Source organism: Pseudomonas sp. Marseille-Q1929 (assembly GCF_017316265.1).
In the GTDB taxonomy this organism is placed as follows: domain Bacteria; phylum Pseudomonadota; class Gammaproteobacteria; order Pseudomonadales; family Pseudomonadaceae; genus Aquipseudomonas.
Genome location: NZ_JAFLWU010000003.1, coordinates 1 through 57,671, shown reverse-complemented (window position 1 = coordinate 57,671; position 57,671 = coordinate 1). Strand labels below are relative to the sequence as shown.

52 protein-coding genes and 1 tRNA gene (1 of these 53 running past the window's edge) are annotated in these 57,671 nt (G+C 57.1%); 14 read left to right on the top strand and 39 right to left on the bottom strand.

Features of this window, described 5'->3' with window-relative positions; all coding sequences use genetic code 11:
• The 4 genes from ptsP to treP form a co-directional block, all read right to left on the bottom strand.
• On the bottom strand, nucleotides 1-2,360 hold the 5' portion of the coding sequence (gene ptsP / locus J1G37_RS06215; RefSeq protein ID WP_207040561.1) for a phosphoenolpyruvate--protein phosphotransferase. Its footprint begins 157 nt before the window's first position; the window shows 2,360 of its 2,517 coding nt (coding positions 1-2,360); its start codon is at nucleotides 2,358-2,360; its stop codon lies off the left edge, out of view.
• Nucleotides 2,361-2,544: 184 nt separating this feature from the next.
• On the bottom strand, nucleotides 2,545-3,765 hold the full coding sequence (locus J1G37_RS06210; protein WP_207040560.1) for a carbohydrate porin: 1,221 nt from the start codon (nucleotides 3,763-3,765) through the stop codon (nucleotides 2,545-2,547).
• Nucleotides 3,766-3,834: 69 nt separating this feature from the next.
• The gene (treC, locus tag J1G37_RS06205) at nucleotides 3,835-5,481 is read right to left on the bottom strand and encodes an alpha,alpha-phosphotrehalase (RefSeq protein WP_207040559.1); all 1,647 of its coding nucleotides are present in this window, start codon (nucleotides 5,479-5,481) and stop codon (nucleotides 3,835-3,837) included.
• 117 nt (nucleotides 5,482-5,598) lie between these two features.
• The gene (gene treP, locus J1G37_RS06200) at nucleotides 5,599-7,041 is read right to left on the bottom strand and encodes a PTS system trehalose-specific EIIBC component (RefSeq protein ID WP_207040558.1); all 1,443 of its coding nucleotides are present in this window, start codon (nucleotides 7,039-7,041) and stop codon (nucleotides 5,599-5,601) included.
• A 216-nt stretch (nucleotides 7,042-7,257) separates the two neighbouring features.
• Between treP and treR the strand changes: the two genes are divergently transcribed.
• The 4 genes from treR (at nucleotide 7,258) to J1G37_RS06180 (ending at nucleotide 12,098) form a co-directional block, all read left to right on the top strand.
• A complete protein-coding gene (gene treR, locus J1G37_RS06195) occupies nucleotides 7,258-7,962 on the top strand; it encodes a trehalose operon repressor (RefSeq protein ID WP_017736802.1) in 705 nt (234 codons plus the stop codon).
• Nucleotides 7,963-8,051: 89 nt separating this feature from the next.
• Nucleotides 8,052-8,552: a sigma-70 family RNA polymerase sigma factor gene (locus tag J1G37_RS06190; RefSeq protein ID WP_207040557.1), complete on the top strand. Its 501-nt coding sequence runs from the start codon at nucleotides 8,052-8,054 to the stop codon at nucleotides 8,550-8,552.
• Nucleotides 8,552-9,493: a FecR domain-containing protein gene (locus J1G37_RS06185; RefSeq protein ID WP_207040556.1), complete on the top strand. Its 942-nt coding sequence runs from the start codon at nucleotides 8,552-8,554 to the stop codon at nucleotides 9,491-9,493. Before J1G37_RS06190 ends, J1G37_RS06185 begins: the two co-directional genes overlap by 1 nt.
• 115 nt (nucleotides 9,494-9,608) lie before the next feature.
• Entirely contained in the window at nucleotides 9,609-12,098 is a 2,490-nt protein-coding gene (locus J1G37_RS06180) for a TonB-dependent receptor (protein WP_207040555.1), read from the top strand.
• A gap of 101 nt (nucleotides 12,099-12,199) precedes the next feature.
• On the opposite strand, the gene guaA is transcribed toward J1G37_RS06180, so the two are convergent.
• The 4 genes from guaA to J1G37_RS06160 form a co-directional block, all read right to left on the bottom strand.
• Nucleotides 12,200-13,777, bottom strand: coding sequence for a glutamine-hydrolyzing GMP synthase (gene guaA, locus J1G37_RS06175; protein WP_124525050.1), 1,578 nt, complete (start codon nucleotides 13,775-13,777; stop codon nucleotides 12,200-12,202).
• 80 nt (nucleotides 13,778-13,857) lie between these two features.
• Nucleotides 13,858-15,327: an IMP dehydrogenase gene (gene guaB, locus J1G37_RS06170; RefSeq protein ID WP_017478674.1), complete on the bottom strand. Its 1,470-nt coding sequence runs from the start codon at nucleotides 15,325-15,327 to the stop codon at nucleotides 13,858-13,860.
• Nucleotides 15,328-15,431: 104 nt separating this feature from the next.
• Nucleotides 15,432-15,980, bottom strand: a complete 549-nt coding sequence (locus J1G37_RS06165; protein ID WP_207040554.1) for a sugar ABC transporter ATPase — start codon at nucleotides 15,978-15,980, stop codon at nucleotides 15,432-15,434.
• A 143-nt stretch (nucleotides 15,981-16,123) separates the two neighbouring features.
• Nucleotides 16,124-16,891: a sulfite exporter TauE/SafE family protein gene (locus J1G37_RS06160; protein ID WP_207040553.1), complete on the bottom strand. Its 768-nt coding sequence runs from the start codon at nucleotides 16,889-16,891 to the stop codon at nucleotides 16,124-16,126.
• Nucleotides 16,892-16,990: 99 nt separating this feature from the next.
• On the opposite strand from J1G37_RS06160, the gene J1G37_RS06155 reads away from it, so the two are divergent.
• The 4 genes from J1G37_RS06155 (at nucleotide 16,991) to leuA (ending at nucleotide 22,098) form a co-directional block, all read left to right on the top strand.
• Nucleotides 16,991-17,881, top strand: coding sequence for a LysR substrate-binding domain-containing protein (locus J1G37_RS06155; RefSeq protein ID WP_207040552.1), 891 nt, complete (start codon nucleotides 16,991-16,993; stop codon nucleotides 17,879-17,881).
• 10 nt (nucleotides 17,882-17,891) lie between these two features.
• On the top strand, nucleotides 17,892-19,271 hold the full coding sequence (xseA, locus tag J1G37_RS06150) for an exodeoxyribonuclease VII large subunit (protein WP_207040551.1): 1,380 nt from the start codon (nucleotides 17,892-17,894) through the stop codon (nucleotides 19,269-19,271).
• 3 nt (nucleotides 19,272-19,274) lie between these two features.
• Nucleotides 19,275-20,096: a M23 family metallopeptidase gene (locus J1G37_RS06145; RefSeq protein WP_207040550.1), complete on the top strand. Its 822-nt coding sequence runs from the start codon at nucleotides 19,275-19,277 to the stop codon at nucleotides 20,094-20,096.
• A gap of 322 nt (nucleotides 20,097-20,418) precedes the next feature.
• A complete protein-coding gene (gene leuA, locus J1G37_RS06140) occupies nucleotides 20,419-22,098 on the top strand; it encodes a 2-isopropylmalate synthase (RefSeq protein ID WP_207040549.1) in 1,680 nt (559 codons plus the stop codon).
• A gap of 150 nt (nucleotides 22,099-22,248) precedes the next feature.
• On the opposite strand, the gene J1G37_RS06135 is transcribed toward leuA, so the two are convergent.
• From J1G37_RS06135 to trmJ, 21 genes are all read right to left on the bottom strand, one after another.
• Entirely contained in the window at nucleotides 22,249-23,040 is a 792-nt protein-coding gene (locus tag J1G37_RS06135) for an amidohydrolase (RefSeq protein WP_207040548.1), read from the bottom strand.
• On the bottom strand, nucleotides 23,028-24,176 hold the full coding sequence (locus J1G37_RS06130) for a pyridoxal phosphate-dependent aminotransferase (protein WP_207040547.1): 1,149 nt from the start codon (nucleotides 24,174-24,176) through the stop codon (nucleotides 23,028-23,030). The genes J1G37_RS06135 and J1G37_RS06130 overlap by 13 nt, the downstream gene beginning before the upstream one ends.
• Nucleotides 24,177-24,297: 121 nt before the next feature.
• Nucleotides 24,298-25,767 (bottom strand): ribosome biogenesis GTPase Der, encoded by a 1,470-nt coding sequence (gene der, locus J1G37_RS06125; protein WP_124525057.1) that lies wholly within the window; start codon nucleotides 25,765-25,767, stop codon nucleotides 24,298-24,300.
• A gap of 134 nt (nucleotides 25,768-25,901) precedes the next feature.
• Complete coding sequence (bamB, locus tag J1G37_RS06120; RefSeq protein ID WP_017736815.1) at nucleotides 25,902-27,053, bottom strand: outer membrane protein assembly factor BamB; 1,152 nt, start codon at nucleotides 27,051-27,053, stop codon at nucleotides 25,902-25,904.
• A complete protein-coding gene (locus J1G37_RS06115; RefSeq protein WP_207040546.1) occupies nucleotides 27,046-27,687 on the bottom strand; it encodes a tetratricopeptide repeat protein in 642 nt (213 codons plus the stop codon). The genes bamB and J1G37_RS06115 overlap by 8 nt, the downstream gene beginning before the upstream one ends.
• Nucleotides 27,688-27,728: 41 nt before the next feature.
• On the bottom strand, nucleotides 27,729-29,018 hold the full coding sequence (gene hisS, locus J1G37_RS06110; protein WP_017736817.1) for a histidine--tRNA ligase: 1,290 nt from the start codon (nucleotides 29,016-29,018) through the stop codon (nucleotides 27,729-27,731).
• A 23-nt stretch (nucleotides 29,019-29,041) separates the two neighbouring features.
• Nucleotides 29,042-30,151, bottom strand: coding sequence for a flavodoxin-dependent (E)-4-hydroxy-3-methylbut-2-enyl-diphosphate synthase (gene ispG / locus J1G37_RS06105; RefSeq protein WP_017736818.1), 1,110 nt, complete (start codon nucleotides 30,149-30,151; stop codon nucleotides 29,042-29,044).
• Nucleotides 30,152-30,153: 2 nt separating this feature from the next.
• Nucleotides 30,154-31,152, bottom strand: a complete 999-nt coding sequence (locus J1G37_RS06100) for a RodZ family helix-turn-helix domain-containing protein (RefSeq protein WP_207040545.1) — start codon at nucleotides 31,150-31,152, stop codon at nucleotides 30,154-30,156.
• Complete coding sequence (gene pilW, locus J1G37_RS06095; protein ID WP_207040544.1) at nucleotides 31,152-31,910, bottom strand: type IV pilus biogenesis/stability protein PilW; 759 nt, start codon at nucleotides 31,908-31,910, stop codon at nucleotides 31,152-31,154. Before pilW ends, J1G37_RS06100 begins: the two co-directional genes overlap by 1 nt.
• A 12-nt stretch (nucleotides 31,911-31,922) precedes the next feature.
• Nucleotides 31,923-33,071, bottom strand: coding sequence for a 23S rRNA (adenine(2503)-C(2))-methyltransferase RlmN (gene rlmN, locus J1G37_RS06090; RefSeq protein WP_017736821.1), 1,149 nt, complete (start codon nucleotides 33,069-33,071; stop codon nucleotides 31,923-31,925).
• A 29-nt stretch (nucleotides 33,072-33,100) separates the two neighbouring features.
• Nucleotides 33,101-33,526 (bottom strand): nucleoside-diphosphate kinase, encoded by a 426-nt coding sequence (gene ndk / locus J1G37_RS06085; protein ID WP_003175956.1) that lies wholly within the window; start codon nucleotides 33,524-33,526, stop codon nucleotides 33,101-33,103.
• 88 nt (nucleotides 33,527-33,614) lie between these two features.
• Nucleotides 33,615-33,815 (bottom strand): Fe-S cluster assembly protein IscX, encoded by a 201-nt coding sequence (iscX, locus tag J1G37_RS06080; protein ID WP_207040543.1) that lies wholly within the window; start codon nucleotides 33,813-33,815, stop codon nucleotides 33,615-33,617.
• Between the two features lie 14 nt (nucleotides 33,816-33,829).
• Nucleotides 33,830-34,171: an ISC system 2Fe-2S type ferredoxin gene (fdx, locus tag J1G37_RS06075; RefSeq protein WP_017736823.1), complete on the bottom strand. Its 342-nt coding sequence runs from the start codon at nucleotides 34,169-34,171 to the stop codon at nucleotides 33,830-33,832.
• 3 nt (nucleotides 34,172-34,174) lie between these two features.
• On the bottom strand, nucleotides 34,175-36,037 hold the full coding sequence (hscA, locus tag J1G37_RS06070) for a Fe-S protein assembly chaperone HscA (protein WP_207040542.1): 1,863 nt from the start codon (nucleotides 36,035-36,037) through the stop codon (nucleotides 34,175-34,177).
• Between the two features lie 53 nt (nucleotides 36,038-36,090).
• Nucleotides 36,091-36,612 carry a co-chaperone HscB gene (gene hscB / locus J1G37_RS06065; protein ID WP_038848811.1) on the bottom strand — a complete coding sequence of 174 codons (522 nt, stop codon included), beginning with the start codon at nucleotides 36,610-36,612 and terminating at the stop codon, nucleotides 36,091-36,093.
• A gap of 8 nt (nucleotides 36,613-36,620) precedes the next feature.
• Nucleotides 36,621-36,944 (bottom strand): iron-sulfur cluster assembly protein IscA, encoded by a 324-nt coding sequence (iscA, locus tag J1G37_RS06060; RefSeq protein WP_003175963.1) that lies wholly within the window; start codon nucleotides 36,942-36,944, stop codon nucleotides 36,621-36,623.
• A 28-nt stretch (nucleotides 36,945-36,972) separates the two neighbouring features.
• On the bottom strand, nucleotides 36,973-37,359 hold the full coding sequence (iscU, locus tag J1G37_RS06055; protein ID WP_010565229.1) for a Fe-S cluster assembly scaffold IscU: 387 nt from the start codon (nucleotides 37,357-37,359) through the stop codon (nucleotides 36,973-36,975).
• Between the two features lie 99 nt (nucleotides 37,360-37,458).
• Nucleotides 37,459-38,673 (bottom strand): IscS subfamily cysteine desulfurase, encoded by a 1,215-nt coding sequence (locus J1G37_RS06050; RefSeq protein ID WP_017736827.1) that lies wholly within the window; start codon nucleotides 38,671-38,673, stop codon nucleotides 37,459-37,461.
• 50 nt (nucleotides 38,674-38,723) lie between these two features.
• Entirely contained in the window at nucleotides 38,724-39,215 is a 492-nt protein-coding gene (gene iscR / locus J1G37_RS06045) for a Fe-S cluster assembly transcriptional regulator IscR (RefSeq protein ID WP_003194020.1), read from the bottom strand.
• Between the two features lie 299 nt (nucleotides 39,216-39,514).
• Nucleotides 39,515-40,297 carry a serine O-acetyltransferase gene (gene cysE / locus J1G37_RS06040; protein ID WP_207040541.1) on the bottom strand — a complete coding sequence of 261 codons (783 nt, stop codon included), beginning with the start codon at nucleotides 40,295-40,297 and terminating at the stop codon, nucleotides 39,515-39,517.
• 2 nt (nucleotides 40,298-40,299) lie between these two features.
• Nucleotides 40,300-41,070: a tRNA (cytosine(32)/uridine(32)-2'-O)-methyltransferase TrmJ gene (gene trmJ, locus J1G37_RS06035; protein ID WP_026136796.1), complete on the bottom strand. Its 771-nt coding sequence runs from the start codon at nucleotides 41,068-41,070 to the stop codon at nucleotides 40,300-40,302.
• 145 nt (nucleotides 41,071-41,215) lie between these two features.
• Here trmJ and suhB point away from each other — a divergent pair, with 145 nt between their 5' ends.
• A complete protein-coding gene (suhB, locus tag J1G37_RS06030; protein WP_003175971.1) occupies nucleotides 41,216-42,031 on the top strand; it encodes an inositol-phosphate phosphatase in 816 nt (271 codons plus the stop codon).
• A gap of 186 nt (nucleotides 42,032-42,217) precedes the next feature.
• Here suhB and J1G37_RS06025 read toward each other — a convergent pair whose 3' ends face one another.
• From J1G37_RS06025 to queA, 6 genes are all read right to left on the bottom strand, one after another.
• On the bottom strand, nucleotides 42,218-42,760 hold the full coding sequence (locus tag J1G37_RS06025) for a glycine zipper 2TM domain-containing protein (protein WP_017736830.1): 543 nt from the start codon (nucleotides 42,758-42,760) through the stop codon (nucleotides 42,218-42,220).
• Between the two features lie 123 nt (nucleotides 42,761-42,883).
• Nucleotides 42,884-43,798: a protein translocase subunit SecF gene (gene secF / locus J1G37_RS06020; protein ID WP_120449815.1), complete on the bottom strand. Its 915-nt coding sequence runs from the start codon at nucleotides 43,796-43,798 to the stop codon at nucleotides 42,884-42,886.
• A gap of 9 nt (nucleotides 43,799-43,807) precedes the next feature.
• Nucleotides 43,808-45,676, bottom strand: a complete 1,869-nt coding sequence (gene secD, locus J1G37_RS06015; RefSeq protein WP_207040540.1) for a protein translocase subunit SecD — start codon at nucleotides 45,674-45,676, stop codon at nucleotides 43,808-43,810.
• Nucleotides 45,677-45,738: 62 nt separating this feature from the next.
• Nucleotides 45,739-46,077, bottom strand: a complete 339-nt coding sequence (gene yajC / locus J1G37_RS06010) for a preprotein translocase subunit YajC (RefSeq protein WP_003175975.1) — start codon at nucleotides 46,075-46,077, stop codon at nucleotides 45,739-45,741.
• Between the two features lie 43 nt (nucleotides 46,078-46,120).
• On the bottom strand, nucleotides 46,121-47,236 hold the full coding sequence (gene tgt, locus J1G37_RS06005) for a tRNA guanosine(34) transglycosylase Tgt (protein WP_162303237.1): 1,116 nt from the start codon (nucleotides 47,234-47,236) through the stop codon (nucleotides 46,121-46,123).
• Nucleotides 47,237-47,241: 5 nt separating this feature from the next.
• Nucleotides 47,242-48,291: a tRNA preQ1(34) S-adenosylmethionine ribosyltransferase-isomerase QueA gene (queA, locus tag J1G37_RS06000; RefSeq protein ID WP_207040539.1), complete on the bottom strand. Its 1,050-nt coding sequence runs from the start codon at nucleotides 48,289-48,291 to the stop codon at nucleotides 47,242-47,244.
• 108 nt (nucleotides 48,292-48,399) lie between these two features.
• On the opposite strand from queA, the gene J1G37_RS05995 reads away from it, so the two are divergent.
• The 3 genes from J1G37_RS05995 (at nucleotide 48,400) to J1G37_RS05985 (ending at nucleotide 49,558) form a co-directional block, all read left to right on the top strand.
• Nucleotides 48,400-48,484 (top strand) — tRNA-Leu (locus J1G37_RS05995).
• A gap of 301 nt (nucleotides 48,485-48,785) precedes the next feature.
• Nucleotides 48,786-49,094, top strand: a complete 309-nt coding sequence (locus tag J1G37_RS05990) for a hypothetical protein (RefSeq protein WP_130207432.1) — start codon at nucleotides 48,786-48,788, stop codon at nucleotides 49,092-49,094.
• A 14-nt stretch (nucleotides 49,095-49,108) separates the two neighbouring features.
• Complete coding sequence (locus tag J1G37_RS05985) at nucleotides 49,109-49,558, top strand: surface-adhesin E family protein (protein ID WP_130207430.1); 450 nt, start codon at nucleotides 49,109-49,111, stop codon at nucleotides 49,556-49,558.
• A 67-nt stretch (nucleotides 49,559-49,625) separates the two neighbouring features.
• On the opposite strand, the gene J1G37_RS05980 is transcribed toward J1G37_RS05985, so the two are convergent.
• Nucleotides 49,626-50,126: a hypothetical protein gene (locus J1G37_RS05980; RefSeq protein ID WP_207040538.1), complete on the bottom strand. Its 501-nt coding sequence runs from the start codon at nucleotides 50,124-50,126 to the stop codon at nucleotides 49,626-49,628.
• Nucleotides 50,127-50,911: 785 nt separating this feature from the next.
• Here J1G37_RS05980 and J1G37_RS05975 point away from each other — a divergent pair.
• Entirely contained in the window at nucleotides 50,912-52,495 is a 1,584-nt protein-coding gene (locus tag J1G37_RS05975) for a replication endonuclease (protein WP_207040537.1), read from the top strand.
• Between the two features lie 401 nt (nucleotides 52,496-52,896).
• Nucleotides 52,897-53,121 carry a hypothetical protein gene (locus J1G37_RS05970; protein ID WP_143129380.1) on the top strand — a complete coding sequence of 75 codons (225 nt, stop codon included), beginning with the start codon at nucleotides 52,897-52,899 and terminating at the stop codon, nucleotides 53,119-53,121.
• Between the two features lie 15 nt (nucleotides 53,122-53,136).
• On the opposite strand, the gene J1G37_RS05965 is transcribed toward J1G37_RS05970, so the two are convergent.
• The 3 genes from J1G37_RS05965 to J1G37_RS05955 form a co-directional block, all read right to left on the bottom strand.
• Complete coding sequence (locus J1G37_RS05965) at nucleotides 53,137-55,026, bottom strand: relaxase/mobilization nuclease domain-containing protein (RefSeq protein ID WP_207040536.1); 1,890 nt, start codon at nucleotides 55,024-55,026, stop codon at nucleotides 53,137-53,139.
• 83 nt (nucleotides 55,027-55,109) lie between these two features.
• Nucleotides 55,110-55,484 carry a plasmid mobilization relaxosome protein MobC gene (gene mobC, locus J1G37_RS05960; RefSeq protein ID WP_207040535.1) on the bottom strand — a complete coding sequence of 125 codons (375 nt, stop codon included), beginning with the start codon at nucleotides 55,482-55,484 and terminating at the stop codon, nucleotides 55,110-55,112.
• 289 nt (nucleotides 55,485-55,773) lie between these two features.
• Nucleotides 55,774-57,093 carry a tyrosine-type recombinase/integrase gene (locus tag J1G37_RS05955; RefSeq protein ID WP_169907662.1) on the bottom strand — a complete coding sequence of 440 codons (1,320 nt, stop codon included), beginning with the start codon at nucleotides 57,091-57,093 and terminating at the stop codon, nucleotides 55,774-55,776.
• Nucleotides 57,094-57,671 lie beyond the last annotated feature (578 nt).

Here is a 57,671-nt window from a genome sequence, read left to right as displayed (position 1 = left end):
ATCAACGGCACGCTGACCGACAACTCATCCACCCCCAGCCCGAGCAACACCGGCACCGCCAGCGCTTCGGAGGCCAACGCGCCACACACACCGACCCACTTGCCATGGGCATGGGCGGCCTTGACCGTGGTGGCGATCAGGCGCAGCACCGCCGGGTGAAAGCTGTCGGCCTGGCTGGCCAGGCGCGGGTGGTCGCGGTCCATCGCCAAGGTGTATTGGGTCAGGTCATTGGTGCCGATGGAGAAAAAATCCACATGGGGCGCGAACACATCCGCCATCAGGGCGGCGGATGGGACTTCGATCATGATGCCCAGCTTGGGCAGCTCGGTGAGCCCCAGCGCCAGCGCTTCCTCTTGCAGAATTTGCCGCGCCTGATGCAGCTCCGACAGCAGGCTGACCATCGGCAACATGATGTGCAGGCGCGCAAAACCCGAGCTGGCGAGGATCGCGCGAAATTGTTCGCGCAACAGTTGCGGGCGCTCCAGGCACAGGCGAATGCCGCGCAGGCCAAGGAAGGGGTTGGTCTCGGCGTCCATCGGCACATAGGCCAGCGGCTTGTCGCCGCCCACGTCCAGGGTACGCACCACCAGATTGCGCTCGCTGCCCAGGGCACGGGCGATATCGGTGTAGGTCGCCGCTTGTTCTTCGGGGCTTGGCGCGCGGTTGCGGTCCAGGTAGAGGAATTCAGAGCGCAACAGACCGACGCCCTCGCCGCCCAACGTCAACGACTGCTCGACTTCTTGCAGCGAGGCGACGTTGGCGCTGACGTCGACATGATGACCATCGCGGGTCGTCGCCGGCAAAGCAGCCTGCGCCACCTCGCGCTGACGTCGCAGGATTTGCTGTTGACGCGCTGTTTCCAGCTTTTCGATTTCTGCCAGGTCCGGGTCCAGGTGCAGCTCACCTTTGTCGGCATCCAGCAGCACTTGCTTACCGTTGGCCAGCGCCAGCACCTGCACCGGCACACCGCAAATCGCCGGCAAACCCAGGGCACGAGCGAGGATCGCGACATGGCTGGTAGCACCGCCACCGACGGTGACAAACCCCAACACCTTGCGCGTATCTAGGCTGGCAGTTTGTGAGGGTGTGAGTTGATCAGCGATCAGGATCGCACGCTCCGGCAAATCCCAGGCGCTGTCCTGAATGCCGAGGATCAGTTTGAGCACACGCTGGCCAACATCGGCCAAGTCCGCCGCACGTTCGGCAATCAGCGCATTGCCCAGGCCCTGGAACAGTTTGACGGTGGCCAGCGTGGCGCTGTTCCAGGCAAAGGCGGCGCTCTTGCCTTGCGCCAGCAGGTCGTGGGCGTGTTCGAGTAAGGTCGGATCTTCGAGCAACTCTTGATGAGCGCGGAAAATCTGCGCCTGGGCGCTGCCGCTGGCCTTGTCTTGCAAGGCTTGCAGCGCTTCGCTTGCCGCTAGCAGGCCGCGCTGCAAAGCGCCACGCTCAGCCGCTTCACCGCTGCCCGGTTCCGTGATGTTCAGCACGGGTTCGGTCACTTGCACCACTTGGCCAAATGCCGAGCCCGGCGATGCGCACACGCCGCGCAGCAATGTCGCCGACGCCAGCGGCACGATCACTTCAGCCGGTGCCGCGACCGTCTCGCCGCAACCGTCAGCCAACAACGCCACCAAGGCCTTGATCGCAGCGTCGGCATCCGCCCCCGCCGCGCTCACTTGCAGCGTGTCGCCGTGCACGGTTTGCAGCGCCATGATCGCCACCAGCGACTTGGCGTTGGCGCTCTGGGTTTGCTTGTGCAGGTAGATGCTCGCGTTGAAGCCTTTCGCCGCCTGGGCCAACACCGCCGCCGGGCGCGCGTGCAGGCCGTTGGCGTTGGGCAGCGTCAGGGGCTTGGAGAACAGCGCATCGCCCTCCTCCTCGTCCACTGCGTCAACCGGCGCGCCTGGGGATAACTGCATCAATGGCTGGCCCACCTCGACCAGACCGTTCGCCAGCAAGGTAAACGGCTCGCCGCTGACCACCAGCATCAGGGTCAGCAAACTGCGGGCATGCAGCGCCACGTAGTCGGCATCGAATTCGATCAGCGCTTGCCCGGCCTCCACCTGCTGGCCTTCCTGCACCAAGCGGGTGAAGCCTTTGCCTGCGAGGTTCACGGTGTCCAGGCCGATGTGCAGGAGCACCTGCACGCCGTGGTCGTTGGTGATGCTGACGGCATGCCCACTGTCCTGGATATTGCTGATCACCCCGGCCAGCGGCGCGCAGAGGGTCTGCGAAGTCGGGTCGATGCACAGGCCGTCGCCGATCAGGCGGCTGGAGAATACCGGGTCGGGCACCGAGTCTAGCGCCAGCAGTACACCGGATAACGGTGCCAGCAGTTCCAGGGGGTTGGATGGGGTCATGACTTCACCTGTTGTTGTGTTCTGTAAAAATCATAGGGTGGAAACATATTTCAGATTCAGCGAGGGCCCCTGTGGGAGCTGGCTTGCCTGCGATGGCGGTACATCTGATAGAGCATCTGCAACTGACACACCGCCATCGCGGGCAAGCCCGCTCCCACATAAAGCTCATCCACTTGAGTCCGCGTTACTTCCACCAGTATTCGACTTGCACACCAAAGTTCGACCCATGCCGCGCCGTACCGTACGAACCCGTGTCGGACAACGCCGACCCCGCCGCCAGCTCATTCGCCGCACGCTTGGCCGCTTCGTTCCAGGTTGCATAGGTGTAGTACAAACGCACTTCCGGGCGTGCCCAGAAATCCGGGCCTTTGGGCGACCAGGTCGGGGCAAAGGTAAATTTGCTCAGCTTGCGCGTACCGCCAGTGGCATCGACCTGGTCATGGCCCAGCTCGGTCACCAGCTTGAACTGCTCGCTGATGGCATACGCCGGGCGCACGCCGACCGACATCCAGGTCTGGTCCTGGCTGCCGGGGCGAATATCCTTCTGGTACACCGCCTCGATCTGCCCGCCAAAACGCGGGGTCACCTGCCAGTCGAAAAACTCCACGGCGCGATAACTTTTGCTGCTCTTGTCCAGGAAGGTATCGCCGGTATAACCGAGCCCGGTGCCGGGGCCTTCGCCGTACTGCAAGGCGAACTTGTTCTTGCCGCCGAGGAAGGGTTTTTGCACGTGCTGTGCGGTGATCGCCCAACCGCTGTTGGTGTCGCGCCCGCCGGCTTTTTCGATGTAGCTCAAGCCCAGTTCCAGCTCGCCGCCGGGGTTGGTCTTGAAGCCGGCGACGTTGAAGTCGTGACGGGTGGCGTATTCCTTCTGGTACAGGTTGTCCTTGCGCGAGATCGCGTAGCTGTACTTGAGGTCGCCGATAAGCACGTCTTCGATACCGCCGCCCGTGGCGCTCTGGTTCCAGTAGTAGAAGTCGGAGATATGGATGTCGTTACGTTTGTAGTAACGGCGCCCGGCCCAGATCGAGCCGCCGTTGAGGCTGGGCAGGTTGGACCACTGCGCGTACATCTGCGGCATGCGCGCCGAGCCGTTGTTCTCGCCCTGGAATTTGAGCTCGCGGTCGTACTTGTTGTACAGCGACGCCATCGCATCGACGCTGAGCACCGAGCCGTCGTCGAGGGTCAGCAGGTCCTGGCGCAGTTCCAGCTCGGCGTATTGCTCACATTCGTTGCCCAGGCGATATTTGGACTGCGCCCCCGGCAACTGGAAACATTGCTGCGGGCCACTGCCCGTTGACGTCCCCGCGCCGCTGCGCAAGTAACCGGCAAATTCCAGGGCCTGAGCGCCAAAGGGCAGGCTCAGACAGGATGCAACGAGGCCCAGCTTTATAGTTGTTTTCATGAAGCACTCCGATATTTTTATTATGGTTTTTGCAGCGCCCCGTGCTCCCACACGGGGGTACAACGGGTCTCAATCCTTGAGGTGCAGCACAAACGATTCGTACGGGCGCAACACCACCGTCGCGGTTCGCTGCGGGCAGTCGGGGTAGTTGCTGATCAACAGGCGTTGCTCGGTTGCCGCGTTGATCACGTCAGCAGGCAGTTGGATTTCGCACGGCGTGCCGTAGAAGTTGTTCAGCACCAACAGGCGCTCGCCGTGACCTTCGCGCAGGTAGGCCCAGACCTGGAGATGGTCTTGCAGGAGCTGGCGATAAACACCCTGCTGGATCAGCGGTTCATGGCGACGCAACGCGATGAGTGCGCGGTAGTGATGCAGCACTGAATCCGGGTCATCCAACTGGCTTTCGACGTTGATCTGCGCCGCGTTCGCCGGGATACCAATCCACGGCTCGCCGCTGCTGAAACCCGCATTGGCCCCGGCATTCCACTGCATCGGCGTACGCCCGTTATCCCGCGACTTCTGCATGATTGCGGCCATGCTCGACGCTTCGGACTCACCGGCATCGCGCTTGAGGCGGAAGATATTCAGGGTCTCCACATCGCGGTACTGCTCGATGCGGTCGAAGCCCGGGTTGGTCATGCCCAACTCTTCGCCCTGGTACACATAAGGCGTGCCCTGGAGGAAGTGCAGCGCGGTGGCGAGCATCTTGGCCGAGACCACGCGATGCTCACCGTCGTCGCCAAAGCGCGAGACCACGCGCGGCTGGTCGTGGTTGCACCAGAACAACGCGTTCCAGCCGCCGCCGGCCTGCATGCCCAGTTGCCAGTCGGAAAAGATCTGCTTGAGCTGGAGGAAATCGAAGTCGGCTTTCACCCACTTTTGCAGGTTCGGGTAATCGACTTTCAGGTGATGAAAGTTGAAGGTCATCGACAATTCTTTCGACGCTGGATTCGAATAGCGAATGCAGTGCTCCAGGCTGGTAGACGACATCTCGCCGACGTTGATCAGGTCGTGGCCTTCGAAGACTTCGCGGTGCATTTCCTGCAAGTATTCATGCACGTTGGGGCCGTCGGTGTAGAAGCGCCGGCCGTCAGTGTTGTCTTCGGGGAAATCGGCGGGCTTGGAGATCAGGTTGATCACGTCCAGGCGGAAACCGCCGACGCCCTTGTCACGCCAGAAGCGCATCAGCTTGAACACTTCGGCGCGCACCTTGGGGTTGTCCCAATTGAGGTCGGCCTGGGTGTGGTCGAAAAGGTGCAGGAAATACTGGCCGGTTTGTGCCTCGTACTCCCAGGCCGAGCCGCCGAACTTGGATTCCCAGTTGTTCGGCTGGTCGCGCCAGATGTAGAAATCGCGGTACGGGTTGTCGAGGCTGCTGCGCGCCTGCTGGAACCATTCGTGTTCGATGGAGGTGTGGTTGACCACGATGTCGAGCATCAGCTTGATACCGCGTTTGGCGGCTTCGCTGATCAACCGGTCGCAGTCGGCCATGGTGCCGTAGCTGGGGTCGATGGCGTAGTAGTCGCTGATGTCGTAGCCGTTGTCGCGCTGTGGCGAGCGCAGGAACGGGGTGATCCACAGGCAATCCACGCCCAGCCACTTCAGATAATCGAGTTTGTCCACGATGCCCAGCAAGTCACCGGTGGCGTTACCCGCGTGGCTGTGGAAGCTTTTGGGGTAGATCTGGTAGATCACCGAGTGTTGCCAGTTTTGCATGGGGATTCCTTCAGTAGAGTTTTGTGCTGGCCTTGAGGGCCTCTTCGCGAGCAAGCCCGCTCCCACATTTGAAATGCATTCCCATGTGGGAGCGGGCTTGCTCGCGAAGGCGATAGATCAGGCGACGCGATAACCCGGCCGAACAATCTTCATGCTCAACCCACAGGTCAAAACAAACGGCACCACGATCGCAACCGCCATCCCGATCACAAAGCTTGGGATGTACTGCGGAATGATCGAGATAAACCCAGGCAAGCCACCGACCCCGATGGCCGACGCCTGCACCTTGTTCAGCGACAGGAAAATACTGCCCAGCGCCGAACCCAGCAGCGCGGCGTAGAACGGAAACTTGAAGCGCAGGTTCACGCCGAACATCGCCGGCTCAGTGATGCCGAAATACGCGGAAATCGCCGAGGTGGACGCCATGCTTTTGTCCCGCGCGTTGCGGGTCATGTAGAACACCCCGAGTGCGGCGCTGCCCTGGGCCAGGTTGGACATGACGATCATCGGCCAGATAAAGGTGCCGCCTTGGGTGGAGATGAGTTGCAGGTCCACCGCGAGGAACATGTGGTGCATGCCGGTGATCACCAGCGGCGCGTACAACAGGCCGAAAATCGCCCCGCCAACCATTGGCGCCAGGTCGAACAAGGTGACCACGCCTTCGGTGATCAGGATGCCGAGGTGACGGGTCACCGGGCCGATGATCGCCAGCGCCAGCACACCCGTGACCACGATGGTGGTGATGGGCACGACCAGCAACTGGATCGCATTGGGCACTCGCGCCCGCAGCCATTTCTCGATGACGCTCATCACATAGGCGGCCATCAGGATCGGCAGGATCTGCCCCTGGTAGCCGACTTTTTCGATCTTGAACCAGCCGAAGATATCGAAGTACGGCAGGCTTTGGCCGTCGAGGCCGGCGACGGCCTTACCGTAGTTCCAGGCATTGAGCAGGTCCGGGTGCACCAGCATCAGGCCGAGCACGATGCCGAGGATTTCACTGCCGCCAAACCGCTTGGCCGCCGACCAGCCCACCAGCGCCGGCAGGAACACAAACGAGGTATTGGCCATCAGGTTGATCAGGCTCCACAGGCCGTCCAGGTTCGGGTACGCCTCCAGCAGCGTCTTGCCCTCGATGAACATGCCCTTGGCGCCCATCAGGTTGTTCACGCCCATCAACAGGCCGGCGATGATCAGCGCGGGCAGGATCGGCATGAACACATCGGAAAATACCCGCACCAGGCGCTGCATGGCGTTGGTCTTGTCGGCGCCCTTCTTCTTCACATCGGCGATGGTGGCGGCGGCAAGACCGGTCTGTTCGCGCAGGGCGGCGTAGACCTTTTCCACTTCACCGGGGCCGATGACCACCTGGAACAGGCCGCCGGTAAAGAACGAGCCCTTGACCAGATCGACCTGGTTCAGCGCGCTGCTGTTGACCAGGCTCGGGTCCTTGAGCGCCAGACGCAGGCGCGTCACGCAGTGGGCGGCTTGCTCAAGGTTGTCGCTGCCCCCGAGGTGTTCGAGGATCTCGCGGGCAATATTCGAATAGTCGTGGCTCATGCTTGGTTTCCACTTTGATTTTTTTATTTGGGGGCAGTCATTGGCAGCACGCCGAGGGCAAAAGTACTCGTCTGTACGAGTTAAAGCAACAACTCGTACAGACGAGTTTGAAAAAGTTTATTCCGCGCAGGACCTGGCTGACTGTAGGTCGAATGGACAAACCCCACCCATGCCACTAAGGTTCCTGCCTGAACGCAAAGGCACAGAGCCATCCCCATGAGCAAATACAACCAGATCTACACGGATCTGCTTGCCAGCATCACCACTGAACGCCTGCAACGCGGCACGCGCCTTCCCTCCGAAACCGAACTGATGCACAGCTACCAGGCCAGCCGTGGCACCGTGCGCCGGGCCATCGAGCAATTGCAGGAGCGTGGGTTCGCGCAAAAGATCCACGGCAAGGGCACCTTCGTGTTGTCGCCCAACCCCATCGAGTTCCAACTGGGCGGCATCGTCAGCTTCTACGAAACCCACGCCGACCTGGGCGATGACGTACGCACCGAAGTGGTTGAATTTACCCAGTTCCCCCTGGAAGGCTCACTGCAGCAACATATCGAAGCCGAACCGGGCACCCTGATTACCCGTATCAAGCGGGTGCGGCGCATTGGCGGAAAACGGGTGATCCTCGACATCAACCACTTCGTCGCCGAGCTGATTCCGGGGCTGGACCGCGAGATTGCCGAGCAGTCGATCTACGCGTTTATCGAACAGACCCTGCAACTGCAAATTGCCTACGCCCAACGCACCATCGAAGCCCTGCCCCGCAGCAAGGACGACCAGGCGCACCTCGACCTCGAAGGGCAAAGCCATGTGATCGTGGTGAGTAACCAGACGTTTTTGCAGGATGGCCGGCAGTTTGAATACACCGAGTCGCGGCATACGTTGGATAAGTTTTACTTTTCGGATATTGCGCGGCGCTGACGGCGTTCCTTCGGGAATGATCTTGCGCAAATCCATCGCGGGCCAGACAATGCGATTCATTATCAATTGAACCGTTGGTTTTGCCGCTCATGCCCGCTCCCGATTCTTGCGCCCTGCACGTGCTGTACAGCGAACACAATGGCTGGCTGAAAAGCTGGTTGCGCGCCCGCATGGGTAACGCCAGCGATGCGGCGGACCTGGCCCAGGATACTTTCGTACGCCTGCTGACCTCCCGCGATGTCGAACAGATCCGCGAGCCGCGCACCTACCTGAGCGCCATTGCCCGCGCATTGATGATCGACAAGTTCCGCCGCCGCGCCCTTGAGCAAGCGTACCTCGAAGCCCTGGCCCTGCGCCCGGAACCGCTGGATGTCTCCCCCGAAACACGCCTGCTGATCCTGGAAACCCTGGTGGCGATCGACAGCATGCTCGACGGCCTCGGCGAGCGCACGCGGCAGATCTTCCTTGCCGTGCAGTTGGAAGGTTTGAGCTATGTGGCCACCGGCGAACGCCTCGGCGTCTCGGTGACCACCGTCAAGAAACACGTGATCCGTGCCATGACCCACTGCCTGCTGCTGACGGAAGACTGATGGCCGTGCCCCTGGACCTGCCCACCCTCGAAGCTGCCGCCACTTGGTATGTGCGCCTCAACAGCACGTCGCCGAACGAGGCCGACCACCAGGCATGGCGTCAGTGGCTGGCGGCCAACCCGCAGCACGCACGGGCCTGGGCCCGCGTGGAAAAATTGCAAAGCCAATGGGCCAGGCTGCCAGCAGATGTTTCCCTATCGACCCTGGCCGGGGTCAAGGCGCGCCGCCGCGCAGTGCTCAAGACCCTTGGCCTGTTGCTGGCAGTGAGCGGCAGTGGCTGGCTGGCCGCCGGGCACCTGCCGTACCCGGCGATGCTGGCCGATCAACGCACCGCCACCGGCCAGCGTCGCCACTTGCGCCTGGACGACGGCAGCCAGTTGGACCTCAATACCGACAGCGCCATCGACATTGCCTTCAACGCCGAACTGCGCCTGATCCGCCTGCATCGCGGCGAGATCCTCGTGGAGACCGCCCGCGACAGCCGCCCGTTTATCGTCGAGGCGCCGCAAGGCAGCGTGCGCGCGCTGGGCACTCGCTTTATCGTGCGCTGCGGGCCGACCGTCACCGAGGTGTGCGTGCTGGACAAAGCCGTAGAGCTGCGCCCGTTGAACCATCCGTCACGCGTGCTGCACCTGGATGCTGGCCAGCAGGCCCATTTCGACCGCGACCAGACCAGTGCCGTAACCCCCGCCCCGGCGGGAGCCGGCGCCTGGAGCCAAGGCATGCTGACGGTGATCGACTGGCGCCTGGCGGACTTTATCGCCGAGCTCAGCCGCTATCGCCCGGGCGTGCTGCGCTGCGCACCAGCGATTGCCAACCTGCGCCTGAGTGGCGCGTTCCGCATCGATGACACCGATACCATCCTGGAAAACCTCAGCCAGTCGCTGCCGGTGAGCGTGCGTTTCGTCACGCGTTATTGGGCCAGCGTCGAAGCCGCCTGAAGTTTTCTGCGAATAATTCCCATCAAGGGTTGCCGATTCCAATTTTCGTTCGGCCATGTACAGGAAAGCAGCAATCACGACTGCTCCCCTGCCCTGCCAACGGAAGGAAACCTGTATGTCACGATTCACCCTCAACGCCGCCCGGCCGCTCGCCCACGCCGTTCACCTGGCGGTGGCGCTCGGTGTCTTTTCGGCCTTGAGCCTGGCACCGACCCACGCACTGGCGCAAAACCAGAGCCATGCCTACCAGATCAATGCGGGGTCGCTCGGCGCAGCCCTGAGCCTGTTTGCCACGGCGGCGAATGTCACATTGTCGTTCAGTGTCGAGCAGACCCAAGGCATGACCACGCCAGGGTTGACCGGCACTTACAGCATCGACGAAGGCCTGGCGCGCCTGCTCGCCGGCAGTGGCCTGCAAGCGCAGCGCCAGGCCAATGGCGCGTATGTACTGGTACCAGCCGCCAAGGGTGACGCGCTGCAACTGGGCGCCACCACCATCTCCGGCCTGGGCTTGGGGGCGATCAGCGAGAACAGCGGTTCCTACACCACCGGGTCCACCAGCACGGCGACCAAACTGAACCTGAGCCTGAAAGAAACACCGCAGTCGGTCAGCGTCATGACCCGCCAACGGATCGACGACCAGAACCTGAACAGCATCGGCTCGGTGCTGGAACAAACCCCGGGGATCAACGTACAAAGCCCCGGCAGCGACCGGCTGTATGTGTTCTCCCGTGGCCTGGCCATCGACAACTACCAATACGACGGCATGCCCACCACCTCATTTGCGTTCAGCCAGGCGTTGCCGCAAGCGCTGTCGGATATGGCGATCTACGACCACGTCGAAGTGCTGCGCGGCGCTTCCGGCTTGCTGTCGGGCACGGGCGATCCTTCCGGCACAGTCAACATGGTCCGCAAGAAACCCACCGCGATCTTCCAGGGTTATGTCAGTGCCGGCCTGGGGTCGTGGGATCAATACCGCAGTGAAGTCGACGTCTCCGGCCCATTGACGCCGACCGGCAACTTACGCGGACGAGCGGTGGCAGCCTATTCCCAAGGCAACAGCTTTACCGACCACCTGCAGACGGAAAAAACCATCGTCTACGGCGTGTTGGAAGCAGACTTGAGCGACAACACGCTGCTGACGGTCGGTGCCGAATACCTCAACAACGACCCGCGTGGTTTCTCCACCACCGGGCTGCCACTGCTGGACAACAAGGGCAATCGCCTGAACACCTCACGCAGCGACAACCCAGCCAGCCGCGACAGCACCAACCGCCAGGAATCGGTGAATGCCTTCGCCTCGATCGAGCACAAACTCGATCACGACTGGAGCTTGAAGATCTCCGCCAACTCCATGTACGGCACCCGGGACTACGACTCGATCACCGTCGGCACCACCACCGGATTCGTCAACGCCCAAACCGGCAACGGCCTGAGCTACACCGCGACCAAGGGCGACAACACGCAAAAACAACAGGGCCTCGACGTGATGCTCTCCGGTCCCTACCAACTGCTGGGCCGGGAACATGAGCTGGTAATGGGTTTCAACTACCAGAGCTACGAAAACCGCCGCAACGGCTACGGCAACCTGATGGCCGACGGCAGCAACAACAACGGCGTCAGCGGCAAGCCGGTGAACATCTACAGCTGGAACAACTACGCACCCAACGCGACCTATAACTTCAACCGCGAAGACGATGACATCGACCAATGGCAAAACGGCGCCTACCTGGCGACGCGCTTGAAGCCGGTCGACGACCTCTCGGTAATCCTCGGCGCCCGCGTCAGCAACTACCGCTATGACGCGCTGTTTCACTATCACGTCGCCAGCCTGCAGCCATACAACACCGACGACACCGTACGCATCAACGGCAAAGTCACACCCTATGCCGGCGTGGTGTATGACCTGACGCCCAACCACTCGGTCTACGCCAGCTACACCAGCATCTTCAAGCCACAGGCGTACCGCAACACCAGCGGCCATTTGCTGGACCCGCGTGAAGGCGACAACTACGAGATCGGCCTGAAGAGTGATTACTACAACGGCCGCCTGAACACCGCCATCGCGTTGTTCGAAGTTGACCTGGAGAACGACGCCATCGCCGATGGCACAGTGGCCGGCAACGACCTCGTCACCGCCTATGCGGCGAAAAAGACCAAGACCCGCGGCATCGACATGGAAGTCAGCGGCGAACTGCTGCCGGACTGGAACCTCAACGCCAGCTACAGCCACAGCGTGGTCAAGGACGCCGATAACGAGCGCGTCAAAACCATCATCCCGGCCGACATGATGAAGGTCTGGACCACCTACCGCCTGCCCGGCGAACTGGACCGCCTGACCGTTGGTGGCGGCGTGAACTGGCAAAGCGGCATCCACATGACGGTAAGCAATTGGCAACTGCCGGCCTCGACCAAGGTCAAGCAAGGCGACTACGCCACCGTAAACCTGATGGCCCGCTATCAACTGACGCCGCAGTGGTCGGCCACCGGCACGCTGAACAACCTGTTTGACAAGAAGTACATCAGCTCGCTGGACGAGAACTTTCGCAGTGGCTCGTATGGGGCGCCGCGTAACTTTATGTTGACGACTAAGTACGCGTTCTGAGGCAGCCCTGAACCGCTGCCTTCGAGGACAAACTCAAGAAAAACAAAACCCCGGCACCAGGCCGGGGTGTTGTCATTCAGCATTCACCTGCTAGTGCAGGATCATTCCCACTCAATCGTCGCCGGCGGCTTGCTCGACACGTCATAAGTAACGCGCGAAATGCCTTCGATCTCATTGATGATACGGCCGCTGACAGTCTCCAGCAGTTCGTACGGCAGGTGCGCCCAACGAGCAGTCATGAAGTCGATGGTTTCTACGGCACGCAGGGCCACGACCCATGCGTAACGACGGCCATCGCCTACAACGCCTACAGACTTGACTGGCTGGAACACCACGAAAGCCTGGCTGACCTTGTGGTACCAGTCGGCCTTGCGCAGTTCTTCGATGAAGATGTGGTCGGCGCGACGCAGCAGGTCGGCGTATTCCTTCTTCACTTCACCCAGGATACGCACGCCCAGGCCCGGGCCCGGGAATGGATGGCGGTAGACCATGTCGTACGGCAGGCCCAGTTCCAGGCCCAGACGGCGGACTTCGTCCTTGAACAGTTCGCGCAGCGGTTCTACCAGCTTAAGGTTCATTTCCTCAGGCAGGCCACCCACGTTGTGGTGGGACTTGATCACGTGGGCCTTGCCGCTCTTGGCGCCAGCCGACTCGATCACGTCAGGGTAGATGGTGCCCTGGGCGAGGTACTTGATGTTGTCCAGGTTGTTGGACTGGGCATCGAATACGTCGATGAAGGTGCGACCGATGATCTTGCGCTTCTTCTCTGGGTCGGACTCGCCGGCCAGGTTGTTCAAGAACTGATCTTCAGCGTTGGCGCGGATCACCTTGACGCCCATGTTCTCGGCGAACATGGCCATCACTTGCTCACCTTCGTGCAGGCGCAGCAGGCCGTTGTCGACAAAGACGCAGGTCAGCTGGTCGCCGATGGCTTTGTGCAGCAGGGCAGCCACTACCGAGGAGTCAACGCCGCCGGACAGGCCCAGCAGTACGTTGTCGGTGCCGACCTGGGCGCGAACCTGGGCGATGGCGTCTTCAGCGATTTTCGACGGGGTCCACAGGGCTTCACACTCGCAGATGTCGAGGATGAAACGCGACAGGATGCGGCCGCCTTGCTTGGTGTGGGTCACTTCCGGGTGGAACTGCACGCCGTAGTAGCGACGCTCGTCGCTGAACATGCCGGCGATCGGGCAGCTCGGGGTGCTGGCCAGGATGTGGAAGTCTTCCGGCATCTTGGTGACCTTGTCACCGTGGCTCATCCACACGTCGAGGCCGAACAGGCCGTCGGCGTCAACGTGGTCTTCGATGCCGTCCAGCAGGCGGCTCTTGCCGACCACGTCGACACGGGCATAACCGAATTCACGCAGCTCGGAACCTTCAACCTTGCCGCCCAGTTGCTCGGCCATGGTCTGCATGCCGTAGCAGATACCGAAGACGGGCACGCCCAGGTCGAATACGGCTTGCGGGCAACGCGGGCTGTTGGCTTCGTGCACGGACTCGGGGCCACCGGCGAGGATGACGCCTTTGGGTGCGAATTCGCGGATCGCTTCGTCGTCCATGTCGAACGGATGCAGTTCGCAGTACACGCCGATTTCACGCACGCGGCGGGCGATCAGCTGGGTGTACTGGGAACCGAAGTCGAGGATCAGGATGCGGTGGGCGTGAATGTCGAGGGCCATGAAGTCAGTCTCGTCTAATGAATCAGAAACAACTCGGGGCTGAAGAACAGCCCCGGTTACTTAACATTTTGCTGGAAGCATCAACCTACGCGGTAGTTTGGCGCTTCCTTGGTGATCTGCACGTCGTGGACATGGGATTCAGCCATGCCGGCGCCGGTGATCCGCACGAACTCAGGCTTGGTGCGCATTTCTTCGATGTCGGCGCTGCCGGTGTAACCCATCGAGGAACGCAGGCCGCCCATCAGTTGGTGGATGATCGCGCTCAGGGTGCCTTTGTAAGGAACACGGCCTTCGATGCCTTCCGGGACGAGTTTCTCGGCGCCTGCCGAGGAGTCCTGGAAGTAACGGTCGGAAGAGCCTTGCGCCTGGGACATGGCGCCCAGCGAACCCATGCCACGGTAAGCCTTGTACGAACGGCCCTGGAACAGTTCGATCTCGCCTGGCGCTTCTTCAGTACCGGCGAACATCGAGCCCATCATCACGCAGGAAGCACCGGCAACGATGGCCTTGGACAGGTCACCGGAGAAACGGATGCCGCCGTCGGCGATCAACGGTACGCCGGTGCCTTCAAGGGCAGCAGCCACGTTGGCGATGGCGCTGATTTGCGGCACGCCCACACCGGCAACGATACGGGTGGTGCAGATCGAGCCAGGGCCGATACCGACCTTGACCGCATCCGCGCCCGCTTCGGCCAGGGCCTTGGCGGCAGCGCCGGTGGCAATGTTGCCGCCGATCACTTGCACTTCAGGGAAGTTCTGCTTGACCCAACGCACGCGGTCGATCACGCCTTTGGAGTGACCGTGGGCAGTGTCGACCACCACCACGTCAACGCCAGCAGCGACCAGCGCGGCAACGCGGTCGCCGGTGTCTTTACCGGTGCCGACCGCAGCGCCAACGCGCAGACGACCTTGGTCATCCTTGCTGGCCAGTGGGTAAGCCTTGGCTTTTTCGATGTCGTTGACGGTCATCATGCCCTTGAGGGCGAATTTGTCGTCGACGATCAGCACGCGCTCGATGCGGTGCTTGTGCAGCAGTTCGCGCACATCGTTCTTGTCGGCGCCTTCCTTGACAGTGACCAGACGCTCTTTGGGCGTCATCACTTCACGGACGGTGACTTCAAGACGGTTTTCGAAACGCACGTCACGGGAAGTGACGATGCCGACCAGGTCGCCATCATGCAGCACCGGAACACCGGAGATGTTGTGCAGGCGGGTCAGGTCGAACAGGTCACGCACGGTGGCGTCGGCTTCGATAGTGATGGGGTCTTTGACCACACCGGCTTCGTAACGCTTGACCTTGCGCACTTCGGCAGCTTGCTGCTCGATGGTCATGTTCTTGTGGATGATGCCAATGCCGCCTTCCTGAGCCATGGCGATTGCCAAACGGGCTTCAGTGACGGTGTCCATGGCAGCGGAAACCAGAGGAATATTCAGCTCGATGCCACGGGTTAGGCGGGTCTTGAGACTGACTTCGTTAGGAAGCACCTCGGAATAACCGGGCACTAGGAGAATGTCGTCGAATGTCAGAGCTTCTTGGCTGATACGCAGCATCGCGGGGGCTCCCGAGCGGGAAAATGGAAGCGCGCCATTATATACATGCACCCTGCCGGGCTCAATGTAAAACTCTGACAAACTTGGTAATACTGATAGATGGATTAGAGTTCGACTTTGACCCAACTCATCTTCTGGTCCAGCCAATCGGCAAATTCGTCGATAAAGCTCTGCTTGAACCCCGCCTCCGCCCAGTTGTTGAAGATGAAGCCCAGGTTGGAAAAGCCGCATTCCTGCAGGAACAGGAAACCGTTGATGTCATCTTCATGCCCACACAGCGGGCAGGTGAAGTTGTCGGTGTGGCCGGGCATCCAGTCTTCCAGGCTTTCGAACAGCGCCTCGCCGACTTCCTTGCGGCATTCCGGGCAGCCGGCTTCTTCAAGGAAGCCCTTGGCCGGCGTGTAGATGCAGCGTTTGTAGATGATCTCCAGGCCGTTGATCGGCTCGTTGAACGGCAGCGCCTGCGGGTGCAGCACCACGGCGCGGGCGCCGTCGGCCAGGGCGTAGCCCATGCGGTTGCCGGTGCGCCCGCACGTGGTGAGTTCTTCCTTGATGATGTTCTTGCGCACCAACCAACGCACGATCGCCCGCGCGCGGGGTTCGTGGACGGGCAAGGTGGAGATTTTCGGGACAAGGATGCTTTGGGAATTCATGGGAGTCCTGCGGTGTGGCCACTGGCGCCATCGCGGGCAAGCCCGCTCCCACATTTGAAGGTATTCACAATTCAAAGTGTGGGAGCGGGCTTGCCCGCGATGAGGCCCTGAAGGCTGGCAGCTTAATCCCTGAAGAAATCAGGTCAAGCGCTCAAGTACCGCCCAATCAATGCAATACCGCTGGCAAGCACCAGCCAAGTCACCAATCGCACAAAGGCTTCGCGGGACATGCGCATCGTCAATCTGCGCCCAAACCACAACCCCAACCCCATCGCCGGCAACAGGCACAGCGCCAACAGCAACAACGGCAAATCCGCATACACCCCGGCAATCAGGAACAGGCTCAGGCGCACCACCGTGCTGCAACTGATCAACGCACTTTGGGTGGCGCGCGCCGCGTCCTTGGGCAAACGGCTGTTCAGGTAGATCGCATATAAAAAGCCACCACTGCCAAACAGCGCACCAAATAACCCGCCCACGGTGCCCATGGGAATCGACCAACCCGCCGCCAGCTGCGTCGGCCGCGCCTTTACCGCCAGGCTGTAGAGCGCATAGGCACTGATAAACAGCCCCATCAACAGCAGCAACACATCCGAATGCAGATTGAGCAAAAACACCACGCCAAGGGTGCACCCGATGGCCATGCACGGCAGCAGCCTCAGCAGCTCGGGCTTGTTCACGTCGCGCCGCGATTGCAGCAGGTTGCCAAAGGCCGCGACAAAATCCAGCAGCACCAACAGCGGGATGATCTTCGACAACGGCATAAACAGAATCAGGATCGGCCCCGCCACCAGCGCCGTGCCAAAACCGGCGATGCCAAACACGATGTAGGCCACCACCACGCCCACGGCAATCACCAGCCAATCCACACCACCAAACGACCACTGGTTCAACAACTCAACCGCGCCCATGGGTTATTCCTTGAAAGAGATGACCTTCACTTTAGCCATCGGCGAGGGTTGCGACTAATATCTTCAAAGCCATCCACCTATCTCGAAAAGGCATGACGCGTGATCTCCACCCGCCAACTGCGCTACTTCGTCGAAATCGCCGACAGTGGCAGCTTCAGCGCCGCCGCCGAGCGTTTGTTTGTCGCCCAATCGGCGCTGAGCCGGCAAATAAAGGAACTGGAAACCCAACTGCAAACCCCGCTATTCGAACGCACTGCGCGCCAGCCCCGGCTGACGGCGGCGGGCGAAGCGTTCTACCCGCGGGCGCGCGCCCTGCTGAGCGAGCTGCTCAAGGCCAGTGAGATGACGACTCAGATTGGCAACGGCCAACTCGGCACACTGCGCTTGAGCCATTCGAGCACCGTGCCGATGAGCGGCGCGTTGCTGCAAGGGATCAGCGCCTGGCTGGAACGCTGCCCTGGCGTGTCGATGGACATCGTCAAACTGTCCTCGGAAGCGCAACTCGAGGAAATCGCCGACGGCCACCTGGACGTAGGATTGTTACGCCTGCCGGTGCTGCGCCAGCGTGAAGGCGTGCGTGTGATGCCTTTATATAGCGAGCAAGTGTTGCTGGCCGTGCCGCCGAGCCATGCGCTGGCGCGTAGCGACATGCCGGTGGAGTTGGCGCAGCTCAGGGACGAAGCGTTTATCTCGATCCCCCACCCTCAGCGCGGCGGCTTGAGCTATCTGTCAGCCGAACTGTGCATGCGTGCGGGATTTTTCCCCAAAGCCGCACGGGTGATGTCGCGCAAGACCACCCAGTTGCAGCTGATCCAGGCCGGCTTCGGTATTGCCTTGTTACCAAAATCCATGCAGGACATCGCTCCCGCCAGCGTGCGTTTTTTGCCGCTGGCCGACCCGGACTGCCTGAGCACCGTGGCCCTGGCCTGCGCGCAAGCGCCCAGCGCACTGGTGGAGCAATTCTGCCAAACCCTGCACGAATGCCTATAAACTGCCGCCCATGATTAAAGATCCCTTTGCCCGCCTGGGCCTCGACCGCGAAGTCCTCACTGTCAGCCAGCTCAACGGCCGCGCGCGGGTGTTGCTGGAAGACGTGTTCACCAATATCTGGGTCGAAGGCGAGATCTCCAACCTCGCCCGCCCGGCCTCCGGCCATGTGTATTTCACCCTCAAGGACAGCGGCGCCCAGGTGCGTTGCGCGTTGTTTCGCAATAACGCCGCGCGGGTACGCCAAGCCTTGAAAGACGGCCTGGCGGTGAAGGTGCGCGGCAAGGTCTCGCTGTTCGAGGGCCGTGGCGACTACCAGTTGATCCTCGACACGGTGGAGCCGGCCGGTGATGGCGCGCTGCGCCTGGCCTTCGATGCGCTGAAGGAAAAGCTCAGCGCCGAAGGCCTGTTCAGCGCCGAGCGCAAGGTGCCGCTGCCGGCCCATCCGCGGCGCATCGGCATTATCAGTTCGCCAACTGGCGCGGTGATCCGCGACATCATCAGTGTGTTCCGCCGCCGGGCGCCGAACGTTGAACTGACGCTGATCCCGACGGCCGTGCAAGGCCGCGAGGCGATCCCGCAGATCGTGCGGGCGCTGAAACTGGCCGACGCGCGGGGCTTCGACGCCTTGATCCTGGCCCGTGGCGGCGGTTCGCTGGAAGACCTCTGGTGCTTCAACGAAGAGGCCGTGGCCCGTGCCGTCGATGCGTGCGTGACGCCCATCGTCAGCGCCATCGGCCATGAAACCGATGTATCCATCAGTGACTTCGTCGCCGACGTCCGCGCCCCTACCCCATCTGCCGCCGCTGAATTGCTCGCGCCAGACGCCAGCCATCTGGTGCGCCAGGTTGAAAACCTGCACCGTCGCCTGGTGATGCTGATGCGCAACCGCCTGAGCCACGACCGCCTGCGCCTGGAAGGCACGGCCCGGCGCCTGCGCCATCCCGGCGAACGTCTGCGCCAGCAAGCCCAGCGCCTGGATGACCTGGACATGCGCCTGCGACGCGCCTTCGAGCGCAGCCTCAATACCCGTCGCGAGCGCCTGATCCGCCTGGAAACCCGCCTCGCCGGCCAACACCCCGGCCGCCAACTGGCCCTGCTGCGCCAGCGCCTCGACAGCCTCGCCGAACGCCTGCCCCGCGCCATGCGCGAAGGCCTCAAGGCGCGTCGCCTGCAACTGCAAAGCCAGGTGCAGACGCTGCACGTGGTCAGCCCGTTGGCGACCCTTGGCCGTGGCTACAGCATCCTGCTGGACGAACGCGGCCAGGCGATTCGCAACGCCGCGCAAACCCACACCGGCCAGCGCCTGACCGCGCGCCTCGGTGAAGGCCAGCTGCAAGTGCGGGTGGAAGACAACCACCTCACCCCCGTCACCCTTTCGTTATTGGATTGATTGATGCCACGTTTATTCAGCCTGTTGATGTTGTTGTGCCTTGCCGTTAACGCCCACGCCGACAGCTACATCACCCGCACCTTGAACAAGCCGGTACCCGGTGGCGTGGCCGTCGTCGATCTGGGCCCGGCGGCAGCCGCGCCGAAAGCCAGCTACCAAGGCAAACCAGTATTGGTGGTAAAGGAGCAGGACAACTGGCTGGCGATTGTCGGCATCCCCTTGACGGTCAAGCCGGGCAACGAGCGCATCAGCAGTGGCGGGCGCAACCTGCCGTTTATCGTCGGCTACAAGAAGTACCCGGAACAGCGCATCACCTTGAAAAACAAAAGCCAGGTAAACCCCGAGCCGGCGCAGCTCAAGCGCATCGAGGCGGAGCTAGCGGTGCAGATCAAGGCTTACCGCAGTTTCAGCCCGAACCTGCCCAGCAACCTGGTGCTGGATAAACCGGTGAACGGGCCGCTATCGAGCAAGTTCGGCGTGCGCCGTTTCTTCAACGGTGAAGAGCGCAACCCCCACTCCGGCCTGGACTTCGCGGTGCCGGCCGGCACGCCGATCAAAACCCCGGCGAATGGCAAGGTGATCCTGGTGGGCAACTACTTCTTCAACGGCAACACCGTGTTCGTCGATCACGGCCAGGGCTTTATCAGCATGTTCTGTCATATGTCGAAGATCGATGTGAAAGTCGGTGATCAGCTGACCCGTGGCGCCGTGGTCGGCAAAGTCGGCGCGACCGGCCGTGCGACGGGGCCGCATATGCACTGGAACGTCAGCCTCAACGATGCACGGGTCGACCCGGCGATCTTTATCGGCGCCTTCCAGCCCTGATTGATTCAATTGCGCGCCAGCCAAATGGCGCGCAATTAAAAATAGACTCGCGACAATTCTCAACCATAAAATCTTGTTTTCTGCGCCAAGAGCAGAACTTATCTCAATTTTCCCCGACTGCTTGCCATCTTTCACCCCGGCGGTTAGGGTTGAGCTTATGAAAACCTCTCACACCCTCATTCAGCTCCGCCAGCACCGCAGCCTGTGCCTTGTCAGCGCACGACTGCCAGGCTGAATCGATCTGCCTCGTCCTACGCTTTATCCCCAATAACAGTTCCACGGCAGGCCGCCTCTTTTCGGCCCCTAAACAAAGGATTTCCCGATGAGCATGCTCAAAGACCCGTCTTCGAAGTACCGCGCGTTCCCGACCATCGACATCCCGGATCGTACCTGGCCTTCGAAAACCATCACCACCGCGCCGATCTGGTGCAGCTCCGACCTGCGTGATGGCAACCAGTCGCTGATCGAGCCGATGGACGCCGCGAAGAAACTGCGTTTCTGGAAGACCCTGGTGTCGGTAGGCGTGAAGGAAATCGAAGCGTCGTTCCCGGCTGCTTCGCAAACCGACTTTGACTTCGTGCGCACCCTGATCGAAGACAACCACATCCCCGCGGACACCACCATCCAGGTGCTGACCCAGGGCCGTGAAGACTTGATCGCGCGCACCTTTGAATCCCTGCGCGGTGCCAAAAAGGCCATCGTGCATTTGTACAACGCCACTTCGCCGTCCTTCCGCCGTATCGTGTTCAACCAGGACAAGGACGGCATCAAGGCCATCGCGGTCAACGCGGCCAAGCTGTTCGTCAAATATGCCGCCCAGCAGCCAGAGACCCAGTGGACCTTCGAATACTCCCCTGAGACCTTCAGCGCCACTGAGCTGGAGTTTGCCAAGGAAGTCTGTGACGCCGTGATCGAGGTGTGGAACCCGACGCCTACCCACAAGATGATCCTCAACCTGCCGGCCACGGTTGAATGCGCCACACCGAACATCTATGCCGACCAGATCGAGTGGTTCGGCCGCCATATCAACCGTCGTGACAGCGTGATCATCAGCCTGCACACCCACAACGACCGTGGTACAGGCGTAGCCGCTACCGAGCTGGGCCTGATGGCCGGCGCCGACCGTGTCGAAGGTTGCCTGTTCGGCAACGGCGAGCGTACCGGTAACGTCGATCTGGTCACCGTGGCACTGAACATGTACACCCAGGGCCTCGACCCGCAGCTGGACTTCTCCGACATCGACGGCGTGCGCAAAGTCGTCGAAGAGTGCAACCAGATCCAGGTACACCCACGTCACCCATACGTTGGCGACCTGGTGCACACCGCCTTCTCCGGCTCCCACCAGGACGCGATCCGCAAGGGCTTCGCCCAGCAGAAAGACGACGCCCTGTGGGAAGTGCCGTACTTGCCGATCGACCCGGCCGACATCGGTCGCAGCTACGAAGCCGTTATCCGCGTGAACAGCCAGTCGGGCAAAGGCGGCATCGCCTACCTGCTGGAGCAGGAATACGACATCAGCTTGCCACGCCGCATGCAGATCGAGTTCAGCCAGGTGGTACAGGCCGAAACCGACCGCGTGGGCCTGGAGATGACCGCACCTCAGATCTACGCCTTGCTGCAGCGTGAATACCTGCAAGCCAACACCCCGTACGCGTTGGTCAGCCATCGCCTGCAGGAAGAAAACGGCAACAGCAGCGTGGAAGTGGAAGTCTCGGGCAAGGGCCAGGGCGAAACCAACCTGCGCTGGCAGGGCAAGGGCTACGGCACCCTGGAAGCCTTGGTCGCCGCTCTGCCGATCAAGGTAGAGATCATGGACTACAACGAACACGCAATCGGCGCCGGCACCAATGCCAAGGCTGCGGCCTACATTGAACTGCGTGTGAACGGTGAGCGTCCGGTGCATGGCGTGGGTATTGATGAAAACATCACCACGGCGAGCTTCAAGGCGGTGTTCAGTGCGCTGAACCGCTCGTTGAGCCAGTTGGAAGCGAAAGCGGCGTAAGCGGCTGCTGAAATGCGAAAGGCCCCTGGGTGTGAATCCAGGGGCCTTTTTGTTGGCAGTGAGGGCCTCATCGCGGGCAAGCCCGCTCCCACAGTTGAATGTGTTCACAAATCAAAATGTGGGAGCGGGCTTGCCCGCGATTGCGGTGTGTCAGACAAACTGAAAAGTATCGGCATCCAGGTTCGCCGGGAATCTTGTGCGATACGCCGCCAACTCCGCCGCCTCCAGGCACACCTGGAACACCCCATCCGCCTCCCCTGCACTGAGCAGGGCCTCACCCTGGAAATCCAGCACCTGGCTGTCCCCAGTGTAGGCAAAACCCTTGCCGTCCGTGCCCACCCGATTCACCGCCGCCACGTAGCACAGGTTCTCGATGGCCCGCGCCGGCAGCAGACGGTTCCAATGTAAACGCCGCGCGCCGGGCCAGTTGGCGGTGTACAGCAGCAGGTCCGTATCCTGGGCATCGCGACTCCACACCGGGAAGCGCAGGTCGTAGCAAATCAGCGGGCGAATGCGCCAGCCCTTCAACTCGAACTGCACCTGGCGCTCGCCGGGGGTGTAGTGATTGTGCTCGCCGGCCATGCGGAACAGGTGGCGCTTGTCGTAGTGCCACACTTCGCCGTCCGGACGCGCCCACAGCAAGCGGTTACGGTGGCTGCCATCGGCGGCCTCGATAATCACACTGCCGGTGATCACGGCGCCGTGCTTTTTCGCCTGGGCCTGGAGCCAGTGATGGGTCGGACCGTTTTCCGGTTCAGCCAGGGTGGCCGACTCCATGGAGAAGCCGGTGGTGAACATCTCCGGCAACACGATCAGGTCGGCGCCCTTGGCCTGCTCCAGCAACAGCTCGAAGTGTTCGAGGTTGGCCTGGCGGTCATGCCAGGCCAAGGTAGTCTGGATCAGGGCGATGTTCAGGTCCGGCAATGCACTTAGATCACGCATAGTTTTTCAGCTGCTTGGCGCAGCGTCTCCTCGCGTTTGGCAAAGCACAGGCGCACCAGGCGCTGGCCTTGCGGTGGGTTCTGGTAGAACACCGAGACCGGGATCGTCGCCACGCCGTGTTCGCGGGTCATCCACAGGGACATGGCGACGTCATCCAGGTCCGGGCGGATCTGTGAGTAATCCACCAGTTGGAAGTAGGTGCCGGCCACTCGGCTAAAGCTGAAACGCGACGGCGCCAGCAAGTCGCAGAACAGGTCCCGCTTGGCCTGGTAGAACGCCGGCAATTCCTCGACGTGCTCCGGGTGCTCGGCCATGAAGTCGGCCAGGGCAAACTGCAACGGCGTCACGCCGCAGAAGTTGACGTACTGGTGCACCTTGCGCAGTTCGGCAGTGAGGGCCGGTGGCGCGACCACGTAGCCGGTTTTCCAGCCGGTGACGTGATAGGTCTTGCCGAAGGAGCTGACCACGAACGCGCGCGCGTACAACTCTTCGTGGGCCAGCACGCTGACATGGGGCAAGCCGTCGAACACCAAGTGTTCGTAGACCTCATCGCTGACCAGGTAGATATCACGGTCGCGGATCAATTCGGCCAACTGATCCAGCTCGGCGCGGCTGACCAAGGCGCCTGTCGGGTTGTGCGGGGTGTTGAGGATAATCATGCGTGTACGCGGGGACAGCGCCGCCTTGATCCGCTCAAAATCCAGCGCAAAGCCTTGCAGACTCAACTGCACATGCACACAACGACCACCGGCCAGCTCGACCGAGGGTTCATAGCTGTCGTAACAAGGGTCGAACACGATGACTTCATCGCCGCTGCGGATCACTGCCTGGATGGCGCAGAAGATCGCGGCGGTAGCGCCCGGTGTGATGGTCACTTCGCTGTCGGCATTGACGGTAGCGCCGTAGCTGCGGGCGATCTTGGCCGCTACTTGCTGACGCAGGGCCGGCAGGCCGGTCATCGGCGAATATTGGTTGTGCCCGCTGGCAACGTGCTTGCCCACCGCATCGAGCAAGCCCTGCGGGCCGTTGAAGTCGGGGAAGCCCTGGGACAGGTTGAGCGCGCCCGTTTCGGCAGCGAGTTGCGACATGGTGGTGAAAATGGTCGTGCCGACGTTCGGCAGCTTGCTGGTGATCATCGAAAGGCCCCTGCAGGTGAGCCCCAAGTTTTAAGCTGCCAATTGCACCGGGTCAAGGCACAAACCACCGCGCACAAAAAAGGGCTCCAAAGGAGCCCTCTCTCACAACGTGAAGCTGCCGTTATTTCTTGTCACGGCGCTTCTTGTCGGCCTTCTTGTGGTGAGTCATCAAACGACGCTTCTTGTTCACCTGACGGTCGGTCAAGGTGTTCTTGTTGCCTTCGTACGGGTTATCACCACCTTTGAACTCGATACGGATCGGCGTACCGACCAGTTTCAAGACACGACGGTAGGTGTTTTCCAGATAACGCACGTAGGACTTCGGCACCTTCTCGATCTGGTTACCGTGGATCACGATAATCGGCGGGTTGGCACCACCCAAGTGGGCGTAACGCAGTTTAATCCGGCGGTTGTTGACCATCGGCGGTGCGTGCTCGCCCACCGCGTCTTCCAGGATCTGGGTGAGACGGTTGGTCGGCCAGCGGGTGACCGCAGATTTGAACGAGTTCTGTACGGAGGCGTAGAGGTTGCCCACGCCAGTGCCGTGCAGTGCCGAGATAAAGTGGATATCGGCGAACTCTACGAAGAACAACCGGCGTTGCAGCTCGATCTTGACGAAATCGCGCTCGCTCGGCGTCATGCCGTCCCACTTGTTGATCGCGATCACCAGGGCGCGACCGGCTTCCAGGGCAAAGCCCAGCAAGTTCAGGTCGTGGTCCACCACGCCTTCGCGGGCGTCCATCACAAAGATCACCACGTTGGCGTCTTTGATCGCCTGCAGGGTTTTCACCACCGAGAACTTTTCAACTTCCTCGTGGATCTTGCCGCGCTTGCGCACACCGGCGGTGTCGATCAGCGTGTACTTCTCGTCGTTACGCTCAAACGGGATGTAGATACTGTCGCGCGTGGTGCCCGGTTGGTCATAGACGATTACGCGGTCTTCACCGAGCATGCGGTTGACCAGCGTGGACTTGCCCACGTTGGGACGGCCGATGATGGCAATCTTGATACCGTCTTTTTCGCTCGGGCCAGGAATGCGCTTGGCTTCCTCGCCTTCGGCGACGATCTCTTCTTCGCCCTCTTCTTCCTCGGCGTCATCCTTAGGGAAATCGCGCAGGGCGATTTCCAACATCTGGGTGATACCACGACCGTGGGCACCGGCGACCGGAATCGCATCGCCCAGGCCCATCGGGCTGAATTCGGCACGGGCCGCTTCAGGATCGATGTTGTCGATCTTGTTCGCGACCAGATAGGAACGCTTGTTGCGCTTGCGCAGGTGCTCGCCAATCATTTGGTCAGCAGCGGTGTAGCCCGCACGGGCGTCCACCAGGAACAACACGACATCGGCTTCTTCAATGGCGAGCAACGACTGCTCGGCCATCTTTTCGTCCATGCCATGTTCGTCACCGGAGATACCACCGGTGTCGACAATAATGTAGGAGCGCCCTTGCCACTTTGCCTCACCGTATTGGCGATCACGGGTCAGACCGGACAAGTCGCCGACGATGGCGTCACGAGTCCTGGTCAGGCGGTTGAACAAGGTGGACTTGCCGACGTTAGGTCGGCCCACCAGGGCGATTACGGGAACCATGCGGCTCTCCACTTCGTTATTTCAGAAAATACAAAAGCCGCTGCAAGGCAGCGGCTGGTGCTCGGGGCAGCATCGTCAGATGCCGCATGCCCCGCCGAAGCAGGGCCGCCTGGGTGTTACCCCAAGCATAGTTCTTACTTGATGGTCAGGGCTTCCAGCTTGCCGCTGTTGCCAAACACATAAAGCATGTTACCCACGACCAGCGGACGAGCACGCAGGCCGTCGCTGTCGATACGCTCGCGACCGACAAAGCGACCGTCCACCTGGCTCAGCAGGTGCAGGTAGCCTTCGAAGTCGCCAACCGCTACGTAGCTGGAGAAGACTTCCGGTGCCGACAGTTGACGGCGGGCCAGGGAGTCGTTGCTCCACAGTGCAGTGGTGGAACGCTCGTCGACACTTTCAACGGTGCCGGATGCCAGGCTTACGTAGACGCTGCCAAACCCTTGGGCGACACCGGCGTAGCTGGAAGCATCACGCTGCCAGTTCACACGACCGCTCTGCAGGTCCAGCGCCGCAACACGGCCCTGGTAAGTGGCGACGTAGAGGGTTTCACCCGACAGCAGCAAGCCGCCGTCGATGTCCACTACGCGATCCAGTTCGGAACGACCTTGCGGGATAGCCACACGGGTTTCCCAGGCCGGCACGCCGTTCTGGGTATCGAGGGCGACCACTTTACCGGTCGACAAGCCTGCAACGGCCAGATTGTTGGTCACAACCGGACCACTGGTACCGCGCAGGGTCAGCACCGCAGGGGTGCTGTCGTACAACCAGCGCTGCTCGCCGGTGCTGGCGTCGAGGCCAATCACACGGTCATCCTGGGTTTGCACCACGACGATATCGCCGTTGGTGGCAGGCGGTGCGAGGACTTCACTGGTCACGCGAGCGCGCCATTTCTCTTCACCGGTGCTGGAATCCAGGGCCACGACTTCGCCTTTCAGCGTGCCGAGCATCACCATGCCGTAACCCACGCCGACGGCGCCGGAGACTGGCAATTCGAGGTCTTTCTTCCACTTCACGTCGCCATTCATGCGATCCATGGAGATCACAACCCCGGTCACGTCAGCGGCCACAATGTTGTCACCGTCGATTGCCGGTACCAACATGTTGTAGGTGTCACCCTGACCGTCACCGATGGAGCGGCTCCACTGCTTTTGCAGGACCACTTCTTCCTTGAAGCTGGTCAGCTCCGCAGGCGGCAGTTCTTTTTTACTGTTGCTGCTGCAACCCGCGGCCAAAACGGCCAGAGCCAGCAATGCTGCATGTTTCCAACGGATCACGTCACGCATCCCCTTTGGCCAAGTCGTCCAGCTTGATTTGTAAGCCACCGACCGCCGCTTCATCAGACAGCGCCGCCTTGGCTTTTTGGTACGCAGCATTGGCTTCGTCGGTACGACCCAATTGGACCAACAGGTCGCCCTTGAGCTCTTCGCGAGTGGCTACAAATGCCTTGTCAGCATCGCCGTCGAGCAGTTTGAGTGCTTCGTCGGCCTTGTTCTGTGCCGCCAGGACCTGAGCCAGGCGCTGACGTGCGATTTCACCCAGGGTCGGGTTGGTCGGCTTGTCGGCGATGGCCTTCAGCTCGGCTGCAGCGTCATCCAGCTTGCCGGTATCGACCGCGACTTTCGCGACGAACAGGCTGCCGTATTGGGCGTAGGTGCTACCGCCAAATTCGTTTTTCAGCTTGCCGGCCAGGTCTGCAACCTGCGCAGGGTCGGGCTTGCCGTCCGGCGTCAGGGTGGTTTCCAGCAATTGCTGATAGAGGACCGAGGCGCCTTGGGATTGGTTGGCCTGATACTTGTGCCAGGCTTGCCAGCCGAACACCACCACTAAAGCCAGCAGGCCGCCAGTAACCAGGGGCTTGCCGTTACGCTGCCACCAGTCCTTGAACTCGGCCAGTTGATCATCATCAGAACTCGACACCCCAATACTCCTTAATCGCTAAATTCGGCTGTTCGACAGCTTCAACCCTGCACGACGCAGGTGGCCAAGTGCGCAGCGAGCGCATCAAAGGCAATGTTCTGTTGCTCGCCCTGGCCACGCAGGGGTTTGAAACCTATCACTTGCTGGGCCAATTCGTCATCGCCGAGGATCAGTGCATACAGCGCACCGCTCTTGTCGGCCTTCTTGAACTGGCTCTTGAAGCTGCCGGCGCCGGCATTGACTTGCAGGCGCAGGTTCGGCAGTTGGTCGCGGACCTTTTCGCTCAAGGCCAGGGCAGCCAGTTCGGCGGCCTCGCCAAAGGCGCAGAGGTACACATCCACCTGACGGGAGATTTCTTCCGGGACTTTTTCCAGGGTTTCCAGCAGCAGGATCAGGCGCTCGATGCCCATGGCAAAGCCCACGCCAGTGGTCGGCTTGCCGCCCATCTGCTCGACCAGGCCGTCGTAGCGACCACCGGCACACACGGTGCCCTGGGCGCCGAGTTTGTCGGTGACCCACTCGAACACGGTCTTGCTGTAGTAATCGAGACCGCGCACCAGCTTGGTGTTGATCACGAACGGGATGCCGGCCGCATCCAGGCGAGCCTTGAGGCCCTCAAAGTGAATGCGCGACTCGTCGTCCAGGTAGTCGGCCATTTTTGGCGCGTCGACCAGCACGGCTTGGGTGTCGGCGTTCTTGGTATCGAGGACGCGCAGCGGGTTGGTTTTCAGACGGCGCTGGCTGTCTTCGTCCAACTTGTCCAGGTGGGCCGACAGGTACTCGACCAGGGCCACTTTATAGCGGCCGCGGGATTCGCTGGTGCCCAGGCTGTTGAGTTCAAGCTTGACGGCATCGCGGATGCCCAGCAGGCCCCACAGGCGCCAGGTCAGCACGATCAGCTCGGCGTCGATGTCCGGGCCGTCAATATTGAAGACTTCCAGGCCGATCTGGTGGAACTGGCGATAACGGCCTTTCTGTGGACGCTCGTGGCGGAACATCGGGCCGATGTACCACAACTTCTGCGGCTGGCCAGCACCGGTGAGACCATGCTCAAGCACGGCGCGCACACATGCGGCAGTACCTTCCGGACGCAGGGTCAGGGAGTCGCCGTTGCGGTCTTCAAAGGTGTACATTTCTTTTTCGACGATGTCGGTCACTTCACCGATGGAGCGCTTGAACAGCTCGGTGAACTCGACGATCGGCATGCGGATCTGCTTGTAACCGTAGTTATCCAGCAGGCGCGCGACGGTGCTTTCGAAGTAGCGCCACAGCGGCGTCTGCTCCGGCAGGATGTCGTTCATGCCGCGAATGGCTTGCAGAGACTTGCTCACATCAAATCCTTAAATTCGTTCAATCAGCCGCGCGCGATCAGCGCTGCGTCAGCCGCGACCTTTTCGGCCGCTTTCTGGCGGATCAGTCTTTCGAGCTCATCCACCAGATTGTCATTCGTTAACTTCTGCGCCGGCTTGCCGTCGATGTAGATCAGGTTCGGTGTACCGCCGGTCAAGCCCACATGGGCTTCCTTGGCTTCGCCCGGCCCGTTGACCACACAACCGATCACCGCGACATCCAGTGGCACCAGCAGGTCTTCAAGGCGCAATTCCAGGTCGTTCATGGTTTTCACCACGTCGAAGTTCTGCCGCGAGCAGCTCGGGCAGGCAATGAAATTGATACCACGGGAACGCAAACGCAGGGATTTGAGAATGTCGTAACCGACTTTCACTTCCTCTACCGGGTCAGCTGCCAGCGAGATGCGGATAGTATCGCCAATCCCTTCGGCGAGCAGCATACCGAGACCCACCGCAGATTTCACTGTGCCTGAGCGTAAACCGCCAGCTTCGGTGATACCCAGGTGCAGCGGCTGCACGATTTCCTTGGCCAGCAGGCGGTAGGCTTCCACCGCCATGAACACGTCGGAGGCCTTTACGCTGACCTTGAAGTCCTGGAAATTCAGGCGTTCGAGGTGTTCAACGTGGCGCAGCGCGGACTCAACCAGCGCCGCCGGGGTGGGCTCGCCGTATTTCTTCTGCAGGTCTTTTTCCAGGGAACCGGCGTTGACGCCGATGCGGATTGGAATGCCACGATCACGGGCAGCGTCGACCACGGCGCGCACACGGTCTTCGCGACCGATGTTGCCCGGGTTGATCCGCAGGCAATCCACGCCCAGTTCGGCTACGCGCAAGGCGATCTTGTAGTCGAAGTGGATGTCGGCAACCAACGGCACCTTGACCAGTTGCTTGATGCGGCCGAAGGCTTCGGCGGCGTCCATATCCGGTACGGAGACGCGCACGATGTCGACGCCGGCCGCTTCCAGACGGTTGATCTGGGCAACGGTGGCGGCCACGTCATTGGTGTCGCTGTTGGTCATGCTCTGCACGGCGATGGGGGCATCGCCACCCACCGGCACGGAGCCGACCCAGATTTTGCGCGATACGCGACGTTTGATTGGAGATTCGCCGTGCATGACTATTGTCCCAACTTCAGGCGAGCGGTCTCGCCACTGGTGAACGGCGCCACGTCCACAGGCTGGCCGTTGTAGGCCACTTGCGCGCCACGGGCAAAGCCCAGACGCAGCGTCAAAGGAGGCTTGCCGCCTTGGTCGAGCGTATCTCCCTTACGCTTCAAACCGCTAAACAGCACTTTGCCATTGCCATCGGTGACTTGCGTCCAGCAGTCAGCGACGAAGGTAATCTGCACGCGACCATCACCGGCGATCAGCGCTGGGGTGGTTGGCGGGGAAATGGCTGGCGCGGCAGGTGCGGCTGGAGCAGGCGCTTGTACCGGTGCCGCTGGCGTATGTGCCTGGGCAACGGGGGCAGCCGGGGTGTGAGCGGCTGCGGCCGGCGTCACTGGGGCTGGCACGGCGGCAATTGCGGCAGGCGCCACTTCCGGTGCTGGTTGCTCGGCAGTGACCGGCGTTTCAGGTGCAGCCTGGCCTTGTGCGACGGCCTGGTCTTCCGGCTCGTCCAACGGATGAATCTGCGTGGTGCCGTCGGCGCTTTCGACTTCGACGTGCTCCATGGCGTTACTGGTCAGGTCCTTGGTGCGCTGTGAGGTCTGGTCTTGCCACCAGACAAAACCGCCGCCAATCACAGCGATCAGCAGCAACAGGCTGACAATACGCAAAATCGTGTGGGAAACCCGTACAGGCTCTTCAATACGGCCCAAGCCGTGGACATTGCTGCCCTGGGAGTCGGTACCGGTGAACTGGTCGAATTCCTGGACCAGTACGGCCTGGTCGATGCCCAGCAACTTGGCATAGGCGCGGATGTAGCCACGGGCGAAGGTATGCCCCGGCAACTTGTCGAACGCGCCGGCTTCCAGGTTGCCCAGGGACGTGGTGGTCAAATTGAGCTTGAGGGCCACTTCTGCCAGCGACCAACCATTGCTTTCGCGGGCCTGACGCAAGGTGTCGCCTGGGTTTACGCGATTAGCTGCTACAACTTCCGGGTGCGCCGCTTTCATCATTGCTCCGACAGGTATTGCTGATATTCCGGCGTACCGGGATAGAGTCGTTCGAGTTGCTGGCCAAAACGTGCGGCCGTATCGTGTTCTTCATGAACCGTCGCCAGGCGCACGCCGAGCAATAGACTACGTGCATTTTGCCCGCTGAGCAGGCTAAAACGCTCGTAATAGTCACGTGCCGGCACATAATGCCTGTCATCAAAGGATATCTCAGCCATTTCGAGCAGTGCCCGCGGCTGACGACCATTCAAATGCAGGGCTTTTTCCAACTGTTGGCGAGCGCTGTCGCGCTGGCCGCGGCGCATTGAGGTCACACCAAGGTTCTCGAATACACGGGAACGCTCAGGATAAAGGGTATCGGCGCTGGCTTGCTGGAAATATAGGGAGGCTTGGTCATAACGTTTCTGCGCAAACAGAAAGCTGCCGTAATTGTTCAGCAGCCGCGGGTCCGCAGGTCGTGAGGCCAGGGCCTTGTTGAAGTATTGATCCGCCAGTTCGGGTTCCGCCTGGGCCTGGAAAACCAGGGCCAGTGCGGCATTGGCGTCGGCATCGTCGCTGTCCAGCTCAAGGGCCTTCTTCAGCGGCACCTTGGCCTGCTCGCTCATGCCTTGTTGCAGGTAACCCAAGCCCAGTTGCACATAGGCAACTCGCGCCTCATCACGGCCTTTACCGGTTTGCAAAGGGCTGTCATGGCCCGATGAAACACAACCGGCCGCGAGGCCGGTAACAAGCAAGAGCAGCGCAAGGCGCAAGGGCATAGAGATCCTCTCTCAGATTCGATTCACAGCAATCAGCGGCAAATCGTCGGCGGCATTCGCTTCACGCCCGGCGATGTAACGCTCACTGCGGCGGGTGCGGTCCATCACCTGCCCGACCAATTGGCCACAGGCGGCGTCGATGTCTTCACCACGGGTGGTGCGCACGGTGACGTTGTAGCCGGCCTGGTGCAGTTGATCCTGGAAACGGCGGATGGCGTTGTTGCTCGGCCGCTCGTAGCCAGAATGGGGAAACGGGTTGAACGGGATCAGGTTGATCTTGCACGGGGTGTTCTTGAGCAACTCGATCATCTCGACAGCGTGCTCAACCTTGTCGTTGATGTCCTTGAGCATGGTGTACTCAATGGTCAACACGCGTTTCTCGCCCAAGGTCGCCATGTAACGCTGGCAGGATTCGAGCAGCATCTTAAGCGGATACTTCTTGTTGATCGGCACCAATTGGTTACGCAATGCGTCATTGGGTGCGTGCAGCGACAACGCCAGGGAGACGTCGATGTGCTTGGCCAGCTCATCGATCATCGGTACCACGCCGGAGGTCGACAGGGTCACGCGGCGCTTGGAGATGCCGTAGCCCAGGTCGTCCATCATCAGGTGCATGGCCGCGATGACGTTGTCGAAGTTCAGCAGCGGCTCACCCATGCCCATCATCACCACGTTGGTGATGGCACGGTCGACGGTTGCCGGGACGCTGCCAAAGGATTTGTTGGCAATCCACACCTGGCCGATGACTTCGGCGGCGGTGAGGTTGCTATTGAAGCCTTGCTTGCCGGTGGAGCAGAAACTGCAATCCAGGGCACAGCCTGCCTGGGACGAAACGCACAAGGTGCCGCGTTTGCCCTGGGGAATGTACACGGTCTCGACGCAGCTGCCGGACGCCACGCGCACCACCCACTTACGGGTGCCGTCGCTGGAGATGTCCTCGCTGACCACTTCAGGACCACGGACCTCAGCAATGGCCTTGAGCTTGTCGCGCAAGGCCTTGCTGACGTTCGTCATGGCATCGAAATCGTCGACGCCAAAGTGGTGAATCCATTTCATTACCTGACCGGCACGGAAACGCTTCTCCCCGATTGAGTCGAAGAATTTCTCCATTTCCGGCTGGGTCAGACCCAGCAGGTTGGTTTTAACAGTCGATGTAGTCATGGATTCACCCTCACTCTTTAAGCCAATGCTTAGCGAGCGGTTACTTCAGTAGCAGCGAAAAAGTACGAGATTTCGCGAGCAGCAGCGGCTTCGGAGTCCGAACCGTGTACAGCGTTGGCGTCGATGGATTCAGCGAAGTCAGCACGGATGGTGCCGGCAGCAGCTTCTTTAGGGTTGGTAGCGCCCATCAGCTCACGGTTCAGAGCGATAGCGTTTTCGCCTTCCAGAACCTGAACAACAACAGGACCGGAGATCATGAAGGCAACCAGGTCGCCGAAGAAACCACGAGCGCTGTGCTCAGCGTAGAAGCCTTCAGCTTCAGCTTTGGACAGTTGCTTGAGTTTCGAAGCTACAACCTTCAGGCCGGCTTTTTCGAAACGAGTGGTGATCTCGCCGATGACGTTTTTTGCAACAGCGTCAGGCTTGATGATGGAGAAAGTACGTTGAACAGCCATGGTGTAACTCCAGAAACGGTAATTTACGAAAAATTAAACCCGCGAATTATACGCGGGTTATTGGGTATTGCCTAACCTGCGGGGACGATCAGTCGATTTCTTCGATCCAGAGCGCCTGGACCGCTTCCAAGACCTTCTCGCCACAACGACCAGAAGTATTGTCGAAACCAGGCAGCTCCATGATCCAGCGCTGCAGATCAACGAAGTTGACCGTCAGCGGGCTCACGTCCGGCTTGGCTTCAGCGAGCTCTTCAGCAATGCGCTGTACATCATTCCAACCATAACTCATGACAGTTCTACCAATCAGTGCGGCGCTTCGGCCGCATGGTTGAGCGAATATTTCGGAATTTCGACAGTGATGTCTTCGGTCCCGACCTTGGCCTGACAGCTTAGGCGCGAATGTGCTTCCAAGCCCCATGCGCGATCAAGAAAGTCCTCTTCCAGCTCGTCAGCCTCTTCCAGGGTGTTGAAGCCCTCACGGATGATGCAGTGACACGTGGTGCAGGCGCAGACGCCGCCGCAGGCACTTTCGATCTCGATGTGGTTGTCATGGGCGACTTCGAGGATGGACTTGCCGGTCTCAGCCTCCACGACCATACCGTCCGGGCAATGCTCGGCGTGTGGCAGAAAAATGACCTGCGGCATTAATTATTCCTCGATTTCATTCAGGTTGCGTCCCGCCAGGGCGGCTTTCACCGTCTGGTCCATGCGGCGGGCAGCGAAGGCATCGGTCACTTGCGACAGGCGCTTGGTCTGCTGCTCGATGGCATAACCATCGGTGCCTTTCATCAATTCGGCCAGCTCCTGCATCTGCAGGTCGATGACCATGCGCTCTTCGGCGTCCAGCAGGCGCTCGCCATCGGCTTCAAGGGCGCCCTGCACGGCTTCGAGCAGGCGCTGGGCATCCACTTGCTGCTCACGCAGGACACGGGCGACCTTGTCGTCACCGGCGTACTGGAACGAGTCCTTGAGCATCTTGGCGATCTCGCCATCGGTAAGACCGTAGGACGGCTTGACCTGGATGCTCGCTTCAACGCCCGAGGCCAGTTCACGCGCCGCAACGCTGAGCAGGCCATCGGCGTCGACCTGGAAGGTCACGCGAATCTTCGCCGCACCGGCCACCATCGCCGGAATGCCGCGCAATTCAAAACGCGCCAGGGAGCGGCAGTCGCTGATCAGCTCGCGCTCGCCTTGCAGCACATGAATCATCATGGCCGTCTGGCCATCTTTGTAAGTAGTAAAGTCCTGAGCACGGGCAACGGGGATGGTGGTGTTGCGTGGAATCACCTTCTCCATCAGGCCACCCATGGTTTCCAGGCCCAGGGACAACGGAATCACGTCGAGCAGCAGCAGTTCGCCACCGTCGCGTTTGTTGCCGGCCAGGGTGTCGGCCTGGATCGCGGCGCCAATGGCGACTACTTGATCCGGGTCGATTTCGGTCAGCGGCTGGCGACCAAAGGCCTCGGCGACGGCGTCACGAACACGCGGCACGCGCGTGGAACCGCCAACCATGACCACGGCGCCGACATCTTCCAACTCGATACCGGAATCACGCACGGCACGACGGCAGGCTTTCAGGCTGCGGGCGACCATCGGCTCGATCAACGCATCGAAGGCTTCGCGGGTCAGCTGGGCCGACCAGTTGCCGTAGGAAACTTCAACGGATGCAGCATCCGTCAGCGCTTCTTTAGCGGCGCAGGCGGTTTGCAGCAGGTTGCGCTGCGCACCCGGGTCCAGGTCAGCGGACAGACCGGCACTGATGATGATCCAGCCAGCGATGGCATGGTCGAAGTCATCGCCGCCCAGGGCGCTGTCGCCGCCGGTGGCCAGCACTTCAAACACGCCGCCGGTCAGGCGCAGGATCGAAATATCAAAGGTGCCGCCGCCCAGGTCGTAGATCGCGACCAGGCCTTCGGCGTGCTGATCCAGGCCGTAAGCCACTGCAGCAGCCGTCGGCTCGTTGAGCAGGCGCAGCACGTTCAGGCCGGCAAGTTTCGCCGCATCCTTGGTGGCTTGGCGCTGAGCGTCATCGAAATAGGCTGGAACCGTAATCACCGCCCCCACCAGTTCGCCGCCCAAGGTGGATTCCGCACGCTGGCGCAGCACCTTGAGGATATCGGCCGACACTTCCACCGGGCTTTTCGGGCCCTGGACGGTGTCGATGAATGGCATATGGGATTCGCCGCCGACAAAGCGGTACGGCAGCTGCTCGCCCAATTGCTTGACGTCGGACAAACCACGACCCATCAAGCGCTTGACCGACAGCACGGTGTTCAAGGGATCGGTAGACGCGGCCAATTTGGCCGACTCGCCGACTTCGGTGCGATCCGCGTGATAACGCACGGCCGACGGCAGGATCACCTGGCCATTGGCATCGGGCAGCGGTTCGGACAGGCCGCTGCGCAAGGCAGCAACCAGGGAATTGGTGGTGCCCAGGTCAATCCCGACCGCCAGGCGACGCTGGTGCGGTTGTGGGCTTTGGCCGGGTTCGGCGATTTGCAGTAGGGCCATGGTAATCAGGTCTTATCTGTCTATCAGGCGTGCATCACGGGCAGCACACTGGGTTAATCGTCGAGGCGCTCTTCTAGCTGGCGCACTTCGTAGGTGAGCTTGTCGAGGAATTGCATGCGCCGCATCAGGCGTTCGGCCTGTTCACGTTGCGCTGCATCATCCCAACAGGCTGCGAAGCTTTCGTTGAGCTCGTCCTGGGCCGTTTTCAGACGACGCTTGAAGACCGCGACACCGGCCAGATCGGCTTCGTCCTGCAAGTCTTCGAGTTCTTCGCGCCACTGCATCTGCTGCATCAGGAAGTCGGGATCATGCACCGTGACTTCCAGCGGCAGCTCTCCACCGTTCATCGCGAGCAGGTAACGCGCGCGCTTGGGCGGATTTTTCAGGGTCTGATAAGCCTCGTTGAGGCTGGCCGACTTCTCCAGAGCAACACGTTGCTCGCGCTCGGAGGCGTCAGCAAAGCGGTCTGGATGCACCCCACGCGCCAACTCTCGGTAGCGCGTGGCAAGCTGCTCAAGGTCCAGCCGAAAGCTCGGCTGCAGCTCGAATAAAGCGAAATGACAAGGAGTACCCACGAATAGCCTCAGATGTTGAAGCTTTCGCCGCAGCCACATTCACCGCGTACGTTGGGGTTGTTGAACTTGAAGCCTTCGTTCAACCCTTCCTTGACGAAATCGAGTTCGGTGCCGTCCAGGTAGGTCAGGCTTTTAGGGTCGATGATCACTTTTTCGCCGTGACTTTCGAACACCTGGTCTTCCGCAACCACCTCGTCGACGAACTCCAGCACATAGGCAAGGCCGGAACAGCCCGTGGTGCGAACACCCAGACGAATCCCCTCACCTTTACCGCGCCCATTCAGGGAGCGGCGAATGTGCTGCGCAGCCGCTTCTGTCATGCTGATAGCCATCGTTGACTCCTTACTCGTCGCCAAATGCTTAGATCAAGCCTTTCTTCTGCTTGTAGTCGCGAACGGCCGCCTTGATGGCGTCTTCAGCGAGTACGGAGCAGTGGATTTTCACTGGCGGCAGAGCCAGTTCTTCGGCCAGCTGGGTGTTGCTGATGGTGACAGCCTCATCCAGGGTCTTGCCTTTCATCCATTCGGTCGCCAGGGAGCTGGAGGCGATGGCCGAACCGCAGCCGTAGGTCTTGAACTTGGCGTCTTCGATAACGCCTGCTTCGTTGACCTTGATCTGCAGGCGCATCACGTCGCCGCACGCCGGAGCGCCGACCATGCCGGTGCCGACATCTGGGTCTTCCGCGTCCATCTTGCCGACGTTACGCGGGTTTTCGTAGTGGTCGATGACCTTTTCGCTGTAAGCCATGGTACTGAATCCTCACTCATCAGGGCCGCTCTGGAACCCTGTAGACACGCCTGCGTTTTCCGCCACGTGCCTACAGAGCTGGGGTGGCGGCTTCTATATTTAGTGTGCCGCCCACTCGATCTTGGAGATATCGACACCGTCTTTGTACATGTCCCACAGTGGCGACAGGACGCGCAGCTTGTTCACGGCTTCGCAGACTTTCTGCGCGGCGTAGTCAACTTGCTCTTCGGTGGTGAAACGGCCGAACGTAAAGCGGATCGAGCTGTGTGCCAGTTCGTCATTGCGGCCCAGGGCGCGCAGCACGTAGGACGGCTCAAGGGAAGCCGAGGTGCAGGCCGAACCGGACGAAACCGCCAGGTCCTTGAGCGCCATGATCAGCGACTCACCTTCGACGTAGTTGAAGCTCAAATTCAGGTTGTGCGGTACACGGGCGGTCATGCTGCCGTTGATGTACAGCTCTTCAAGGTTCTCGACCTGCTTGTAGAAGCGGTCGCTAAGAGCCTTGATACGAATATTTTCGGCAGCCATGTCTTCCTTGGCTACGCGGAAGGCTTCGCCCATGCCCACGATCTGATGGGTCGCCAGGGTGCCCGAACGCATGCCGCGCTCGTGACCGCCACCGTGCATGGTGGCTTCGATACGTACGCGCGGCTTGCGGCTCACGTACAGGGCGCCGATGCCTTTAGGGCCGTAGGTCTTGTGGGCAGAGAACGACATCAGGTCGACTTTCAGCTTCGACAGGTCGATATCGACCTTGCCGGTGGACTGAGCAGCGTCCACATGCAGCAGGATGCCCTTGGAACGGGTCAGCTCGCCGATGGCCGCGATGTCGTTGATGGTGCCGATTTCGTTGTTCACGTGGATCACGGAAACCAGGATGGTGTCTTCACGCAGCGCGGCTTCGATCATGGCCGGGGTGACGATACCGTCGGTGGTCGGCTCAAGGTAAGTCACCTCGAAACCTTCACGCTCCAGTTGGCGCATGGTGTCGAGGACAGCCTTGTGCTCAATCTTGGTGGTGATCAGGTGTTTGCCTTTGGTCGCGTAGAAATGCGCCGCGCCCTTGATTGCCAGGTTGTCGGATTCGGTAGCACCGGAGGTCCAGACGATTTCGCGCGGATCGGCGTTGACCAGGTCAGCGACCTGACGACGAGCGTTTTCCACCGCTTCCTCGGCCTTCCAGCCGAACACGTGGGAACGGGAGGCCGGGTTGCCGAAGTTTCCGTCAACCAGCAGGCATTCGCTCATCTTTTGCGCGACACGCGGATCAACCGGGGTGGTCGCAGAGTAATCAAGGTAAATCGGCAATTTCATGGACTTTCTCCTAAATCAGGCTGGCTGGCGTGCCGTTAGCTCTTCGGCTGTCACTCGACGGCGGACGCTTCAATCTTGTCCAGACGCGGCGCCTTGGTGTTGCAACGGCGCTGGTCCTGACGCTGGGCTACTTCTTGCACCTCACGGCGAGTCACAAGATCAGCCAAGCTGATACCACTCAAAAACTCATGGATCTGCAGGCTCAAGTCACACCACAGGTGGTGAGTCAGGCAGGTGTCACCGGCGTGGCAATCACCCAGGCCCTGGCACTTGGTGGCATCGACGGATTCATTGACCGCGTCGATCACCTGGGCGACCTGGATGCCTTGCATATCGCGGGAAAGCTGATAGCCACCCCCTGGCCCACGCACGCTGGAAACCAGATTGCTGCGGCGCAGCTTGGCGAACAGTTGCTCAAGGTAGGACAGGGAAATGCCTTGACGCTCGGAGATATCGGCCAGGGACACCGGCCCAGTTTGCGCGTGCAAAGCCAAGTCGAGCATGGCAGTCACCGCGTATCGGCCTTTTGTAGTCAGTCTCATGGACAAGTACCAAGGTGTTTCAGAATGGGAGCGAGTATGCGATTCCCGAGTATTTAAGTCAACTATAAGACCTAGTACTTTAGTCAGGATTAGCCGTAAAAAGGGCGCGCGAATCATAGCAGGATGGGGTGGGGAGGAACAGCAGCTTCAGGCCTGAGCAGGGACCGCGAGACCAATGGAGATCAAATGTGGGAGCTGGCTTGCCTGCGATAGCGGTCTGCCAGCTTACTTGTAGGTAGCTGACCCACCGCTATCGCAGGCAAGCCAGCTCCCACAGGGTTATGTATCGGCCTTTGGAACTAACCCGCCTTGGTAGCCGCTTCGTCCTTGATCTCGGCGAAGTCCTCTTCGCGCAATTCAGGCAATTCCTTGGCACAGTAAGGACTGCCCAGGTCTTTCAACGCACCACACATCCCATCCAGCTTGCCGTCCACGGCCTGCAGATGATCGAGCAACTGGCCAATGGCACGCGCAACAGGGTCGGGCATGTCTTCGCTGACGCCGTAGGCATCGAAGCCGATCTTCTCGGCCATGGCCTTGCGCTTGGCTTCCTGCTCGTCACCCACTTCTGGCTTGACGATAATCCGCCCGGGAATGCCGACAACCGTTGCGCCCGGCGGCACAGCCTTGGTCACCACGGCATTGGAGCCCACCTTGGCGCCCGCACCGACCGTGAACGGGCCGAGCACCTTGGCGCCCGCCCCTACCACCACGCCATCACCCAGCGTCGGGTGGCGCTTGCCTTTGTTCCAGCTGGTACCGCCAAGGGTTACGCCCTGATAGAGCGTCACATCGTCGCCAATTTCGGCGGTCTCGCCGATCACGATGCCCATGCCATGGTCGATAAAGAAGCGGCGACCCACTTTGGCACCTGGGTGGATCTCGATCCCGGTCATCCAGCGACCAAAGTTCGACACCAGCCGCGCCAGCCATTTCCAGCCCATGCCCCACAGGGCGCCGGACAGGCGGTGAATCCAGATGGCGTGCATGCCCGGGTAGCAGGTCAGCACTTCAAAGGCGTTGCGCGCCGCCGGGTCCCGGTGGAAAACACTCTGGATATCTTCTCGCAGACGCTCGAACATTTTTAATCCTTCCGCTTTAGAAGCTCGCCACGGGCCGCTTTCTGGGTTTCCGTGAGGATGCCACGCAATATATTCATTTCCGCTCGGCTGACCGAGCTACGCCCGTACAAACGACGCAGGCGCGCCATCAAGTGCCGTGGTTTTTCCGGATCGAGGAATTCGATGGCCACCAGGGTTTGCTCCAGGTGCTCATAGAACCGCTCCAGCTCATCCATGGTGGCCAACTCGCCACTTTTGGTCGAAGCCACTTCGTCCTTTTCCACTTTGCTTGGCTGACCTTCGGCGGCCAGCCAGGCCATACGCACTTCGTACGTCAACACCTGCACCGCTGCCCCGAGGTTCAGCGAGCTGAACTCAGGGTCTGATGGAATGTGCACGTGGTAATGACATCGCTGCAGCTCGTCGTTGGTGAGGCCGGAGTCTTCACGGCCGAACACCAAGGCGATTTCAGCGCCGCCAGCGGCTTCCTCCACCACTTTGGTGCCGCACTCACGCGGGTCCAGCAGCGGCCAAGGGATACGACGATCACGCGCACTGGTACCAAGCACCAGGTTGCAGCCGACCAACGCATCTTCCAAGGTGGCGACAACCTGGGCTTTTTCCAGGATGTCATTGGCGCCGGACGCGCGAGCGTCGGCCTCGTGATGCGGGAACACGCGTGGTTCGACCAGCACCAGGCGCGTCAGCCCCATGTTTTTCATGGCTCGCGCCACCCCACCGATATTGCCGGGATGACTGGTATTGACCAAGACGACACGAATGTTTTGCAGCAAGGGAGGCGCTCTCGGACACGGGAAAGGGGAGCAAATCTTACAGAACCGCCTAAGGTTATGCCATGAAAGCTAACGTCGTCCTTCACCTGAAGAAAGTTTCTGCTAGAATGCTCGGCTTTCTTTAACAACCTTAGGTGACACATCCATGCAGCCCATGCTGAATATCGCGCTGCGCGCCGCCCGCAGCGCCAGTGAATTGATCTTCCGCTCCATCGAGCGCCTGGATACCATCAAGGTCGACGAAAAAGACGCCAAGGATTATGTATCCGAGGTGGATCGCGCCGCCGAACAGAAAATCATCGACGCGCTGCGCAAGGCCTACCCTACCCACGGCATCCTCGGTGAAGAAACCGGCCTGCACAAAGGCAGCGGCGAAGGCGAAGACTACCTGTGGATCATCGACCCACTGGACGGCACCACCAACTTCCTGCGCGGCATCCCACACTTTGCCGTGAGCATCGCGTGCAAATACCGTGGCCGGCTGGAACACGCTGTTGTACTGGACCCGGTTCGCCAGGAAGAATTCACCGCCAGCCGTGGCCGTGGCGCCCAGCTGAATGGTCGTCGCCTGCGCGTAAGCGGCCGCACCAGCCTGGACGGCGCCCTGCTAGGCACCGGCTTCCCATTCCGTGACGACCAGATGGACAACCTGGAAAACTACCTCGGCATGTTCCGCGCCCTGGTTGGCCAGACCGCTGGCATCCGTCGCGCTGGCGCAGCAAGCCTGGACCTGGCCTACGTTGCCGCCGGTCGGTTTGATGCGTTCTGGGAGTCGGGCCTGTCCGAGTGGGACATGGCTGCAGGCGCCCTGCTGATCCAGGAAGCAGGCGGTTTGGTGAGCGACTTCACTGGCGGTCACGACTTCCTTGAAAAAGGCCACGTGGTTGCGGGCAACACCAAATGCTTCAAGGCAGTGCTGACGGCGATCCAGCCGCACCTGCCGGCTTCGCTGAAGCGTTAAGCGAGCGAGCACAAAAAAGCACCCTTCGGGGTGCTTTTTTTATGCCTGGGATTCGGCAACGACACACATCAACTGTGGGAGCGGGCTTGCCCGCGATAGCGACCTGCCAGCCAATTCACTTGTTACTGACTCACCGCAATCGCGGGCAAGCCCGCTCCCACATTTGGATCTACGCCAGGCTTTGGATTACTGCTGGTTCTGACCGAGAATCAGGCGACCTTCCTTATCGACCGGAATCTGGCTACCAGGATCGCGCTCCATACGCACGGAGCCTTCCTTGCCATCCAGGTTGTAACGCACGTCATAACCAACGACTTTGTCGCTGATGTCGTTCACAGTGTTACAACGGGTCTGCGTGGTGGTGTAGGTATCACGGTTCTGCATGCCTTCCTGAACCTTGTTACCGGCATAACCACCACCGACCGCACCGGCTACCGTAGCCAGCTTCTTGCCATTACCGCCACCGACCTGGTTGCCGAGCAGGCCACCGGCCAGCGCACCGACCACGGTGCCGACGATTTGATGCTGATCCTGCACCGGCTTCTGCCGGGTCACAGCGACGTCCTTGCAGACCTCGCGTGGCGTCTTGATCTGGGTTTTCACCGGCTGCACTGCCAGCACTTGCGCATACTCAGGGCCGCTTTTTACCAGGCTATAGGTGGCAAAAGCACCCCCGGCAGTCACACCGACAGCACCCAATACCGCACCCACCAGCAACGACTTGTTCACATGAACCTCCTGACCATCACAAACGGACGGAAACGTCCGCGCTATACCCAGCCTTGGAGCAAAAAAAAAGGCACGAGTTCAATACTCGTGCCTTTCTTGTAACAGCGGATCAACAACTGCCCATCAAGGGCGGTCGTCGACCTCCTTGCCAGTAGCGGCAGGAGGGATCAGGTCTTCGCTGTTGAGGTTCAGCCAGATCAATACCACGTTGGCGATGTAGATCGACGAGTAGGTACCCGCCAGAACGCCGATGAACAGCGCCAGGGAGAAGCCCCACAGGTTGTCGCCACCGAAGATCATCAGCGCAGCAATCGCCAGCAAGGTGGAGATCGACGTCGCCATGGTCCGCAGCAGGGTCTGGGTGGTGGAGATGTTGATGTTCTCGATCAACGACGCCTTGCGCAGTACACGGAAGTTCTCGCGAACCCGGTCGAATACCACGATGGTGTCGTTGAGGGAGTAACCAATGATCGCCAGCACGGCCGCCAGTACGGTCAGGTCGAAGGTGATCTGGAAGTACGCCAGGATACCCACGGTGACGATCACGTCGTGGATCAGCGAGACAATCGCGCCGACGCCGAACTTCCACTGAAAGCGGAACGCCAGGTAGATCATGATGCCGACCAGCGCCATCAGCATGCCGAGGCCGCCCTGGTCGCGCAGTTCTTCACCCACTTGCGGGCCGACGAACTCGACACGCTTGACCGACGCCGGGTTGTCGCCGCCGACCTTCTGCAAGGCCTCGGCTACCTGGTGACCCAGTTGCGGATCTTCGCCTGGCATACGCACCAGCAGGTCGGTGGTTGCACCGAAGCTCTGCACGATGGCTTCGTGATAGCCGGCCTTGACCAGCTCGTTGCGCACCAGGGTAACGTCGGCAGGCTTCTCGTAGGTCAGCTCGATGAGCGTACCGCCGGTGAAGTCCAGACCGTAGTTCAAGCCCTTATGGAACCAGCTGAACAACGCCAGAACGGTAAGGAGCACAGTGACGCCGAACGCAACGTTGCGAACGCCCATGAAGTTGATTGTACGTAACATGGCAGCCCCTTAAATCCACAACTTCTTGAAGTCACGCCCGCCATAAATCAGGTTGACCATTGCGCGGGTCACCATGATGGCCGTGAACATCGAGGTAAAGATACCGAGGGACATGGTTACCGCAAAACCCTTGACCGGGCCGGTACCCATGGCGAAGAGAATCCCGCCGACCAGCAAGGTGGTCAGGTTGGAGTCGAGAATCGCGGTAAATGCCCGGCCGAAGCCTTCGTTGATTGCACGCTGTACGGTCATGCCGTTGGCAATCTCTTCGCGAATCCGCGAGAAGATCAGTACGTTGGCGTCTACGGCCATACCCATGGTGAGTACGATACCGGCGATACCTGGCAAGGTCAGCGTAGCCCCCAGCAGCGACATCAGGGCCAGCAGCATCACCATGTTGCCCGCGAGGGCCACGGTGGCGATGATGCCGAAGAAGCGGTAGATGGCGATGATGAACAGGGACACGAACAGCATGCCCCACAAGGCTGCGTCGATACCTTTGGTGATGTTGTCGGCACCCAGGCTCGGGCCGATGGTGCGTTCTTCAGCGAAGTACATCGGAGCCGCCAGGCCACCAGCACGCAGCAGCAGTGCCAGCTCGGACGACTCGCCCTGGCCGTTCAGGCCAGTGATGCGGAATTGAGCACCCAGCGGCGACTGGATGGTCGCCAGGCTGATGATCTTCTTCTCTTCCTTGAACGACTGCACCGGCACGTCTTTCTCGACGCCGTTGACGATCTGCTTGGTGTAGGTGGTCACCGGGCGCTGCTCGATGAAGATCACCGCCATACTGCGACCGACGTTGCTGCGCGTGGCGCGGCTCATCAGTTCACCGCCGTGGCCATCCAGGCGGATGTTCACTTCAGGGGTACCGTGCTCGCCGAAACCGGCCTTGGCATCGGTCACCTGGTCGCCCGTGATGATCAAGCTGCGCTCGATGAGTGCAGGAGGACGGTTGCCTTCGCGGAACTCGAACTCTTCGGAAGTGGCTTTGGAAGCACCCGGCTCAGCAGCGAGACGGAACTCCAGGTTGGCGGTCTTGCCCAGGATACGCTTGGCTTCAGCGGTGTCCTGCACACCCGGCAGCTCAACCACGATGCGATTGGCACCCTGGCGTTGAACGATCGGCTCAGCCACACCCAGCTCGTTGACGCGGTTACGTACCGTGGTCAAGTTCTGCTTGATCGAGTATTCGCGGATTTCCGCCAGCTTGGCCGGGGTCATCGCCAGACGCAGTACAGGTTGACCATTGAGGTCGGCCGGTACGATGTCGAAATCGGTGAAGTTCTTGCGGATCAGCGCACGAGCCTGTTCGCGGGAAGCTTCATCAGAGAAGCCCAGTTGGATGGCACCGTTGAGCTGCGGCAGGCTGCGATAACGCAGTTTCTCTTTGCGCAGCAGGCTCTTCACGTCGCCTTCGTAGACTTTCAGGCGTGCGTCGAGGGCTTTGTCCATGTCGACTTCCAGCAGGAAGTGCACACCACCGGACAAGTCCAGACCCAGCTTCATCGGGTGCGCGCCAATGCTGCGCAGCCATTTTGGCGTGGTCTGTGCCAGGTTGAGCGCGACAACGTAGTCGTCACCCATGGCCTTGCGCACGACATCTTTGGCCGGCAATTGGTCTTCTTGCTTGGTCAGGCGCAACAAGCCGCCCTTCGCATCAGCCGCCAACGTTGCCGCCTTGACCTGGATACCTGCGTCGGTGAGCGCTTTGCTCGCGCGTTCCAGATCAGCCTGATTGACCTGCAGCGAAGTGCTGGCGCCAGTAATCTGGATCGCCGGGTCATCAGGATAGAGATTGGGAGCGGAATAAATAAAACCGATCGCCAGCACCGCCAGGATCAGTACGTATTTCCACAGAGGGTATTTGTTCAGCATCACGCCGCCCGCTTATGACGCGGGGCGCCTTGCGCGCCCCGTCGATTGGTAAAGGTTGTTACTCAGATCGCTTTCAGCGTGCCTTTTGGCAGCGTGGCGGCGATGGCGCCCTTCTGGAACTTCATTTCTACGGTGTCGGAGACTTCCAGTACCACGAAAGCGTCGGAAACCTTGGTGATCTTGCCGGCGATGCCGCCAGTGGTCACGACTTCGTCACCTTTCTGCAGGCTGCCCAGCAGGTTTTTCTGCTCTTTGGCGCGCTTGGCCTGTGGACGCCAGATCATCAGGTAGAAGATGACCAGGAAGCCGACCAGGAAAATCCACTCGAAACCACCGCCCATAGGACCGGCAGCAGCAGGCGCAGCGGCGTCAGCCATGGCGTTAGAGATAAAAAAGCTCATTTAGCACTCCAGTTGCAAATAGTGAATCTTAGGGTCGGAAAACTCAGTCCAAGGGCGGCACAGGAAGCCCGCGCTTGGCATAGAAGGCATCGACGAAGGCGGCCAATGTACCCTGTTGAATAGCCTCGCGCAAACCAGCCATCAGGACTTGGTAGTGACGCAAATTGTGGATGGTATTCAACATGCTACCCAGCATTTCCCCACACTTGTCCAGATGGTGCAGATAAGCACGGGAGAAGTTCTGGCAGGTGTAGCAATCACAGGTGGGATCCAGCGGCGAATCATCATGGCGATGGAACGCGTTACGGATCTTCAGCACGCCTGTATCGATGAACAGATGCCCATTGCGGGCATTACGGGTTGGCATCACGCAATCGAACATGTCCACACCGCGGCGCACACCCTCTACGAGATCTTCCGGTTTGCCAACGCCCATAAGGTAACGAGGTTTTTCAGCCGGCATCAGGCCTGGCAGATAATCCAGCACCTTGATCATCTCGTGCTTGGGCTCGCCCACCGACAGACCGCCGATGGCCAGGCCGTCAAAACCGATTTTGTCGAGCCCTTCCAGCGAGCGCTTGCGCAGGCTTTCATGCATGCCGCCCTGGACGATGCCGAACAGCGCTGCGGTGTTGTCGCCATGGGCGTTCTTCGAACGCTGGGCCCAACGCAGGGACAATTCCATGGAGATCCGCGCGACGTCTTCATCGGCAGGGTAAGGCGTGCATTCGTCGAAGATCATCACGATGTCGGAACCCAGGTCGCGCTGCACCTGCATCGACTCTTCCGGGCCCATGAACACTTTGGAACCGTCCACCGGCGAGGCGAAGGTCACACCCTCTTCCTTGATCTTGCGCATGGCGCCCAGGCTGAACACCTGGAAACCGCCGGAGTCGGTGAGGATCGGGCCTTGCCACTTCATGAAGTCATGCAGGTCGCCATGCTTCTTGATCACTTCCGTGCCCGGGCGCAGCCACAGGTGGAAGGTGTTGCCGAGGATGATCTCCGCGCCGGTGGCGACGATATCCCGTGGCAGCATGCCCTTGACGGTGCCGTAGGTGCCAACCGGCATGAACGCCGGGGTCTCCACGGTGCCGCGCGGGAAGGTCAGGCGGCCGCGACGGGCTTTGCCGTCAGTGGCGAGCAATTCAAACGACATACGACTCATAGCTGTTCCTCTGGGCCGCGTGGCGCCGGGTTACGGGTGATGAACATCGCATCACCGTAGCTGAAAAAACGGTACTCGTTGGCGATGGCGGCTTGGTAAGCGGCCATGGTTTCCGGGTAACCGGCAAATGCCGAGACCAGCATCAACAGCGTGGATTCGGGCAAATGGAAGTTGGTGACCAGGCAGTCCACCACATGGAATGGACGGCCCGGGAAAATAAAGATGTCGGTATCGCCACTGAACGGCTTGAGCACGCCATCACGTGCCGCACTCTCCAGGGAGCGTACGCTGGTGGTACCTACAGCGACGACGCGTCCGCCACGGGCCTTGCAGGCCTCCACGGCATCGACGACTTCCTGGGTGACTTCCAGCCACTCGCTGTGCATGTGGTGGTCTTCGATGTTATCCACACGCACCGGCTGAAACGTGCCGGCCCCCACGTGCAGGGTGACATAGGCCGTCTCGACGCCCTTGGCGGCGATTGCATCCAGCAGCGGCTGGTCGAAGTGCAGGCCGGCAGTCGGCGCCGCTACTGCACCGAGGCGCTGGGAGTAAACCGTCTGATAGCGCTCGCGGTCCGAGTCTTCGTCCGGACGGTCGATGTAGGGCGGCAGCGGCATATGGCCGACACGCTCCAGCAGCGGCAGGACCTCTTCAGCGAACTTGAGCTCGAACAGCGCGTCATGGCGAGCGACCATCTCGGCCTCACCACCGCCATCGATCAAGATCGAGGAACCTGGTTTCGGCGATTTGCTGGAGCGCACATGGGCCAGCACGCGATGGCTGTCCAGCACGCGCTCCACCAGGATTTCCAGCTTGCCGCCGGAAGCTTTCTGGCCAAACAGCCGCGCCGGAATCACCCGGGTATTGTTGAACACCATCAGATCGCCAGGGCGCAAATGCTCAAGCAAATCAGTGAATTGACGGTGTGCGAGGGCACCGCTGGGCCCGTCCAGGGTCAGCAGTCGACTGGCGCGACGCTCGGCCAAAGGGTGGCGAGCGATCAGCGAATCAGGGAGCTCAAAAGTAAAGTCAGCAACGCGCATGATGGAGTTCGTCTAGCAGGGCCGGGAAGTCTAGCGGAAATAGTGAAAATTGACCATGAAAGGTGATTGACCAACGGTAATCTCATCTCTATACTTCGCCGCCATTGAGCCCTGATGGCGGAATTGGTAGACGCGGCGGATTCAAAATCCGTTTTCGAAAGGAGTGGGAGTTCGAGTCTCCCTCGGGGCACCAACATTTTCCTTGTAAATCAAGGACTTAGAGAAGGGGTAGAAAGAAATTTCTACCCCTTTTTCTATCCAAAAAATCTACCCTTCTCATACCCTTTTCTTGGGAAAAACTGCCTCCCGGCAGTGGTCTTCTTGCTTTGCATTCACGCGAGAGACTGTGCGTTCAAGCCATCCTTTCTGATCCAGACCGTTTGAAGTGCTGCGGCTCTGCAGCAGTGCGTAAAAGGGTCAACCATGGGTTGCATAGATGTGTGGCTCAGGCGAGGATTAGCTTAGGCAAAACGCCACCACGCAAGGAAAGCCACATGCAAGCAAAATCCCTCAAAGCCTTGATTGCTGACCACGGCGTCTCATTCGACGCGAGCACCATCATGAATGCTCTGCTGAAAGCTGGTTACGCGGAAAGCTTTGAGTATGCGAGCACCACCGGCAACGGTGTGATGAAGTCATTCAGGAAATTGACCGATCAAGGTGAAGCCTTCGGCGTCAACAAGGCGTCAATGGGCCACCCCTTTAAGACTGAGGCGAAATTTTTCGGAGAGACTTTCCCTCAAATGCTTGACGTGGTCGTTGAACAATTGCGGAAAGAAGTCGGAGGGCTGTTAGCCAAATGAGGTTAGCACTCGTCTTGGCTGCCGTTCTCCCACTAGGGGTAGCGGCTGCTGCTCCTTCTAACGTCCAAGAGTTCGTAGCAAACGACCCTTGGCACCAATTTAGTGATGGCGTTAACGGCCAGAAGGTATTCACGAAAGGTGTTCTAAGACACGATAAAGGTCGCTATGAGCTTTGGTTTAAAGTCGAATACCCACAACCCAAAAGCTGTGGCGGAAACCTATTTATGAAAAGCCCTATGGACAGGGTCATCTGCGACAACGAAAAAGATGGTGAAATTGAAATTTCGATGAACCTTTACGAGATCAATTGTAATAATGGAACATCTAGGGTTACTGAAAGCATTGATTATGATTTTTCAGGAAAAACGTTAAATCACACGTCCAACAAACGTGCAGAGTGGACAAGGACCATACCCGATACTATCGGTGAAGGACTAAACACCTTTTTTTGTAAGCAGGACTAGGGCCGCTAACACCTATGGCCATGCTATATAACAGGTGAAAAATCCTTCACAGGCTCGTCAAGGAAAATTACATAGCATATTTGTTATAGATACCTAATGGAGCAAATATCTTTTTATCTTTCCAATCAAAAAAGTTATTCCCTCCTGCATATAGACCATCGTCAAACTCTTCAAACGCGACTTTGAAAAGATTATCGCTTTTGTCCCCTAGTGTCATCATGGCTACGATGCATTGTTTTATACCTTCTTCCGCGACTTCCTCGCCGTATAATACGCTGAAAATCAATTCAAGAGCGTTGAGGTCATATTTCTGATTTTTAGACTGAAGAAAAGCGTCATAAAATCCAGAAATATACCCAGCAAGCCATTGGTTAATTTCGTAATCCCCATTATCTCCTTTGTAAAGAAGCGGCGGCGTTTTCACACCAGACTTCTCAATTAAAAAAAATTGGTCCTTAATTAAAGAGTATACAAAAGAAACTCCATCAGTCATTTCAGGTGTTATGGGGTATCTTTTGGGTTCTTTTTCTTGGGTTTTCTTTTTTTTGAAAAAATCAAATAAAGCCATTGATTAATCATCCAGAGTTAAGGTCATCGCGTCATAATTTTGTTAAATAGTATCAGATATGGCTATGCTCTGTGAATGGTTCACACACCCGTCAAGGTCGTTTTTAGCGGCTGAACTTGTTCAAGCGTGATAAATGACCAGATGAACGCGACGTTTCTTCATACAGATTTTCAGATGGTCATTTTCAATTTTGAGAAATTTAAAGAATAAGGTTGAACTCTATTTGATGATTAAGGTTGCACCTTAAATATATTTTCAATTTTCTATTGACAACGAATTTCATTGTTTTTAAGCCAAAAAACGGCTGTCCAAGAAAATGAAAACTCAAAAAACTGACATGAAAACGTGCAAAAAAATCAACGCTCTTTTTTAGGGCACTAACAAAAACACGTTAAAAACGGCGTGTTTTAATTCTAGGTATTACCATACGAATAAGATGGTAAATCGTCTAAAAACAGCCGTTTCATAAGTTTTGATATTTAAAAGTTTTGTTGCTCCAAATGTATTTGGAATTAAATTTTGAGCTTTACGCTTTTGATTTTCATATGCGAACTTTGTTCGCAATACCCAGAAGCTTTTCGCCTGCTAGGGCGGCTTTATGCTTTTTACGCTCTTCTTGGATAACTCTTAAATAAGTGTCGCAAGCTGATTTTACAAGGTTTTCTGACCGTTTTTGATTTTTAAAAAAATCAGCTTTTTTACAGGTTAGAAAGTAAAAATATTTATTTATTTGACAACCATGCACGGCATGGTATTTGTATTAGTAACGAACAATAATAACTTTCATGATATTTATTCCACAACGCATAATCCTTAAAAGTCTTACTCCTGAATTTTTCTTTGCGGAATGTGAAAGGCAGTATTTTTTTGAGCGAGCCATCGAAAAAAAGATGACTTCAAAAGAGTATTTTGAAAATAAGCTAAATAACTCATCAAAAAGAAAATGTTCAAGATTAGCCAAGGAAATAAAAAGCATTAAGGATAAGTTCAACTGGGTTGCCAATTGCGGCGAATATAAATGCTGGAAAATACAAAATAAATACGTTCTTAATGGCGACTTGAACGAAATTGTAAAAAATATCGCGTTTGTTTTCGAGAGAATTCAAGAGCAACTGATAATAAAGCAGAGAAACCTTAAAAACGATGAATTCGGCGAGAGTATTTTTTCACGCATAAAAAATGATTGGGATATTGGTTATGGTATCAAAATAAAGGATATTAAAGGGTCAGCTATAAAAGACAAGCTCATCAATATTGCCGATGAAAGAAAACTTAAATCACAAATAAAAAGAATACAAAAACAAAGAAACGAACTTATGAAGCTGCACTCAGGGTTGATTGGCTCAGGTCGAACATTTGAGATTTGTAGTGATGAAGTTGTTCGCAATAGAGAAGCTGACGAAGCCAGCCAGCTTGATTACATAATGAAGAAATCTCTTGTTAATGAAAACAACAAGAAAATCCCACTATGGAAAGTAGCAAGCACTGAAAAGCAAAGATTTGCTGAGATATTTATCCAAGTCTCATCGCTGGACGCCTATGCCAAACAACTTGACTATAAGCCTCTTTTCATAACTTTTACCGCTCCGGCAAGATTTCATCCAAAGCCGTCGAAAGGCGTTAGTTCTTGGGACGGTTCAACCCCAAAGGATAGCAATGATTACTTGAAAGGCTTATGGAATGCTTTTAGAAAAGACATCCATAGACATAAGATTGAGATGAATGGTTTCTGGGCAGTCGAACCTCACAAAGACCAGTGCTTTCATAAGCACGCTTTAATGTATGTTAATAAGACACATTATGACGAATTAGTAATCTTGATTAACAAGCATTTTAGACACTCGGAAAACGCCGTAAGAATTGAAGAAATTGACGCAAAGAAAAGCAAGGCAACATCATACGTGATGAAGTATCTAACTAAGTCATTCAATTTGGATTTCCAGTTAAAAGGCGGCGTCCTAAATGTAGATAAGTTGGAAATCTCAAATCACAAAAAAGTTAGAGCAGTTCAAGCACTGTGGTCTGTGCGTAGATATGCAATGTTCGGCGTTAAGAATACGCTTTCATTGTGGAGAGAGCTGAAAAGAAAATCATTCTTGAAAGGCAAGAATGACGTTATTGATAAGGCGTTCGCATTTGTGGACAAGAACGATTTCATTGGGTTCTCTATATTTGTAAATGGAAACCTAAAAATAATGAGGCTATACAGCAAAATACAAGTATTTAAGAATGACCTGCTCGGTGATGTTTTCGGAAAAAGACTAATAGGTAAATACATAATTGATTTGAGCACAAAAGAAATGATTGATATAAAAGCAAATTACAAAATTGTTGATACTGCATTGCTTGATGCTGCCGAGCTGCAATAAATAAATACTTATCTATTGATTATTTATAATCGCATGTTATATTGTTATCAAGAACAGGAGATTATGAGCATGCAACTAATAAGGGTAACTAGCAAAAGAAAAGAAATCTTAAAATATACAAAAAAACTAGGCCTTTATGGTTTATATAAAGATGTTAAGAATGCACATGACAAAAGTGTTTGTCATTTGATTTTTGACCCATTAGATTACACATTCAAGGTGCTGGTAGACCAAAGTAGAGTTCCTTACGAATATCAAGACGAATGTATAAGAGACTTATAACAAAGCCAGCTAATGCTGGTTTTTTTTGTGCCTGAATTTTGTCAAGAAAAATATGCATTTATTTGACTTTGCTTTTATTTGTGCTCTAATAAATATATATAAATAAGAAAGGGACACTAATGAAAAAACCAAAAGCAAAAGCAAATCTTAAAGTTTGCACCATCACACTCGACGCTGAAACACATAATCAATTTAGAGAAATTGCCAATACTCACAAATTTCCGTTGTCACGCTTTATAAATGATTGTATGAAAGAATACTTAAATGTAAGCAAAGTTAACGGGTTCAACAAAGATGTAACGCTACAAGTTGGAATTAGAAACTTTCAAATCCAAGACAAATAAAAAGCCCTGATAGGGCTATTTTGTTAACTGTGGTTTTAAGTCAAACGTAACCGCTCTTTTGTTTGCCATCTGTGCTTTAAAAGCTTGTTCAAGCTGTTTTGCTGCCGATGGGTCTCTTTCTTTAATTTCATCAAATAGATTATACAGCTTCTGTCTAAATTCATATTGTCGCTTAACCTCGCCAGTTTTTATGCCATTACGATTGTCTGGAATGTTGTCCATTTCTCTATGCCCCGCAATGTCTCGCGTGCTGCTGCCCGGAAATAAGCTTTTCGTTAGTCTCGATTGCAACCATTCAAATTCTTCAACAATTTCATCATTCGAATATGTTGAATAGTCACCATCGACCTTATGGTTTTCAGGCTCTGGAATCGGCTCCGGTGTCATCGGTGTGTAAAGGTCATCTACGGCAGGCTCTACTGGTGTAGGTGTCTCTGAAGCCTTTGTAGGAGCTTCTGCGACTGGTTTATGGTCGGCTGTCTCAAATTCTCTCATCAACTCATCTATCAAATCGTCATTGGTGGCTGCCACCTTGTGTTGGTCTACCTGCTTTGTTGGTTCTGCTGGCTTCTCTGGTGTGGTTTGAACAGGTGTAGGTATGACGGGTGGAGCAATGACAGGCTCAACTGGCTTAGGTGCTTCTACGGCCACCGTTGGGGCTTCTGGTGCTGGTTGTGGTTTAGGTTCTGGCTTCTTATTCATCGAAGCATATTGCTCTTGAATTTTCTTCAATTCGTCTAAATCTGCTGGGGTAGGTTTGTAACCTTCAAGCTTGAAACCTTTCGCCTCCAATCCCATTAATTGAAATTCAAGCCATATATTTTTCTTAAAGAAATCAGGGCCATTCACTGTGAATGATTGTGGTGGTTTGGCGTCAGCAACAAGCCTTTGAATGCCAGCCTTTGCTGACTGTCTTGATAAATCATGGAATGAAACTTTTGACGGGTCTTTGTAATATTCGAATGATTTCTTGCTGCTGGCTGAATTATAGAAATATTCAACCTTGTCACTATGCTGAATAAACTTGAACTTGGTGGCAAGCACTGAGTTCGGTTTAATCTTTTTCATGTAGTCGGGTTCTGCTTCATTGGAAGCAATAGAACAGTCTTCGTATTTTTTAACGTTGTGCTTACTTTTCAAAGTCTGCTCAAAGCTAGTGTCTTCACCGAGTTTTGCTTTAAGTGCTTTGTAAGATAGGGCAAGCTCGGACGCTTTGAATATTTGGTCTTCATATTGAATAGAGAAGGATGATTTGCCATTGTGAATGACATTAAAACCATTTGCAGTTATCTGATTGATAAAGTCGGAAGGGCTTGAAGAACTAACAAGGTAAACGTTTAAAGCGTCTTTCATCTGCTGCTTGTTGGAAGTTATGCCTCGAACATCAAGCATTCTTTCATTGGATGACGGATGCTTGTCTTTATATTTTTTGCTGATGATGTCCTTCTTATCTTTTGGTGATAAGTCTTTTCTTTTATCAAGTGCGTCCATGTCTCTTGATATTCGGTTCTCTGGAATAATTAGATTGTATTTCTGTTCAAGCTTTTCGCATTCTCTTTCAATCACTCGGTAGTCATTGCTAACGTTATAACACTTACCATTGAAGTCTTTCAAACCCCAAACAATATGAACGTGAACCTCATCTGTATCAATATGAACACCCAACGCATACTTTCTATTTGAAAGGTTATGCGTCTTTTCATAGAGTTCTTTTACTATCTGCTTCGCTTGTTCAGGAGTAACGTTATCATTGGTATGAAAGCTGACCATATCGTGCTGGCTTCTAACTGACTGCTTTCTGCCTTTGGTTCTAACAGCGACATCACTTTCGATGGATGTTGCAATGGCATTAGCAATTTGTCTTTTGGATGAGTTCATAGGTGTGTAAATGTTGCTTTCGAACAATACACATCCTTCATCTTTGTGAAAGTATTTAGAAGCCTTATATACTCCTGACCTGCTTTTCTGGGTGCTCAATCTTTTCCTAATCATATATCGCCTTTGATTGTTATTTTCTCCTTTTTCAAACTTTCAAGCCTATTTGTCAATACGCCCATGTTCTTATCTAATTTGCTCAGAACATCTAAAACGTCTTGGTTTGGTTGCTTCCCTGAATTCAACGCTGCTGCTATTTGATTAAGGTTATTGCCAATCTGACTGAATATTTTTTCAATGGTGACTATATCCTCTCTTAACTTTGGGCTGCTTACTTCTATGATTTCATTTACTCCATTATTTATAACGTGGGAAATGAATTTCACCTGAGTCATTTTTAATGTAGCTCTCTGCTTTTCGAGCAGTAAAATATCTTCCTGTGGAAGTCTAAAATTCAACTGATTACTTTTTCTAACTTTGTCATTCATACAATCCTCCATATTGATTGCTATACATTTTTCAAACGTAGTGCGAAAAATCGAGCGTAAATGTAAGCAACGAACGAAGTGAGGTGCTATACATTTACATTGCTCGCATATAAAGAATTCAAACTACTAATATCAAGCTAACATATATTAAAATGTTTTCAAGTTGTATAGCTTTCAATAAGCCAGATAACAAAAAATGAAAGCGTATAGCAACGTATAGCAATGTATAGCAGGCATTAAAAAGGCCACCTTAAACGGCAGCCTTATAATTGACAGCAACAATGAAAAACTAGACTGAGAATTTATATTGTAGGTATTTAACAGCATCCATTTTTGATGCAGGGGTTGGGCCTTCGGAATATCTATCGAACGTCATTCGTAACAATCCATCAGCTTTGTGACCAACCAAAGAAATAATGACAAGGTTCTTAACGTCAGCACGCTCTAATGTAGTGATTACAGTTTTCCGGATGCTATGGAAAACACATTTCTTATCAAAACCTAAATCCGTTTTGAAGATTGAAAACTGATTACCTAAACCTTTCGATTTAGTTTCATACTTCCCGCCTTTGCTTGTCTTCAACAAATATCCATCATCCGATGAACTGACAAGCCGTTTCACTGTTTTCATGAGAACCGGATGGATTGGCACAAAACGAACGGATGCTTGTGTTTTACCTTCGGTAATATGAAAACAATCAACACCATCCTCTTTAACAACTGACGATGTTTTCAAACGACAAATTTCTTCAATCCGTGCTCCCGTGTAGGCCGCTATCTCAATCAAATCTGCTAATTGACGCTTTCCTTTTTCAACTGCCTTACTATGTAGGGTATCAACCTCGTCCGCCGTAAATGCTCGTCTTTCGTCCTCTTTAAGCGTTCCACGTCTGACCTGACTCAACTCATGACTTTTAAAAGGATTGATTGGGTAACGTTCTTTGAATGGTGGTTCTTTTTTAATCAAGAAATTATAGAAGGCATTAAACGAAAACAAATATTGTTTCTTTGTCTTCGGTTCGAGATTTTTTGAAATCAAGAATGAAGCAACTGCTTCATAATCCAAAAGAAGGTTTTCGGACTTTAAAAACGCATCAAGTGCTTTAATTCTCTTAATATGCCTATCCACGGTATTCAAATCAACTTTCCGTTGATTTAATTCATAGTTATAGAAAGCATCAAGGCGACTTTTAAAAAATGGAGTTTTGGGTGAGTAGTCTGAGCGACCTGCCGCTATATCAATCGCCTCATTAACAAGGTCGATACTCAGCTTTTTGTCATGTGCATACTGGATGACTTCAAAACCCATTTTTGTTTCATTGGTGGCGGGTTTTCCTTGAACTTTATCAAGAATTATTGCCCGTTGATGCTTTTCAACTATTTGAAGAACATCATCACGGAAATTACCGATTTCACCGTTACGGGCTTTTTCAATTTCGGCTTTCCATTGATGTAACCATCTTAATTTAAGAACGTGGGCTTCCGAGCGGTTGCCGGTTTTGAGACTTTTAGTCAGAACCTTACGCCCGGCGAAGGCTTCCCGTGCAGCCTCTGGAACGTCAAGACGGACGTGGTAGGTGCCAGATTTCAAGACTAAAAAATCGGTCATAGCAGCAGCCCTTGGCTAGTCATTTCTACCCAAAATTCTATCCAAAATTTCTACCCAAAGCCACTGAAAGCCTTTAAACTCGCGGCATTGCTGGGTCTTATGATGTTTTTGAGGGAGTTCGAGTCTCCCTCGGGGCACCATCTTAAAAAAAGACCTTGAAATTCAAGGTCTTTTTTTTCGTCTGTAGAAAAGTGCGAAACTCACGCCGCCTTCCTTTGCCTGGCGATCTATCGCGCCGAGCCCTCCCCAGAAGCTCCCTGGCACGCTAGGGCAGCACGACCCTCCCCCCTACCGTTCATCGCCACTCACGACCCTCTGAAGGCCTGCTGGAGAGCATTACGGCAACCGGACAGATCGGCTTCAGCAGTGACCGAAACGCACTCAAAAACCATGAACTTGCCCGCGACTGAAGACGTCGATGAAACGACCAACCAGCCCTCCTGGGCTTTTTTCGCGCCCAAAACAAAACCCCATCTGCTTTCGCAAATGGGGTTTCGGAATTTAATCTTGACGATGACCTACTCTCACATGGGGAAACCCCACACTACCATCGGCGATGCATCGTTTCACTGCTGAGT

Coding starts and splice junctions, on each gene's coding strand:
- mobC (WP_207040535.1), bottom strand. CDS start 55,484: ATGAATGACAAAGTTAGAAAAAGTAATCAGTTGAATTTTAGACTTCCA.
- J1G37_RS06100 (WP_207040545.1), bottom strand. CDS start 31,152: ATGAAAGCGGCGCACCCGGAAGTTGTAGCAGCTAATCGCGTAAACCCA.
- J1G37_RS06160 (WP_207040553.1), bottom strand. CDS start 16,891: ATGGGCGCGGTTGAGTTGTTGAACCAGTGGTCGTTTGGTGGTGTGGAT.
- secF (WP_120449815.1), bottom strand. CDS start 43,798: ATGTTACGTACAATCAACTTCATGGGCGTTCGCAACGTTGCGTTCGGC.
- iscA (WP_003175963.1), bottom strand. CDS start 36,944: ATGGCTATCAGCATGACAGAAGCGGCTGCGCAGCACATTCGCCGCTCC.
- treR (WP_017736802.1), top strand. CDS start 7,258: ATGAGCAAATACAACCAGATCTACACGGATCTGCTTGCCAGCATCACC.
- ispG (WP_017736818.1), bottom strand. CDS start 30,151: ATGCACGGCGAATCTCCAATCAAACGTCGCGTATCGCGCAAAATCTGG.
- J1G37_RS06180 (WP_207040555.1), top strand. CDS start 9,609: ATGTCACGATTCACCCTCAACGCCGCCCGGCCGCTCGCCCACGCCGTT.
- J1G37_RS06185 (WP_207040556.1), top strand. CDS start 8,552: ATGGCCGTGCCCCTGGACCTGCCCACCCTCGAAGCTGCCGCCACTTGG.
- treC (WP_207040559.1), bottom strand. CDS start 5,481: ATGCAAAACTGGCAACACTCGGTGATCTACCAGATCTACCCCAAAAGC.
- cysE (WP_207040541.1), bottom strand. CDS start 40,297: ATGTTCGAGCGTCTGCGAGAAGATATCCAGAGTGTTTTCCACCGGGAC.
- treP (WP_207040558.1), bottom strand. CDS start 7,041: ATGAGCCACGACTATTCGAATATTGCCCGCGAGATCCTCGAACACCTC.
- yajC (WP_003175975.1), bottom strand. CDS start 46,077: ATGAGCTTTTTTATCTCTAACGCCATGGCTGACGCCGCTGCGCCTGCT.
- J1G37_RS06130 (WP_207040547.1), bottom strand. CDS start 24,176: ATGATCACCAGCAAGCTGCCGAACGTCGGCACGACCATTTTCACCACC.
- J1G37_RS06165 (WP_207040554.1), bottom strand. CDS start 15,980: ATGAATTCCCAAAGCATCCTTGTCCCGAAAATCTCCACCTTGCCCGTC.
- queA (WP_207040539.1), bottom strand. CDS start 48,291: ATGCGCGTTGCTGACTTTACTTTTGAGCTCCCTGATTCGCTGATCGCT.
- guaA (WP_124525050.1), bottom strand. CDS start 13,777: ATGGCCCTCGACATTCACGCCCACCGCATCCTGATCCTCGACTTCGGT.
- fdx (WP_017736823.1), bottom strand. CDS start 34,171: ATGCCGCAGGTCATTTTTCTGCCACACGCCGAGCATTGCCCGGACGGT.
- xseA (WP_207040551.1), top strand. CDS start 17,892: ATGATTAAAGATCCCTTTGCCCGCCTGGGCCTCGACCGCGAAGTCCTC.
- leuA (WP_207040549.1), top strand. CDS start 20,419: ATGAGCATGCTCAAAGACCCGTCTTCGAAGTACCGCGCGTTCCCGACC.
- iscR (WP_003194020.1), bottom strand. CDS start 39,215: ATGAGACTGACTACAAAAGGCCGATACGCGGTGACTGCCATGCTCGAC.
- J1G37_RS06145 (WP_207040550.1), top strand. CDS start 19,275: ATGCCACGTTTATTCAGCCTGTTGATGTTGTTGTGCCTTGCCGTTAAC.
- J1G37_RS05980 (WP_207040538.1), bottom strand. CDS start 50,126: ATGGCTTTATTTGATTTTTTCAAAAAAAAGAAAACCCAAGAAAAAGAA.
- suhB (WP_003175971.1), top strand. CDS start 41,216: ATGCAGCCCATGCTGAATATCGCGCTGCGCGCCGCCCGCAGCGCCAGT.
- J1G37_RS06190 (WP_207040557.1), top strand. CDS start 8,052: ATGCCCGCTCCCGATTCTTGCGCCCTGCACGTGCTGTACAGCGAACAC.
- J1G37_RS06210 (WP_207040560.1), bottom strand. CDS start 3,765: ATGAAAACAACTATAAAGCTGGGCCTCGTTGCATCCTGTCTGAGCCTG.
- secD (WP_207040540.1), bottom strand. CDS start 45,676: ATGCTGAACAAATACCCTCTGTGGAAATACGTACTGATCCTGGCGGTG.
- hscA (WP_207040542.1), bottom strand. CDS start 36,037: ATGGCCCTACTGCAAATCGCCGAACCCGGCCAAAGCCCACAACCGCAC.
- ndk (WP_003175956.1), bottom strand. CDS start 33,526: ATGGCTGTTCAACGTACTTTCTCCATCATCAAGCCTGACGCTGTTGCA.
- guaB (WP_017478674.1), bottom strand. CDS start 15,327: ATGCTGCGTATCAGCCAAGAAGCTCTGACATTCGACGACATTCTCCTA.
- rlmN (WP_017736821.1), bottom strand. CDS start 33,071: ATGACTACATCGACTGTTAAAACCAACCTGCTGGGTCTGACCCAGCCG.
- J1G37_RS05970 (WP_143129380.1), top strand. CDS start 52,897: ATGAAAAAACCAAAAGCAAAAGCAAATCTTAAAGTTTGCACCATCACA.
- J1G37_RS06050 (WP_017736827.1), bottom strand. CDS start 38,673: ATGAAATTGCCGATTTACCTTGATTACTCTGCGACCACCCCGGTTGAT.
- iscX (WP_207040543.1), bottom strand. CDS start 33,815: ATGAGTTATGGTTGGAATGATGTACAGCGCATTGCTGAAGAGCTCGCT.
- J1G37_RS06135 (WP_207040548.1), bottom strand. CDS start 23,040: ATGCGTGATCTAAGTGCATTGCCGGACCTGAACATCGCCCTGATCCAG.
- J1G37_RS05955 (WP_169907662.1), bottom strand. CDS start 57,093: ATGACCGATTTTTTAGTCTTGAAATCTGGCACCTACCACGTCCGTCTT.
- pilW (WP_207040544.1), bottom strand. CDS start 31,910: ATGCCCTTGCGCCTTGCGCTGCTCTTGCTTGTTACCGGCCTCGCGGCC.
- der (WP_124525057.1), bottom strand. CDS start 25,767: ATGGTTCCCGTAATCGCCCTGGTGGGCCGACCTAACGTCGGCAAGTCC.
- J1G37_RS05990 (WP_130207432.1), top strand. CDS start 48,786: ATGCAAGCAAAATCCCTCAAAGCCTTGATTGCTGACCACGGCGTCTCA.
- tgt (WP_162303237.1), bottom strand. CDS start 47,236: ATGTCGTTTGAATTGCTCGCCACTGACGGCAAAGCCCGTCGCGGCCGC.
- bamB (WP_017736815.1), bottom strand. CDS start 27,053: ATGCGTGACGTGATCCGTTGGAAACATGCAGCATTGCTGGCTCTGGCC.
- J1G37_RS05975 (WP_207040537.1), top strand. CDS start 50,912: ATGATATTTATTCCACAACGCATAATCCTTAAAAGTCTTACTCCTGAA.
- iscU (WP_010565229.1), bottom strand. CDS start 37,359: ATGGCTTACAGCGAAAAGGTCATCGACCACTACGAAAACCCGCGTAAC.